The sequence below is a fragment of the Nocardia sp. BMG111209 genome (assembly GCF_000381925.1).
Classification (GTDB): Bacteria; Actinomycetota; Actinomycetes; order Mycobacteriales; family Mycobacteriaceae; genus Nocardia.
In genome coordinates this window covers 2,468,172-2,525,842 of the sequence record NZ_KB907307.1, presented here as the reverse complement: position 1 = coordinate 2,525,842, position 57,671 = coordinate 2,468,172, and the positions used below count along the sequence as shown (strand labels likewise).

Below are 57,671 nucleotides of genomic sequence, written 5' to 3'. Positions count from 1 at the left end.
GAAGGCGGAGCACAGCGCGATCACGCCGAAAATCGTTGTGATGATGAGGGTTCGGCTGCGGGGTGCCTCGTCGTGCGATTCGTGGATGTGCGGAATCGGGCTCGAGATCAGGGCACGGCCGGCCACCAGTGCTGCGACGATGCCCGCCGGTGCCAGCAGCGCCAGGTGCCGGGTGGGGGACAGCGTTGCGCCGACCAGCCCGCCGACGCCCGCACCGGCGAGGCTACCGAGGCTGTTGGCCGCATGCAGGCGGGACATGATCGGTCGTTCGAACATGGCGGCCAGGTCGACCGCGGCACTGTTGACGGCGATGTCGTTCGCGCCGAACGCCGAGCCGAAAACGATCAGCCCCAGGCCGAGCTCCGTCGCCGAGCGGGCGAGCGTCGGTACGACGACACTCACGGGCAGTACGGATCCGGTCACGATCGCGACTCGTGCGCTGCCGAACCGTCGGCACAGGGGGCCTGCCGCCAACATGGCGATCAAGGTGGCGGCGGACAAACCCAGCAGCGCCGATCCGAGCACTCCCGGAGCCGCATCGATCCGGGTTGCCATGGCGGGGATCCGTACCGCCCATCCGGCGAAGACGAAGCCGCCGAGGGCGAAGAAGGCGGAAATCGCGATTCGGCCGCGGACCCGGAGTGCGGCGAGATCCGGGTCCGGAGTGTGCACTTCCCTCGAGCTGTTACCAGTCACGGTATTAGACGGTAAGCACCAATGCGTATACCGGTCAACAGCTATGCTGGTAATCATGACTGGGTCGAGTACCGCACCTGGACGCCTCGAACAGGTCCGCACCTTCCTGAACACCTGGCGCGTACCGCACGAGACCAGGACCGCGACCGACGACCTGCCCGAGCTGATATCCGACCCGCAACGGTGGCGAAGCGGATTCCCCGACATCCCGCCGCCACAGCCGAACGAGATCGGCGAACTACTCGATCTGCGAACCGATCTGCGAGCCGCACTCGGGAATCCGGCACCCGCCGAACTCGTCTCATGGTTCGCGAGCCACCCCGTCGTCGTGGCCGTCGGTGACGATGCCGAGCCGATCCGCTACCTCGCCCGTGACGCGGGCACCGCTGCCGCATTGCTGGCAAAGGTCGCGGTGGCGCTCGCCGATCATCGGTGGGCTCGCCTGAAGTCCTGCCCCGACTGCCGCAACGTCTTCTACGATCACAGCCGAAATCACAGCCGTACCTGGTGTTCGATGTATGCCGAGACGCCGGACGGCCGCGCCTGCGGGAGCATCGCGAAGGTTCGCAACTATCGAAACCGCCAGCGCGGCAACCGCGAATAGGATGCGGGCGGTTTTGGGATCCGGCAACGTTCGGAGCAGCCGCAGCAGAGTGGACCCCCTCAACCTGCTCCACGAAAGTCTGCGCCCCACAAGACGGTTGATCGCAGAACCACCGCCGCACCCGTAGGCAGACCGTCATTCCATGGTCGCGGGGAGATTCCGGTAGAACTTCCTGAATGATCGCCAAGGAAGAGGCGCGGCGCTGGCTTGCCGCAGAGGGTGTCACCCGGGCCGGCGATGGAGCCTGGCTCGCCGAAGGTGAACTTCTGTCGGCCAACGACGTGGCTCACCAGTGGGCCTCGGTGGCTCTGGCGGATCCGGACCTCGATGAGTCCGGCCGGGTGCGGTTGGGCTTCGGGCTGCTGGACCTGCTCGGCGAATATTGGGTCACGTGCGAGATCCGCTTCCTGATGGCCGACACCGACGACCCCCGCGTCCACGAGGTGCTCTGGCGGGAGTATCGGTCGCGGCTCGAGGCGCCGGCGGCCGCCGAGACGATCACCTATTCGTTGTGGGTCGACTGGTTCGAGAACCACGCCACGGTCGAGACGGCGTTCGCCCAGGTGCTCGGGAACGATGCCGGGAGACTGCGGAGCGGGGACGAGGCGCTGCTTCGGCGGGCCCGGCGGGTGCTCGAGATCTCGGGGCCGGTGCCCTGGATGATGAAGGAACCCGTCTACCGGGCAGTGGTCGAGGTGCCCGAGCTGCGGGGCGCCGTGTTCCAAGGGCTGCTCAGCAGCTACCACGACGTCTACGGAGACATCGAGCCGGAATCGGCTCTGCGCTTACTGGCACGTCTTCCGAACGACGTGGAGCAATTCGACAAGCTGTGCGCGGTGCTCCAAGCGGGGCATCGCAACCACTACCGAAGCCCGCAGGCTTGGGACCGGCGCGGCTAGCGACAGGAAATGAAAGGCTCACTGAGACAAACCAAGTCGCCACGTCCGTGCGGCAACGCACAGCACCGCAGGTCGAAAGGGTCGGCTCCGAATCGCGACATCGCTGATCGGTGAATCCGGTCATCGGCGGGAATCGGGAAGACCTCCGATTCCCGTAACTGTCGGATTCGAGTCGTTGAGGTGCTTCGGGAGGGCATCCGGCGGGGCATCCGGTGACGGGCCGGCCGCACGAGGCCGTCGGGCTCGAGTTGCTCGGCGCTCGGCGTCCTCGTGTGCTTGACGAAGGAGGCGGGTTGCCAGCATGTGTGTGTTCGTGCCCGGGTTGATGATCGACACCCAGCCTGGCCTGCGATAGACCGGGTGCGGAAGGACTACATCGGTGGCGGCGTAGTCGCGGGGTGTCGGCTCGGCTCGGGGGTCCTCAGCTGTGAGTTCGACGAATGCGTTCGTGCCGACGTGGATGTTCAGTCGCCATCGATCGGGATGGTCGAGGTCGCATGAAGCATCGTCGGGGTAGTTCTTCGTAACGATCGTGGCGTAGGGCTGCTCGCGCTGTGGCACTCGGCCGTCGGGCGCGTAGTAGAAGAAGTGATCGCCCCAAGCGATTTCCGGGAAGGCGCTGCCCCGGCCGGGGGCAAGTTCGAGTACCCCGTCGAACGCTCGGATCGTTTCGAGAAGTTGGTCCATACTCATGGTTCGAGTGTGTCGTTGAAGTGCTTGTGGAGGGTTTGGTTGACCCGAGTGAACGAAAACGGCCACGCATGAACACCGCGGCCGTTGCGGCAGCGGCGAATTACTCCGCCCAACAGGTGCGTGATCTCGAGGCTCTGGGCGTGATCCCCGCTGCGGCCCGGTCCCGCAACGGGTACCGGCGGTTCTCGACAGCGCACGTCCACGCCCTTCGCGCGTACCGCCACCTCGCTCAGGCCGTGGGGCCGGTCGCGGCGCGACGGGCAATGCGCGAGATTCGCCTCCTGCCGCGCGACGAGGCGGCGGCGCTGATCTGCGGGTTCCATGCCGAGCTCAACGGCGAGCGGCAGCAGGCACTCGCAGCACGCTGTGCGCTGGAGTCGATTCGAGCCGAGGCAACCACCGAGGCGAAGCCTGTCGAAGCGGACTCGATGACCATCACGGAGCTGTCCCACGCCCTCGGAGTCCGGGCGTCCACGCTCCGCTACTGGGAGAAGGTCGGCCTTGTGGCGCCCGAGCGGGTTGCCACGCGCGGGGGAACAGCACGGCGCTACACCCTCACCGCCATCCGGGAGGCACGCATCACCGTAGCCCTCCGCGCCGGTGGTTACCGCATCCCGGAGGTCCGGACGACGATCACCGCGGTCCGTGACCTCAACGAAGTGAGCGACTCGATCGCCGCGCTCGACACACGGCTGGAGGTCATCGCCCAACGCGCGCTCGCTCTGCTGCGCGTAGGAACTCTGCTGGCGGAAATCATCGAGTTCGGAGAAAGGCTCGGGTACGGAGCGGGAACAGCGTCAACCGGTGAACGTGATCGGTGATCGGAAACCCCAGAGGACGATAGTGCTCACCATGTCGAGGACGATGATGGTGACGAGGCTGGCGCGGACTGCGCGCCCCGAGCCGGTGCCCACGCCCTCGGGTCCGCCCGTGACGAAAAATCCCTGGTAGCAGTGGATGAGGACGATACCGACGGCGAAGACCGTCACCTTGACCGTGGCGGCGATGATATCTCTGCCGAGGACGAATTGATCGAAGTAGTGATCGTAGGTTCCCGAGGGCGTTTGGTGGACCGTGGTGACGACCAGTTCACAGGAGACATAGCTGAGGATCAGTGCGACCACGAAGGCGGGTGCGACGGTCACGATTCCGGCGATGACGCGGGTGGTGACAACGAACGGCACCGACCGTATCCCCAGTGATTCGAGGGCGTCGATCTCCTCCGAGATCCGCATGGACCCGATTTCGGCGGTCATGCGGCAGCCGGCTTGTGCGGCGAAACCGACTCCTGCCGCAATGGGTGCGAGTTCGCGGGTGACGCCGAAGGCGGACAGCAGACCGCTGAGCTGGCCGAGGGACAGCAGGTTCAGCGCGCTGTAGGCCTCGATGCCGATGGAGGCGCCCATGGCCGCGCCCATGAGCAGCATCAGCGGCACGACGCCGCCGCCGACGATGACCGAGCCACGTCCCCAGGTCATATCGCTGATGATCGATACGGTCTGGCGGCGGTAGTGCACCAGGGTATAAGGCACCGACGTGACGACCTGCCAGACGAATCCGAGCACGAACCCGATGGATTCGATCGGCTGCCACAGACTCCACCGGCCGAACAAGCGAGCCGGCCGGCGCAGACCCGGGGGTCGGTAACTCGTGGCGGCCATCATGCCATCCGAATCGGGAAGAACATCGTGACCACCTGAGTGACGACCGTGTTCAGCACCGTGACGACGGCGATGGACAGGACGACCGCCGCGTTCACCCCGTCCGCGACACCGCGAGGGCCGCCGCGGGCCTCGAGGCCGCGCTGGCAGGCGATGACGACCACGACGAATCCGAACAGGGTCGCCTTCGCCAGTGACACCCAGATGTCGACGGTCTGAGTGAACGCCCCGAACGAATCCCAGTAACTACCAGGAGTGACATTCAACGCGACAACGGATACCAGGAAGCCGGCCGAGATGCCGACGACCACGATCAGGATGTTCAGCAGCGGCGCCACGATCATCATCGCGGTGATCCGGGGGACGACCAGGCGTTGTACCGGATCGATTCCCATCACGCGCAGCGCGTCGACCTCCTCGCGGATGGTGCGCGCGCCCAGGTCCGCGGCGATCGCCGCTGCGCCGGCCCCGCCGAGCATGAGCGCGGTCGCCATCGGAGCGCCCTGTTTGATCACCCCCAGCCCACCGGCAGCGCCGATCATGGAATCCGCGCCCAACTGGGAGACGATGTTGCCGACCTGAGCGGAGACGATCACGCCGAACGGGATCGCCATCAACAGGCTGGGAAATGCTGTCACCTTGATCAGAAACCATGCCTGCGTGAGCGTTTCGTGAATCTGGAACCGCCACCGCACCGCATCGGTCACTCCGATCCGGGCCGCGGTCGCGCCCATCCGGAGTGCGCGACCCAAGGTCGCCACGCTCGACAGCACTGTGGCCGAGAAGTTGCCACGCAGAATGTCTCGGTTGCGAGGCGCCTTCTCCGGCGGCGACAAGGCCGGGGAGACCGACACGGAACCTCCTTGTTCGCGACTGTCACCCGGGTCGGCGGGCGGACCCGTTCTCGAAGGAGCCCCGTAGCCACGATGCGGCGCACCCGGGCGCTGAGAGCATTTCTGTGAGCCATGCGGTTGTGCTTACTATATAGGATACTATAGTGGCTGCGGTCGGTGCGCGAGCACCGAGTACTCGCTCGCCGTCGCATTGACCTGATCGATTCGGGATGTACAGGGGCATACATGGATTCAGCGCCGATCCGTTACCCGGGGGCGACCCCGCGTCCTTGCCCGGCAGCCCGGACCGGGTCCCCGAACAGACTCGACGGTGGGGTTCGACCGGACTCGCCCTCGGCCCGTGCGGGCTGCTGACGCATGCCTGTCTACACCATGCCGGGAACCGGGATCGGGCAGCGTCACGCCCGGATGCTCGGTACGGGAGCTGTTCTGCTCGTCGTACTCGTCGCCGTGGTGTGGCGCATTGTGCCGGCCGACCGGCCGACCGGCGAGATTCGCGTCGCGCTGCTGACAGAGCACGTGGGTGAAGGGATCGGCACAGGCACCGATGTCCGTTTCGACGGTGTGCGCGTCGGTTCGGTGACCGCGCTGAGCTCAATGGGGCTGGGTCGGCAGCGAATCACCCTGAGCCTCCAGCATTCTCAGCTTTTCGGCCTGACCGACGGCATGAGCGTCGACTACGCTCCGGGAAACCTGTTCGGGATCAGTGCTTTACAGCTGCACCCGGGTAGCGGCGGGAACATCCTCGATGACGGCTCGACGGTGGATCTGACCGGCAGCGCGGCCGGCCGGGTCGCGGATGCCACACTGTCGACGCTGCTGCAATCGACGGGCAGTCTCACCGGCGAGGTGCTCACGCCCCGACTCTCGGCGCTGCTCGGTGACGCCTCCCGCGATTTCACCGCGTTCACACCGTTGTTCCAGGCGATCGGGACCACCGCGCGGGCGTTCACCGAGACCCAGCAACTGCCGCCGTCGGTACTGTTCGCTCGGTACGGATCGGTGCTGGCCGGACTGCCGCCGATGCTCGACGGCGGTCTGCGGGTGATCTACGCGGCGTACACGAACGAATATTTCTCCGCCCCAGAGCATCTCACGCACTACAACGACTACTTCCACGGTATCCAGTACCAATTGCTGCCTGCGGTGATCCATCTCAGCGGCACGGGGCAGCAGTACGCCGGCGGGTTCGTGCCGATCGTCACGCAGCTGCTCGATTCGCTGACCGCGTCACTCGGCGCCGGTGGTTCCGGGCCGCAATTGTCGGAGCTGCTCGACCGGCTGCGTGCGTCGTTCCACGACTCACCCGACGGACCCGTGCTGAACACCGATGTCGAGGTCGACCTGGGAACGATGCCCGCAGTCGCCGCGCCGCTGTCGGCGCTGCTCGCCCCGGGAGGCCACTGATGTCGGTCCGTGCCCTCGCGATCCGGGTGTCGATCACCGTGGTGGTGATGGCGCTGGCGCTGATCGGCGTCCTCCAGGTGATCGAACGGCCGGTCGCCGGGGCCACCGACTCGTACACCGCGATGTTCACCGATGCGAACGGGCTGCGGGTCGGTGACGAGGTGCGCCTGTACGGTGTCCAGGTCGGCAAGGTCGACTCGCTCGGGCTGGCGGGCCCGCTGGCGCGGGTGCGATTCACCGTCATGCGCACGCACCCGTTGTTCGACAACAGCACACTGGCGGTGAAGTACCAGAACCTGACCGGATCCCGCTATCTGGAGATCGAGCAGGCCGAACGGCCGGACCGCCGCCATGATCCGAGCGTCGGGTACCCGACCGCGCAGACGTCCCGGCCTTCGACATCACGACCCTGTTCAAAGGGCTGCAGCCGGTGCTGGCCGAACTGTCACCCGGCGATATCAACCGGTTCGCCGCCAACCTGCTGGCGGTGATCCAGGGTGACGGAACCGGGCTCGGTCCGGCGCTGTCGTCGATCGAGACCCTCAGCCGGTACGCCTCGGACCGGCAGGCGGTGCTGTCCACCCTGATCGCGAACCTGTCCGAGGTGTCGCAGCACATGGGTGGCAAATCGGGCGACGCGATCGCGCTGCTGACCAATCTGACCCAGCTGTTCACCGCCATCACCGACAAGGTACCGGGCCTGGTCGATTTTGCGGTGGGGATCCCGCCGGTACTGCAGCCGGTGCGGAATCTGCTGACCGTGCTGGGTCTCACCGGTGAACCCAACAAGGATCTGGACGCGGCGCTGCAGCGCGCGCTGCCCGATCCGCACGAGGCCCAGGAGGTGTTCGCACGGCTGCCGGGGCTGATCCAGTCGATCACCGCGGCGTTGCCCCCGACCGGTCCGGACGCCGCAATGACCTGTACCCACGGAGTCGCCGCCGCACCGGACCCGCTCCGAATACTGCTCGACGGACAGAGGATCACGGTATGCCATCGGTAATCGCCCGGCTGCGCAGCCGGATGTCCCGCGGCCCGGTGGCCGGCACCGCCGATACGCACTCGTCCGATCTCCGGTGGGGTATCGCCGGAATCGGCGCGACGGTGTTGCTGGTCATCATGATCGGGGTCGTCTACCTCGCCGGGAACAGCGGCAGGCGAGAGTACTCGGCGGACCTGGCACAGGCCGGCAGCATCCGGACCGGCGACGACGTCCGCATCGCGGGCATCCCGGTGGGCAAGGTGACGTCGCTGACGTTGCTGCGCGATCGGGTCCGGATGCGTTTCACCGTCGACAACAGCGTTTTCCTCGGTGACGAGACCTCGCTCGCGATTCGCATGCTGACCGTGGTGGGCGGGTATTACCTCGCGGCGGAACCGGCCGGGACGAACCCGCTGGGAGCCACGGTGATTCCGCTACCGCGGGTCGTCCTGCCGTACAACCTGGCCCAGGCGTTCCGCGATGCGGTGCAGCCGATCCAGCAGATCGACGCGGCCGGGCTCCGCCGGAGCCTCGGGGCACTGGCCGGTGCTGCCCAGCAGAGCCCGGACGCACTGCGTTCGGCCGTGCATGCGGCGGACGGGATCGTCGACATCCTGAACAAGCAGAATGCCGACGTCTCCCGCACGCTGGCGTTCTCCGACGAATATCTGTCGGCGCTGCAAGCGAACTCGCAGGTGCTGGGCCGGTTGATCACGAAGCTCGGCACGCTCGAGAACATCGTGGAAACCGACAAGGTACAGCTGGAGCGGTCCCTGTGGGATCTGGCCACGGTTCTGCACGACTTCGCGCCGCTGGGCCGTGCCTGGGACGCCTCGCTACGGGACCGCGCTCAGGGACTCGCGGGCACGATTCCCGATCTGCAGGATCTGGCCGGTCGCCTGGGAACGATGCTGGACTCGATCCGAATCCTGGAGCAACGGTTGCTGCCCTTCATATCCGCGAACGGTGTCACTGTCGACCGGTCGGCGACGACGATCCAGGCGCCGAACCTCTGTGTGCCGATACCCGGAGGTTCCTGCTGATGTTCGCCAAGATTCTCGGTTCACGTGCGGTGCTGTCGGCCGTGGTGATCGTGGTCCTCGTCGCGGCCGCCGCGCTGGGCCTGGTGCTGTCGCGGCCGCATCCGGAGATGCGTGGCTACTGCGCCGACATGCCGGACAGTGTCGGCCTGTACCGGGGCAGTGCCGTCACGATCATGGGCGTCGCGGTCGGCCGGGTCACCGATATCTCGGCCGCCGGGCCCGTCGCGCGGGTCCGGTTCACCGTCCCGGCGGATCGTCCGCTGCCCACCGATGTGGGGGCCGTCACCATCAGCGACACTCTCATCGCCGACCGCAATCTGGCGCTCGTCGGTGACGAACCCATCGGTGGGCCGCGCTGGAATCCCGGACAGTGCATCACCAGAACCGTGACCCCGAAGAGCCTCACCCAGACCTTCGACGCGCTGAGCAAACTCGCCGACGCGCTCGGGCCGGGCACCGATCCCGCGAGGCGGGATTCCATCGGCAACGGTCTCGCCGCGCTCGACAACGCCACCACCGGGATGGGCGACCAGCTGAACACGGTCATCCGTGAGCTCGGCCGAGCGCTGGCCGCACCCGACGCCGCCATCGGGCATATCGGCGAACTGCTCGACAACCTGTCCGCACTCGCGCAGCGCGCGCATACCCTCTGGCCGAATATCCGGGCGACGGCCACCGGGCTGACTCAGGCATTCGCCGATATGAACAACCTGGCCATGCCGCCGATCCTGGTACTGCTCGATGCACTGCGCAATACGCTTCCCCAGTTCAACGACTTCATCGTGATGTCGGGTTCTCCCGCACTGCGGTCGCTGGAGTCTGTCCGGCAGTCACCGCAACAGATCGCCGATGGAGTCGGCACGCTACCGGACATTCTCCGGATGACCCCCGCCGTCGTCACAAGCTTCGCGGCAATGCCGGATCCGGGCACCGGGAAATTCACAATCGGGTACGCCCCACCGAAACTTGCTCTACCGCAGGAGGATACGGCTCGCGTCTGTGCCGCCGTCCAGGTGCTCACCGCGCACGGGTGTCAGGTATCGGAGGCCGGGGCGGTCACCATCCCCGCGGTATCCGCACTGCTCGCGGCGGTGAGTGCGAAATGAGGACACGCATGCTCCGGCGTTCGGCCTGCGCGACAGTGGTTGCCGCCGTGATCGTTACGGGCTCCGCGGGCTGCGTGTTCCGGCCCGACGACCTCCCGATGCCCGGAACCGGAGTCGGCGGCCCGACATATCACCTGCGTATCGAGTTCGCCGACGTGCTCAATCTCCCGCAGGGCGCCAAGGTGTTCGCCGACGGTATCCAGGTGGGCCGCCTGACCCGCGTGACTCTGATCGGTCCCGTCGCGGCCGAGGCGGACCGACCCGCGCGTCCCGGATATGTGATGGCCGACGTCGACATCAGCCGGACCGCGCACCTGCCGGCGAACACCACCGCCGAACTGGAGCAGGCGACCCCGCTCGGCGACGTCCACATCGCCCTGACCTCACCGGCCGACGTCTCGGGTCCGCAACTGCGGCCGGACGACACGATCCCGCTGTCGAAGACGAGTCAGTCACCACCGATCGAAGACATCCTCACCCGGCTGGCCACCTTCGTCGGCAGCGGCTCGATCAACGATATCCAGCAGGTGGTGCGCCAGGCGAATTCGGTGTTCCCGGTCCAGCCGGACGATACCGCGCGGATCTCGGCCACCCTCGGCGCCGACATCGACGACCTTGCCGCCCACACCGATTCGATTCACGCGGTGGTCGGCGGGCTACAGGCCACGATCGACGACGGAGTGCTCGGGAACATCGCCGAACTGGATCGGTTGCTGACCCCCCAGGGCGTGCAGCATACTACCGACTCCGTCAATGCCACGTCCGGCGTCGTCTTCGTGCTCACCGCGCTCGGCCCGCTGGCACCGGGTTTCGCGTGGGTGGCGCCGGCGCTGCAAGCTCTCGACGACACGGCCCGTGCGATCGTGCCGATGCTGTTCGGTGACCATCCGCTCGACACGGATTCGCCGTCGAACCTGAAGAAACTGGTCGATCTGCTCGACGACACGATCATTCCGTTCGCCCGGCAGGGCCCGAAGATCGACATGACCGGTGTCACGGTGAATCCGGCGCCCGGTCCGGCGCTGACACCCGAGCAGCAGACGGGCCGCATCATCGACACATTGCGCATGATCGGAGCAGTTCGTTGACCGCTCGTGGCACCTCATCGCTGGTGGCGATCGCCGTCATCCTGATCCTGGGCATCGGTTACATGTGTGTCGGTGTGCTGCATCTGGATCCGCGCCGCTCCTTCATCAGCGCGCAACTGGATCTGCCCGACTCCGGAGGGCTCGGGCCCAATGCACCGGTCCTACTCGACGGCATCCAGGTCGGCCGTGCGGAGGAGGTGCGCAAACAGGCGTCAGGGGTGCAGGTCCGGCTGCGGATCGACGACCGCTACCGTATCCCGCTGGCCGGCGCCGTGCGGATCGAGCAACTGTCGGCGCTGGGGGAGCCCTACATCGAGTTCGCGCCGGACAGCGCGGCCGGCCCCTACATCCGCGACGGGCAGGCGATTCCGACGCAGCGGGTGCAGGAGCCGTTGACGATCACCGCCCTCTCGACCCGCATGGTCGAACTACTGAACCAGGTTCATCCCGAGGTGGTCGCCCATCTGGTCGGTACCTTCGAGGCGGCGCTGTCGGGTACCGGGCCGGCGGTGCAGACCCTGCAACGCCCCACCACACTGCTGGCCGCCACGCTGCTCAGCCGTACCGACGCCGTCCGCAGGCTGCTGGCCGATATCCAGTCCCTCGGCGGCGATATCGACTGGCTGGGACCGTCGTTGGCCACCGCAGGTCCGCAGTTCGGCAATTTCGGTGAGGCACTGAGCAATATCGTCAACGTCACCGCCCCAGCTGTCGAAGCGCGCCCGGCCGCAGCGTATTTCACCGGTGACGGCACTGTTCCATTCCTGGTCCGGCTGACCGCCCTGCTCGCCGAGATCGGTCCCGGGATCGCGCCGCTGGCACCGGCTCTGGCGCCGGTGGTCGCCGACGCGGCGAATCAGGCTCCCCGCCTGGATATCGGCGCCCTGATCGATCAAGCGCTCCACGGCGTCGACCCCGACGGCACCGTGCACATCCGGATCGCGACGAAATAGCCGCGCGGGCCGTGCTCGTGCGGTCTGCCCGAAGGAGAATCACCATGGCCTCGACCACCGAACAGACCGCGGCGAACCCGACCGCGACCGACCAGGCCGCGACCGACCAGGCTGCGCCCGAACCGAATTCGGCCGACACGCGGACCGCCGCTCCGCCCCGGGCAGGTGGGAAGTCCTGGCAGGTCACACCCGCCCAGTTGGTGGTGACGGCGGTGATCGCCGTTCTCCTCGTCGCCACGGTCGTGTTCGGATATCTCTACCGGTCGGCCCGATCCGACATCGACGATGCCGCCGCCGCGGCGGCGGCGGACAAACATGCCGAAGAGGTGGCGCTGAACTACGCGGTCGGCGCGTCCACCATCGACTTCCACGACACCAAGTCCTGGCTCACCCGGCTCGAGGCCGGCACCACCGCACAGCTGGCCGCCAAATTCGACACCACCGCACCGCAACTCGACCAGGTCCTGCTGCCGTTGCAATGGACATCCACCGCGACGCCGCTGTCCGCCGCGGTGCTCTCCGAATCCGGCGGCATCTATCACGTCAACGCCTATCTCACCGTCACCTCGACCAACGCGCAGACACCCGCCGGCGCCCAGAGCACCGTCACCTACGCGCTCACCCTCGACCGCAACAACGACTGGAAGATCACCGATGTCGGTGGCCCCCAGAACATGCTGCCGAAGCGATAGTTCGCACGGGACCCGCGGATATCGACAAGTGTCGTCGCATCCCGGGACGGACCGCCCTGGCGAAAAGGCGATTATCGATGATACTGTATGGCTTACCGGATGCATAACTGTCGTGCATGTGCGGCGGTACCCGCGGTCCGACGAGGGAGTTTTCGAAGTGGTGCAGGCAGTCGGTTTCGTGGGTGCCGGGCAGATGGGCGAGCCGATGGTGCACAGGTTGCTGGGCGCGGGTTTCGCGGTCACCGTCTACGCCCGCCGCCCCGACGTGCGGCAACGACTGCGTGAACAGGGTGCTGCACTGGTCGACTCGCCCGCTGAGCTCGCCATCGCCAGAGGTCCGCTCGACCTCACCTGAACTGTTCCGTCCGAAAGGATTTGTGTCATGCCCATCGATGTCTCGGAGGGCCGTGAGACCCCGGAGGGTGTCCGCGCATCCGTACCCGGCGAACCGCGGGCATTCACCGATTCCGCGCGGCTGCCGGAACTGCTGGAACTCCAGCGCGCCGCCTTCCGGCGGGAGGGCCCGCCGAGTGCGGAGGTGCGCCGGGACCGGATCGACCGGCTCGTCGCGATGGTGCTGGACAACGCCGACGACTACGTCGAGGCTCTGGTGCGCGATTTCGGCACCCGGTCCCGGACCGGCACGATGTTCACCGAGATCGTCGGGGTGCTCTCGGCGATCGAGCACACGCGCAAGCACCTGCCCCGCTGGATGCGCCCGCGCCGCCAGGGCCGCCTCGCCGGCCTGGCCGGGCTGCCCGCGGAGGTGCAGCCCACTCCGCTCGGCGTCGTCGGCATCATCGGACCCTGGAACTTTCCGCTCAACCTGGTGGTCCTGCCCGCCGCCACCGCCTTCGCCGCCGGTAATCGGGTCATGATCAAGATGTCCGAGATCACCGCGCACACAGCGGAACTCACCCGTGAGCTGGCGGCGCGCTACTTCGACCCGGCCGAACTCGCCGTGGTCGTCGGGGGACCGGACACCGCCGCGGCGTTCGCGCGGCTGCCTTTCGATCATCTGTTCTTCACCGGCTCGACGCGGGTGGGGGAGTTGGTGTATCGCGCGGCGTCGGCGAATCTGGTGCCGGTGACGCTCGAACTCGGCGGGAAGAATCCGGTCGTGGTCGCACCGGCTGCCGACATCGAGCGGGCAGCGGCGCGAATTGCCCGGGGGCGCATGGTCAACGGCGGTCAGGTCTGTGTCTGTCCCGACTACGTCTTCGTCCCGCGCAACGGCGTCGACCGGTTCGTCGAGGCCGCGAGTTCCACACTGCGCGAGATGTTTCCGGCGATCATCGGCAACGACGACTACACCGCCAGCGTCGATACCGCCAACTACGAGCGGGTGGTCGGCCTCATCGAGGACGCGCGCTCGCGTGGCGCGCGGATCGACTCCATTGCTCCGGCGGGTGAGACGCTCCCGGATCCGGTGTCGCGCAAAATCGCTCCGACCATCGTGCGAGATGTCACCGCGGAGATGGACATTCGCACCGAGGAGGTCTTCGGGCCGGTGCTCACAGTGCTGCCGTACGACACGGTCGACGAGATCGTCGAGCAGCTCGACGGACAGCCTGCGCCGTTGGTCGCCTACTGGCACGGTCCGGACAACTCCGATTTCCGCGCATTCGTGCGGCGCACCCGCAGCGGCGGGGTGGCGCGCAACGAGTTCGCAGTCCACATGGTGCCCGTCGACGCGCCGTTCGGCGGGGTCGGCCACAGCGGGATGGGCGCCTACCACGGCAGGACGGGCTTCGACACCTTCAGTCACCAGCGGACGGTCGTCGGCACCGATCTGCCGTTCGCGATCACGACTGCCGCCGCACCGCCGTTCTCACGGTTGACTCGCATGCTCATCGATTTCTCGATGCGCGGCGCCCGCCGGAAGTCCGCGCGCCGGATGCGTGGTTCCCGCGTCATTCGTTGATTCATCGGTTCGAGCGAGGAGGCAGGGTGTCTCACACTGCAGTGGATGTCGATTCCGCGACATCACAATTCACCATCACGGCGGCGGCCGATGCGGTCGCAGCGGTGGTCGGCGACCGGACACTGGTGATCCAGGGTGATCGCCGCGTCGGCTATGCGGAGATCGCGCAGCGGTCCCGGCGGCTGGCGGCCTATCTGCATGCGCGCGGGCTGGGCTGCCGGACCGAGCGCGCGGACCTCGGCGGGCACGAGGTGGGCCAGGACCTCCTCGGTTTCTACGCCTACAACGGCCCGGAATTCGTCGAGGCCCTGCTGGGTGCCTTCCGGGCCCGGGTCGCCCCGTTCAACGTCAACTACCGATATGTCGAGAACGAATTGCGGTACCTGCTCGACGATGCCGGCGCCACCGCGCTGATCTACCATGCGGCCTTCGCGCCGCGGGTGGCGAAGGTGCTGCCGGATCTGCCCGGCATCCGGGTGCTCATCCAGATCGCGGACGCGTCGGGTAACGACCTGCTGCCCGGCGCCGTGGACTACGAAAGTGTCGTCACCGCAACCGAACCGGTGGATCTGCCGGTTCGGCCCAGCCCGGACGATCTGTACGTGCTCTACACCGGTGGAACAACCGGGATGCCGAAGGGTGTGCTGTGGCGGCAACACGATCTGTTCGTGGCGGCCTGCGGCGCGCGCGACAACAACACCGGGGTGGTGGTCGGCTCCTACGACGAGATCGCCGGTCGCGCGCTCGCCAATCCCGGTATCTCGATCATGGTGCTGCCGCCGCTGATCCACGGCGCCGCGCAGTGGGCGGTGCTGACGGCGCTGACGACGGGGCAGACCATCGTCTTCGCTCCGACCGTGGAGCATGTCGATGGCACGGAGATCCTGCGCACGATCGCTCGTGAGCGGGTCGCGGTGGTGATGGTGGTCGGTGACGCGGTCGCGCGGCCGGTGCTCGCGGCAATCGAAGCCGGTGTGGCCGAGACCGATTCGCTGGTGGCGCTCGCGAACGGCGGCGCGGTGCTGAGCCCCGCGATCAAACAGCGCTTCCTCGACGCAATCCCGGGACTGGTCGTCATCGACGGGGTCGGCTCCTCGGAGACCGGCGCGCAGATGACACATATCTCGGTCGCGGGACTGGTGTCGACGGGGACGTTCACCCCCGGCCCGGACACCCGCGTATTGGCCGAGGATCTGTCGGCGGTGCTGTCGCCGGGGCATGCGGACATCGGCTGGCTCGCGCAGCGCGGCTACGCGCCGCTGGGGTACAAGGGCGACGCCGTCAAGACCGCCGCGACGTTCCCGGTGATCGACGGCGTCCGCTACGCGCTGCCGGGCGACCGGGCCCGGGTGCTGCCGGGCGGTGCGGTGGAACTGCTCGGCCGGGACTCGGCCACCATCAACTCCGGTGGTGAGAAGGTCTTTGCCGAGGAGGTCGAGGTGGCGCTCTCGTCACATCCGGCGGTGGCGGACGTGGTTGTGGCCGCCCGGCCGAGCGAACGCTGGGGGCAGGAGGTCGTGGCCGTCGTCGCCCTGCTCGACGGCGCGACTGTCACCGCGGATCAACTCGTCGACCATGCCGCCGGGAGCCTGGCCCGCTACAAGCTGCCCAAGGCGATCGTGTTCCGGCCCGAGATCCTGCGCAGCCCGGCGGGCAAGGCCGACTACCGGTGGGCCCGGGAACAGGCGATCGCCGGCTGACGGATGCCACCCGGGACGTCGTCCGTCCCGGGTAGCCGAATATCCCTGCCGGGCAGGCGGTCCGGTGCTGCTACGCGGTCGTCCCGGAATCGGCCCGATCCGCCAGCAGTCGCCGCAGCCCTGCCAGGTCCACCTTGCCCGTGGATCCCCGTGGGACGGTGGCGTCGGAGTCGAGCAGCAGCCACAGTGTCGGAACCTTGAACGAGCTCAGCAGTTTTCGGGCGGCGGCCCGCAGGTCCCCGGCGGTGTACCTGCCGGTGTCGCAGACGACCGCGGCGGCGGTGCGGTCGCCGTGCACGCCGGGCACATTGGTGACGAATGCGCCGGTGACGCCGGCGATCGACCGCAGTGCCTGCTCCACTTCGCTCGGATAGACCGTGGCGCCACTGACTTTGAACATGTCGTCGGAACGGCCGTGATGGAAGAGGAATCCGCGTTCCAGGTGGCCGAGATCGCCGGTGGCGTAATAGCCGTCGGCCGTGAAGATCTCCTCCCGGCCGCGGCGGCACATCCCGCGCAACATATGCGGTCCGCGCAGCTGAACGATGCCGACCGTGCCGTCCGGGACCGTGATCCCGGTATCGGGGTCGACGATCCGGACCTGCATCCCGGCGAACGGCTGTCCGCAACTGCCCCAAGCGAATTCCGGCATGTCGGTGTCGGCGCGGTAGCCGCAGTAGGGGCCGAACGATTCGGTCATGCCGAACAGGTTGGCCCGGCGGCCCGGCCGGGACCGGTGCGCGGGGGGCAGCAGCGCGTCGAGACTGCCCGGCCGCAGCGCGGACAGGTCGGCCCCGGCGGATTCCGAACTGCGGGCCAGGGTTTCGGCCTGATCGGGCCAGCCCCGGAACAACGTGACCCGCTCCCGCTGCAGCAGCGCCAGCGTACTGTCCGGCGCGGGTGCGGGTTCGGTGACCAGCGTCGCGCCGGCGAGCAGCGCGGACAGGACGCCGCCGCCGAATCCGCCGACCCAGAAGAACGGCATCGGCAGATAGAGCCGGGTGTCGCGGTCGATGCGGCGCGCGTCGAGTCCGGAACCCACTGCCGCCGAGGCGCTCCCGTGCGAGTGGATGACACCTTTGGGCAGGCCCCGGCTGCCGGAGGTGAACATGACGACCAGGGGGTCCGCGGTGGTGACGGTGGCGGTCAGCGCCTCGGCCACCGCGCGGGCCGCCGCCCCGGGCTCGGGACCGGTCACCGCTTCGACGGACAGCACCCGGCGCAGCGCGGGCAGCGCGGGATCCGGTAGCGCCGCACCGAGATCCGGCAGGTCCAGCGCCGCGCGCAGTTCCTCCGGGTAGCGATGGCCGCGGAACTCCTCGACCGTGATCAGATATTGCACTGTGGCCGTGCGCAATTGCGCGACGAGCTCCGGGGGTTGCAGCAGGGTGCTGAGCGGGACCAGGACCGCGCCGATCCGGGTCAGCGCGATCGCGATCCGCACCCAGTCGGCGCCGTTGGGCAGGATCAGCGCCACCCGGGTGCCCTTGCCGATACCCGCCTCGACGGCGTTCGCGGCCAGACGCAGTGTGACGTCGTGTAGTTCGGCGTAGTCCAGCCGGTCGGCGGGGTCGATCACCAGCGCTCGGCCGGACTCCCCGGCGGAGCGGGCCCGCACCAGCGTGTCGACCGTGGTCGTCGTGTCGTGGGTCATGATGTCGCGCACAGTCATTGCTGATCGAAGACCTTACCCAGTTGCCGGATGTCGACCTTGCCGCTGGACATCAGCGGAACCTGCGCGGCGGTGAGGCCCACGAGTTTGCGCGGCACCTTGTAGGCCGACAACTCGGTGCGCAGGCGCCGTCGCAGCTCCTCGGCATCGAAGGCGTGTGGATCGGGTACCACCACGGCCGCGGCGACCACCTGTCCGCGTTCGGGATCGGGCAGGCCGATCACGTGCGCGACCGCGCCGCCGGTCACCGTGGCGATCGCCTTCGCCACCTCCGCGGGCGATACGTTCGCCCCGGCGGTCTTGATCATCGAGCCGAGCCGGCCCAGGAAGTACACGAACCCCTCGGTGTCCACCCGGGCCAGATCGCCGGTGTGGAACCAGCCGTCGGCATCGAAGCAGTCCTCCCGGCTGCGCTTGTAGTAGCCCTGCATGAGATGTGTTCCGCGAAAACATAATTCGCCGCTGTCGCCGTTCGCCACCGGCGCACCGGTTTCCGGATCGACGAGTTTCAGCTCGAAACCCGGCGCGGGTCTGCCGAACGACCCGCGGCGGTGCTCGGGCTGATCGGTCTCGTCGGCGCTGAGCAGCACCACGCTGCCGGTCTCCGTCATGCCGAGCATGTTGTGGCGCAACTCCGGATCGGCGGGCCGGCAGTCGGCGGGCATGATCGGGTAGAGGTTGCCGCGGCGCATCGAGGACAGGTTCCGGCCGGCGAAGCTCGGATGCCGGGCCAGATGCGCGACCCCGGCCGCGAATCCGTTGGTGATCGTGGGCTTTTCCGCCTCCAGCAGATCGAGGGTGACCTCGTCGTCGACGGCGTTGGAACAGATCAGGGTGCTACCGGCCAGCAGCGTCGCCAGCAGCGCGAACCCGAAACCGCCGATCCAGAAGAACGGCGAATTGCAGAACAGCCGGTCGTCGGCGGACAGCCCGCGGATCGCGTTCAGATTGCGCTGGTGGCCCAGTTGTGCCGCATGGGTGTGCACGACCCCCTTGGGGGTGCTGGTGGAACCGGAGGTGTAGATGATCGCCAGCGGATCCGAACCGGTGACGTCGTCCTCGGTCGCCGTCAGCAGCGCCGCGGGCACATCTTCGGAAGGCAGACCGAAATCGTCTGTGCCGGAATCGATCACGATATGCCGCAATTGGGGTGTGCTGTCGGACAGCAGCATCCGGCCGTCGGCCCACAGCTGTGCCGGCACGATCTCGCCGAGGCGCTGCGCATAGTCGTGCGACCGGTATCCCGTTGCCGCCAGCAGGATCCGGATGTCCGCGTCGACGAGTTGCTGCCGCAGTTCACCGGCGGTGGCAAAGGTGGAGAACGGCACGACCACCGCACCGATCCGCGTGACCGCCAGCGCGGCGACGACGAAGGCCGGATCGTTCGGGAACAGGATCCCGACGTGCGTGCCCTTACCCGCGCCGAGCGCGATCAGGCCGCGGGCCACCAGGGCCGAGCGGCGCTGCGCCTCAGCATAGTCCAGACGTCCGCTGTCACAGATCAACAACGGATGATCGGGCCGGGCACGGGCGCGGTCGCGCAGAACGGCGGCGACGGTCGGCTCAACGGTCATGATCGGCTCCTGCCGCAGATCCGGTGCGGGTGAGGTGTTCGCGGACCGCGGTGAGATCCGCCTTGCCGGAAGGGGTTCGGGGGATCGTCTCGACGATCTCGAGCAGCGTGGGAATCTCGTAGCGGGCCAGCCGATTTCCGAGGTACTCCCGCAATTCGGCAGCATCGGCGACGGCCCCGGTCCGCAACTCCACCAGCGCCGCCGGGGTGGCGCCGAGCCGGGGATCGGGAAGGCCGACGACCGTGGCGCCGCGGACCGCGGGGTGGCTCTCCAGGGCCGTGCGGACGTCGTCGGGGAGCACCTTGAACCCGCCGCGGATGATCGCCTGATCGGCGCGGCCGAGGATCCAGAGGAAGCCGTCGGCGTCGATGCGCGCGATATCGGTGGTGCGCATCCAGGTTCCCGAGGGCCCGAGTTGCCCGGGAATCACCTCGAGCAGGCCCGCGGTATCTGTACCCACCGGATTCCCGTCGTCGTCGACGACCCGTAGCCGCGCGCCGAGGCTGGCCCGGCCCACGCTGCCCCGCTTGGTGGCCCGGTAGCGCTCGTGGTCGGGCAGCGTCCATCCCGCTACCCCGCCGCCGAATTCGGTTGCGGCATAAGAGGTCAGCACCGGAATGCCGAACTTTTCGTAGAAGGCGTCCGCGTCCTCCGGAGCCAGCGGCGCGGTACCCGACGTCACAACCCGTACGCCCGCGAGATCGTCGCGGGTCAGTTCGGACTGCAGGACCATCCGCAACGCGGTGGGTACCAGCGAGACCGCGGCCGGCCGGTGCCGCCGCACGGCGTCGGCCCAGGTGGTGAGTTCGAATCGGGGAAGCAGGGCGAACGGCCTTGCCTCACCGACGCATTGGAGTACCCGGAACACCCCACTGATGTGGACCAGCGGCGAATTGACGATCGCGACTCCCCGTCGCGGCGCCGCCGGCGCGGGTGCGTGCTCGGGCTCGGCGCCGATGACGCTGCGGGCCAGCATGTCGTAGGTGAGGTCGATGCGCTTCGGCGCGCCGGTGGTCCCGCTGGTCAGCATCCGCACCGCGACCCCCGGCCGTTCCGGCGCATCCGACACCGGCGGTGCCACGGCCGGCGCCATCGACGCGTCGATCACGGTGATCGGCACGGTGGTGGTCCCGGGCCGGGGTACCGCGTATTCGGCCAGATCCTCGGGGCTTCCGAGGAGTATCGGCAGTGCCAGGTCCTCGATATCGGCCCGGATGCGGTCGGCGCCGCGGGACGGGTTGATCGTGACCACGCAGCCGCCGGCGAGCAGGACGCCGAGCAGCGCGGCGACGTGTTCGGGCCGGTTGCGCAGCAGGACACCGATCGATGGCCGTCCGGCTTCGGCGGTCAGCGCGGCGATCCGGTGCGCGGCGGCGCCCAATTGCCCCCAGGTGTGCCAGCGGCCGTCGAATTCGACGGCCCCGGCGTCCGGGGCCAGCGCGAGGACGGTCGCGATGCGCTGTGCGAGGGGATGTTCCGCGGTCAGGGTGCCGGTCCCGGGAGTGTGTTCCGGCATCAGCGAATCCTCGGTGCGGTGGGCCGGCGGCGGTGGTCCGGGTCGGCGGCCGCCAGTTGGGCGGTGCCGAGCGGATTTCCGAGGCGGGTGTAGATGAGGTTCTGTTCCATGGCGGCCCGATACGGCTTGTCCAGGGACTCCCAGATCGCCTTGACGGTGCCCTGGGTGGCGGCCGGTGGTTTCGCGGCGACCAGCACGGCGATCTCATGGGCTCGTTTCCAGAGGTGTTCGGCGGGAACGACTTCGGTGACCAGGCCGATGCGCAGCGCGGTGGCGGCGCTCACCCGTTCGTCGTTGCCGAGCAGTGCGATGCGCAGGGTGTCGCCGAGCCCGACCCGACGCATGAGGCCGACCGGTTCCAGCGCCGACACCAGACCGGCGGAGACGTGCGAGTCGAAGAAGGTGGCGTCCTCGGCGCAGATCACGACGTCGGATTCGTTGACGAAGTAGAACGCGCCGGCCGTGCACATGCCCTGGACGGCGCAGATCACCGGCTTCCACATCTTCTGCCACTTCGGGCTGAGCAGTTCGCCGGGATCCTCGTGGTGCCAGACGCTTTCGGGCTGCCCGTAGGCGGACTTGATGTCCAGGCCGGCGCTGAACGCGCGGTCCCCGGCGGCGCGCAGGACGATCGCGTGCACCGTGTCGTCCGCCTTCACCAGGCGCCAGGCCTCGGCCATCTCCTCGCACATGGTGCGGTTGAAGGCGTTGAGTCGTTCGGGCCGGTTCAGGGTGACGGTGGCGACGTGGTCGGCCGGATCGGTCTCGAGCAGGATCGTCTCGAAGGTCATCGGCGTCACGGTCATCGGCACTGCCATTTCGGTGCGCGCTTCTCGACGAACGCCAGCGGGCCCTCCAGGGCGTCCTCGGTCCGGGTGACCCGTTCCCGGAACGATTCGGCCAGCAGTTCGGCTTCGTGCAACGGCAGATCGAGGCCCTTCAGGATCGCCAGCCGGGTACCCCGGACGGCGAGCGGGGCATTGGAATTCACGATCGCGGCGATCTCGTGGGCTCGCTCCAGCAGCCGGTCGTGCTCGACCACCTCGGTGACCATGCCCAGGTCGTAGGCGCGCTGGGCGGACATCCGCTCGTGCTTGCCGGTCAGCGCCATCCGCAGCGCGACGGTGCGCGGCAGCACCCGGGCCAGCCGCACCATCTCGCGTGCCGCGACCAGGCCGATGCTGACGTGTGGATCGAAGAAGGTCGCCCGATCCGAGGCGATCACGATGTCGCCGGTGGTGACCCAGTCCAGTCCGGCGCCGCAGCACAACCCGTTGACGGCGGTGAGCACCGGCTTGGCCATGGTGCGGAACGGCGGGGTTCCCTCCTGCGGCGCCTCCCACTGCTCATAGGTGGACAGATAGGACTGTTCGTAGACGACCTTGCCGTCACCGGGGATGGCCTTCACGTCGGCGCCGGTGCAGAACGCGCGGCCGGTGCCGGTGACGATCAGCAGCCAGACCCGGTCGTCGTGTTCGGCCTCGTGGTAGGCGGCCCGGAGTTCGCCGATCATGTGCGGGCTCAACGCGTTCAGCGCCTCGGGCCGGTTCAGCGTGATCGTCGCGGTATGCCTGTCGACCTCGTAGCCGATGGTGTCGAACGACATTCGTAATTCCCTTCGCCTGGCACGAGACGGTGCCGCGGACACCCGCGCCGGCAGCTGGGCGGCGACCCGATCCAGTTCACTCGCCGGGGCGCTCGCGTGGATGAGTCCCCAGTCGGCGGTGACGGCGCCGTCGGGCCCGGCCTGGCCTCGTGCCGTGCCGGCCGCGGCTTCCCCACCATCACTGTTACTCATACAGTAGACAATACCGTTAGGCTTTGTAGCAATTCCACCGATAGCCGGAAAGTGGGTTCGTACGGTGCACGAGACAGCGGCGCTGTCACCGGATCGGCTGACCGGTGCGCGGTACGGCGCACGGCGGGCGGCGAATGACCGCCGCGATCCCGAACCCTGCCCGATCCCGGCGCTGCCGCCGGTACCCGAGAGGAAATTCACCGATGAGTCAATCGAACGCTGCCGACGGCCGAGTGCTGTTCGGGCTCGATCCCGATCACAGAATAGCCACCATCACGTTCGACAATCCGGCCCAGCGCAATTCCTACGATGCGCCGATGCGCGACGAGATGGCGCGGCTGCTGGATATCGTCGCCGAGGACGACGACATCACGGTCGTCCTGCTGCGCGGCACCGGGGGAGTGTTCAGCACCGGCGCGGACATGAACAATGCTTACGGTTGGTACGGCGAGAAGAACGGGAACGGCGACACCCGCGCGGCCCGGTCGCGGCCGAGTCAGCGCCGCCGATTGGCGGTGGACCGCAAGACATTCGACTTCTATCACAACCTGTTGGGCTTCCCGAAGGTGACCGTTGGTGAGATCAGTGGCTACGCGCTCGGCGGCGGCTTCGAGATGGCTCTGATGACCGACATCTCGGTGATCGCGCGGGACACCCGAATCGGTATGCCCGCCACTCGATTTCTCGGTCCCGCGTTGGGCAGCCTGCACATGTTCTTCCATCGGCTCGGCCCGGTACTGGCCCGCCGTCTGCTGCTCACCGGCGACATCATCGAGGCGGGCAGCGTGGAGGGGTCGGGGATCTTCACCGAGACGTGCGAGGCCGCCGCGGTGACCGCGCGGGCCCGGTATTGGGCGGAGAAGGCGGCGAAGATGCCCGCCGATGGTGTGGTCATCGCGAAGGAGGCGTTCCGTCTCGTCGAGCAGAGCCAGGCGTATCAGGGTGAGGAGGTCGCCAGTTATCTGTTCCATGCCTTCGGGACGAATCTGCAATTCGCCCCAGGGGAGTTCAATTTCGTGAAGACGCGGGCCGAACATGGTGTGAAGGAGGCATTCCGCCTGCGCGACGAGCATTTCCACGTCGCGGAGCCCGGACCGGAATGAAGGAACGGCCGCCCTCGGGTCCGTGGATCCAGGGGCGGCCGAACGATCCGGATCAGTTCAGCGTGGCGTGATCGGATCGGGTTGCGCCGCTGTACGGCCCGGGCGGATCTCCACGTTGCCGGGCAGAGGTGCGGCACAGCTCCGATTCGAAGCTCGACGGTCGGCAATCACGTTGCCGGCATAGTCGAGGATGTAGTCCAAGCCGAGCTCGAAATTCCGATCGTCGGGCGCGTCGCCGTTGTGCCCGCCGGCCGGCGCTGCGGCGAGGAGGGGAGTGACCATCGGATCGATGGCGCTGCGGTCGTAATAGTCACTGCCACCGGATGATTCGTCGACTGCCCGGTTCGTGTCGTGTAGCCGCCGCAACACCACTGAGCCTCGGACGTGCAACTGCACGGCCGAGAACGTGTCGCAGGCCTCGTCGAGCGAGAGCCCGAGGCCGACAAGTGTCGCGACGACCTGTTCGGTGATGTGCGCACCGACCTTGACCAGATGTGGGCTGCGCGCGGACCGGATCAGGAGCAGATCGACCAGCACCGGATTCGCCAGGAATGTGCGCCGCAACCGGCAGGCATGCCCGCGCAGCGTCTCCCGCCAATCGCCGCTGTCCTCCAGCGTCGTCTCCAGAACGTATCGGTGCAGTGCGCGGGCGGCCATCGCATCCAGCAGATCGTCCTTCTTGTGGAAGTACCAGTAGATGCTGGTGACGCCGATGCCGAGATGCCGGCCCAGCATCGGCATGCTCAGTCCGTCGAGCGAGACCTTGTCGGCGAGGTCGAACGCGCCCTCGATGATCTCCTTCGGGTCGAGGGAGCCGCGTACGCGCCGCCGGCGCCCGGTGGTGGTTCGTCGTCTGGCCATCGCCGGGGTCATCTCCCCTCCGCAGTCGTCCGAGCCCGCCGCCGCTCGAATGCGAGTTCCGACGTACGTTACCACGGTGCTTACTGTATGACGTGCGGTATGGGCTCGGTCCGAGGTGGATGCCGGATTTGCGCTTGCGTGCGGTGTTATAGATAGGTATACAGTAAGTGTATCTGTGGTGCTTGTCGGCATGCGGCCGGGAGACGCGGTTGCCGCGATCGGAGAATCATGAATCACCGGGTGATCGACTGTCTCGTCAATGTTCATTTCGGCGAGACACCGCAGCAACCGAAATGGATGCAGGCGGTCCGTGAGGACTATTTCAAGGGCCCGCCTTCGATGTACGCGCCGGTCGAACTCGATCGGCTCCTGGACGAGATGGACGAACAGGGTGTGGAGCGAGCGATCCTGATGGATTCCGTCGCGAAGCCCTCGGTGACCGCCAGGAAGTTCGCGGAGGCTCGGCCGGACCGCTTCTCGCTGACCATCGGCGGAATGAATCTGCTGCGGCCCATGGCCGCGCTGCGGGAACTGACCGCGGTGGTGCACGATCTACCGGTCTCGTACGCGGTGGTGGGACCCAGCTTCTGGGGTGACGGGATTTATCCGCCGAGTGACGCGGTCTACTATCCGCTCTACACCAAATGCGCCGAACTGGGCCTGCCGCTGTGCCTCAACACCGGCATACCGGGCCCGCCGTTGCCCGGCGAGGTGCAGAATCCGATTCACCTCGACCGGGTCTGCGTGCGATTCCCCGAACTGAAGCTCTGCATGATCCACGGCGCCGACCCCTGGTGGGACGTGGCCATCCGGTTACTGATCAAATACCGGAATCTGCGGCTGATGACCTCGGCGTGGTCGCCGAAGCGGCTGCCCGAGAGCCTGTTGCACTACCTGCGTACCCGCGGCCGGGAGCAGATCATCTTCGCCTCCGATTGGCCGGTGCTGTCGCAGCGCCGGGTGATTCCGGAAGCGCTGGCTCTCGACCTGCCGGACGCGGTACTCGACAACTATCTGTACAACAACGCGAAGGAATTCTTCTTCGGCGAACGACCCGCCGATGTGTGACGTGTCATCGCTCGGCCGGAAAAAGGAGAACGGCATGGACCGCTACGAATTGCGGCGGCTGGACTACAGCCTGTCGGCGGATCAGACCGAATTACAGGCGGTCTACGCGAAATTCTTCGCCACTCGGTCGCCGATCGATGTCGTCCGGGCCGCGGAACCGACCGGCTTCGACCGGAACCTCTGGGAACAGTTGTGCGCCACCGGCGCGACCACGATGGCGCTGCCGGCGGAGGTCGGCGGCGACGGGGCCACTCTGGTGGACCTGGTGCTGGTCGCGGAGGAGATCGGCCGCACCCTCGCCCCGGTGCCGTGGATCGAGCACGTCTGCGCGACCAGGCTGCTGGCGCGACTCGGTGCGCCGACCGATGCGGCGGATCTGGTGTCGGGACAGCGCATCGCCACTTTCGATGCGCGGCTGGACATCTCGGCCGGGCCCCGGTTGATCCCCGCCGCTGCCGCCGCTGACGAGGTCATCGCCCGGCGCGGCACGGATATCGTGCGGCTGACCCCGGACCGCCGGCCGGACGCGGTCGCCAATCTGGGTCGGTTGCCGCTGGCGTGGATCGACCCGGCGGCGGGATCGCAGGTCGTCGCCTCCGGTGCCGAGGCCGCGGCGCACTATGCCACCGCACTCGACGAATGGCGGTTGCTGACGGCGGCGGCGCTGGTCGGCTTGGTCGACGAGACCACCCGGATCGCCGCCGAATTCGCCACCACTCGCTACACCCTGGGCGTCCCGATATCGACGCTGCAAGGCATTTCGCATCCGCTGGCGAATATGGCCATCACCGTGCAGTCCGGTCGTGCGTTGTCCCGGCGCGCGGCCTGGTTCCTGGGCAACGAGCCGGGCGTCCGTGACGAACTCGCCTCGGCGGCCTTCGTGTTCATGGCCGAGGAAGCCGCGAAAGCCGCCACGATGGCGGTACACATCCAGGGTGGTCTGGGCGTGGCGGCGGAGTCCGCGGCGTCGGGCTACCTGGTCCGGGCCCGCGGCTGGCCGCTGGCCGGCGGCGACCCGGCCGCCAGCGCCCGGCGGGCCGCAATCCTGCTCGCCGACAAAGTCTCGGGCTCGTCGCGCCCGGCCCTGGTCTAGATCGGAGAACATCGTGGATTTCTCGACAGTGCCGCTGTCCGAAGCGGATTCGGCATTCCTCGCGCGTGCTCGCGCCTTCCTGGCCGAGCACGTCACGGCGGAGGTACGCCGCCGCGACCGCGAGACCGGTGACAATTTCGACGAGGGTGTCCATCTGGCTCTGGGGGCCGACGGTTGGCTGGCCGCCGAATTCGATGACACCCTGACGAGGGTCCAGCGGCGGCTGTGGGCGCTCGAGCGCCGTCGGGTGCACGTGCCCTGGGTGACCTGGGGTACCACGCAGATTGTCGCGGCCTCGGTGCGCCGATACGGAACGCCGGCGTTACAGGCGGAGGTGTTGCCCGGGGTGCGCGACGGCCGGGTCCGGCTGTGCCTGGGATACACCGAGCCCGAAGGCGGATCCGACGTTGCCACGTGCAAGACCCGTGCGGTCCGGGACGGCGATCACTGGGTGATCAACGGCTCCAAGATGTTCACCACCGGCGCACACAACTGCCGGTACGTCTTCCTCATCACCAACACCGACCCCACTGCGCGGAAACACAAGAGCCTCACCATGTTCCTGGTTCCGCTCGACACCCCGGGGATCGAGATCCAGGGCATCCGCACGGTGGACGGCGACCGCACGAATATCGTCTATTACAGCGACGTCCGGATCTCGGACAGGTACCGGCTCGGCGACGTGAACGACGGCTGGAATGTGTTGCGCGGTCCGCTGGACGAGGAACACGGCAATGTCGCCGCCGAGACCGACGGCTTGGCCGATGTGTCCATCCTGGGGCATCAGGGCTGGCACATGCTGACCACGATCGATAAGGCCGCCGCGATCCTGTCCGAGGCGGGAGCGGACGGGCAGCGGCCCATCGACGACGCGTCGGTGGCGGTGCGGCTGGGCCGTAGCCTCGCCCGCGCGGAGGCGGCGCAGAGCACGCCGAGCATCTTCGGCCGCGTCGCGATCGCGCAGACGATGCGCGACATCGCGCCGGATCTGATGGACATCCTCGGCCCCACCTCGCTGCTGCCGGCCGACACCGCCGGCGCGATCGATGACGGCGACGCCGAATACCTCTACCGCTGGGCGCCGCTGTGCGGGATCTACGGCGGCACGCTCGAGGTGTTCCGGAACATGATCGCGCAGCACGTCCTCGGACTCGGCAAACCGAATTACTCCCCGCCCAAGGCCGCGGCGAGCTGAGACCCGGCCCACGGAAGGACAGGTACCACCATGAGCGCTGATCTCGTGCTGTACGACGTCGAAGACGCCGTCGCGACGATCACCCTGAACCGCCCGGAACTCGCCAACGCCCAGAACATGCCGATGCTGGACGATCTGGACGCGGCGTGGACGCGCGCCGAACGCGATCCGGAGGTTCGGGTGATCGTGTTGCGCGGCAACGGGAAACATTTCTCCTCCGGTCACGATATCGACCCGAGGACGTGGAACACCCGTGACCCCGAACAGAAGTGGCTGGTCTCGATGGGTATCGGCGGGGTCGAATACCACGGTCACACTTGGGAACTCGGCGCGCGGTTGGCGAAGGAGATCCTGTTCACCGGCCGTCCGATCGATGCCGAGGAGGCCCACCGGGTCGGCATGGTGAACCGGGTCGTGCCCCGCGACGATCTCGAATCGGCCACCCGGCAGCTGGCGGTAGAGATCGCCGCCAAACATCCCTTCGCTCTGCGGATGGCCAAGCGAGCGGTCAACCAGACCCTCGACATCCAGGGGTTCACGGCCGCGGTGCGGGCGGTCTTCGACATCCATCAGCTCGGACACGCGCACGCGATCTCCGAATGCGGTGTGCCGGTGCTCATCGCCCTCGACGGGATGAAGAAGCAGGTGTCCGGGTAGGTGCTCTTCCGGGCTTGTCGTACGGTCGGTACGACAAACCCGGTGGGGATCGGGATGGGTTGCCTGTCAACGGGAATGCGCGGTGGCCGCCCTGATCTGGGACTGGAAGGCCTCGAGCTTGTGCGCCGAGTCGGTGGTCCGATGGCTGCGGGCACGGATGCTGACGTCGTGGCCCGCGGCGGCGGCCCGCAGCGCGCCGACCGTTGCCTGCTCTCGCGGAATGTGTGTGAACGGATCGAAGGAGTACCACCGCATCGCGTTCCGGTGGGTCATCTTGTCGATCTCGTCGTCGGGGACGTTCTCGGCCGCGAGCACCCGCTCGAGGACCTCGGGAGCGTCCGGCCACATCGAGTCGCTGTGTGGGTAGTCCATCTCCCAGGTGATGTTGTCGATGCCGATCTGGTGGCGCAGTTTGATCCCGACCGGATCGCTGATGAAGCAGGTGACGAAATGGTCGCGGAACACGTCCGACGGTAGCTTGCCGCCGAAATCCTGTGCGGTCCATGCGGAATGCATCTCGAAAGTGCGGTCGACCCGTTCCAGGAAGTAGGGGATCCAGCCGGTGCCGCCTTCGGACAGCGCGATCTTCAGATCGGGGTAGTCCTTGATCGGCCGGGACCACAGCAGATCCGCGGCGGCCTGCACGATATTCAGTGGTTGCAGGGTGATCATCACGTCCGGCGGTGAGTCGACCGCCGGGATCGACAGTCGCCCCGACGAGCCGATGTGGATGCTGAGCACCGTGTCGGTCTCGACCAGGGCCCGCCACAACGGATTCCAGTACTCGTCGTGGAAGCTGGGATAGCCCAGCGCCGCTGGATTCTCGCTGAACGTCAGCGAGTGCACGCCCTTGGCAGCGCAGCGGCGCACCTCGCCGGCGCAGGCGTCGGCGTCCCAGCTCACCGGCAGCGCCATCGGGATGAACCGGCCGGGGTACGCACCGCACCATTCATCGATGTGCCAGTCGTTGTAGGCCCGCACCAGCGCCAGCGAGAAGTCCGGATCGTCGGTGGCGAACAGCCGGGCGGCGAAGCCGGGGAACGAAGGGAAGTTCATCGAGGCCAGCACGCCGCCGGCGTTCATGTCCTTGATCCGTTCGTGGACGTCGAAACAGCCCGGCCGGATCTCGTCGAGCCCGTCGGGCTCGAGGCCGTACTCCTCCTTCGGCCGCCCGGCGACGGCGTTGAGCGCGACGTTCGGCACCGTCACGTCGCGGAACTTCCACACGTCGGCGCCGTCGTCGGTGTGGATCAGCCGCGGCGCGTCCGCGATGTACTTCCGCGGCAGGTGGTTCGCGAACATGTCCGGCGGTTCGATGATGTGGTCGTCGACGCTGATCAGGATCATGTCGTTCTTGTCCACGGCAACCTCCTCTTGGACTTACTGTAGACACAACGGTCAAACTGACGGCTTTGGGTGACCCGACCGTGCTGAGTACTATACGGTAATATTTACAGTTGATCACACCATCATGGTGCACCGAAGGAGCCCGTCGGCGTGGTCGCCGCCATCTGTCCCTCGAACTTCCCGCTGGAGGTCATCCTCAACAAGCGGGGCCCGCCCCGAGCACCTTGCGACGGCTGAACGTGCCTGGTCGGCGGTGACCGTATGTGACCCAGGATTCTACCGATTATTGTACTGTATGTTATACGGTAAGTAATTTCGGCAGTTCCCGAACGCTGCCCTGTGTGGCAGCCGGACACCACAGAGGTTGAGACCATGCCAAGACCTGTCATCGTCGGCGCCGTCCGCACCGCCATCGGCCGTTCGTTCAAGGGATCGTTGGTGAATGTCCCGCCGGAGACGCTCGCGGCCGCCGTCGTACCGGAGGTGGTGCGCCGGGCGGGCGTCGATCCCACCGTGATCGACGACATCATTCTCGCCGAATCGCATTACGGCGGTGGTGATCTCGCTCGCCATGCCGCAGTCGCCAGTGGCTATGCCGAGGTTCCCGGGCAGGCCGTGAATCGGCACTGCGCCGGGAGCCTCACCGCGATCGCCGACGCGGCGGCGTACGTGGCCGCCGGCTGGGAGCGGGTGCTGGTCGCCGGCGGCGTGCAGTCGCTGTCCATGACCCCGCTGATGAAGATGCGCGTCCCGGGGCCGGAGCTCACCTTCGTGGATCAGTGGATTCCGCCGAGCCATCCCGAGACGCCCGACGCGCCGACGAAGGACATGTCGATCACCGTCGGCTGGAATACGGCTCGGGCCGTGGGCATTTCGCGGGAGGAGATGGACGCCTGGGCCTTGCGGTCGCATCAGCGCGCCGTCGCGGCCATCGACGCCGGGAAGTTCCTCGAGGAGATCTTGCCGCTGAAGGTGGCGCGGGCCGACGGTTCGGTCACCGATTTCGCGGTGGACGAGCATCCGCGCCGGGGGACCACGTTGGAGCAGCTGGCCGGGCTGAAGGTGCTGCATCCCGAGATCGAGGGATTCTCCATCACCGCCGGGAACAGCAGCGGCACCAACGATGCCGCGGCAGCTGTGGTGGTCGTGGACGACGCCTTCGCCGCCGCGGAGCATCTGACGGTGCTCGGCACGATCCGTGCCGTCGCGAATGCCGCTGTCCCGCCCCGTGATACCGGTCTCGGCGCGGTCCGGGTGATCGGTAAGGTGCTCGGCCGGGCGGGGCTGTCCCCGTCGGACGTCACGCTGTGGGAGATCAACGAGGCGTTCGCCTCGGTGCCCATCGCTGCGACCAGGGAGTACGGCTTGGACGAGGATCTGGTGAACTTCTCCGGCAGCGGGTGCAGTCTGGGCCATCCGATTGCGGCCTCCGGTGCCCGGATGGTCACCACCTTGCTGTACGAATTGCGAAGGCGCGGTGGCGGAATCGGTGTCGCGGCGATGTGTGCCGGTGGCGGTCAGGGTGGAGCGATCGTCGTCGAGGTGTGAAACCGGGACGGAAGAATGAACTTCTATTACTGTAAGTATTACAGTAATATCGTGTGCAGATTGCCGGCGAGGCTTGACGAACGGGAGGGGCGATCGCCTTCGCTCAGAAACGCACCCCGAACTGGGTCGGGGCCTGAAACCTGTAGTCGCACCGGTGTTCACCGGGCCGAACGCCGACATCGCCTGTCGGACATAATTATTCGCATATCGAGGAGAAACAGTGTCGTTCGAGGGTGAAGTTGTTCTGGTCACCGGCGGCGCCGGCGGCCTGGGTGCGGCGACGGTCCGCCACCTGCACGCCGCGGGGGCGGGCGTCGTCATCGCCGATCTCGCCGACGACAAGGCGAGCGCGCTCGCCGCGGAGCTGGGCGAGCGCGCCATCTATGTGCGCACGGACGTGTTGAGCGAGGATGCGGTCGAAGAGGCGCTGGCGGCGGCCGACACGCTGGGGACCCTGCGGTACTCGGTGATCGCGCACGGTGGTTTCGGCGTGCGGGACAAGGTGGTCGGCCGGGACGGCAGCCCGGCTCCCCTGAAGGGCTTCGCCGACACGATCGCCCTGTATCTGACCGGCACGTACAACGTGCTGCGGCTGGCAGCGGCGAAGATCGCGACGCTCGAGCCGAAAGCCGATGGTGAGCGCGGCGCGATCGTCATGACGAGTTCCATCGCCGGATACGAGGGCCAGATGGGGCAGTCGGCGTATTCGGCCGCGAAGGGCGGAGTCATCTCGCTGACCCTGACCGGCGCCCGGGACCTGGCCGCGGTCAAGATTCGAGTCAACAGTATCGCCCCGGGCACCATGCGCACCCCGCTGATGGAACTCATCGGTGAGGAGGGGCTGTCGAAATTCGCTGCGACCGTGCCGTTCCCCAAGCGGTTGGGCACTCCGGACGAGTACGCGAACCTGGCCGAGCATCTGCTGGCGAATACCTACATCAACGGCGAGGTCGTCCGGATAGACGGCGCCCAGCGATTCCAGCCCAAGTAGTCCGCAACCCGCTTCCGGATCTGCCGCGACGGCGCGGCCGCGGCAGATGCCGGACGCGTGTTGTCATCGGGCCCGGTGGGATCACGATGAGTTCGCCGTGGTCACACCGGGCTCGTCCCCATCGTGGACGAAAAAGCGGTGCTGACCAACCCATTCCAGCTGTGGTCCGGATTCGCCACCCGCGGCGGTAGGTTCAGCGGCTTGTGGTCGATTTCCGCGAACGGCGCGCGTTGGCAGCGTGCTCGGTGACCTCGGCGATGGCGGTCTTCTTCGCAAGCCGTTTGGTGGCGGGTCGTTCGGCCGGTTGCGTCGCGGATCCGGCCGCGATCGCCCGCTCGGCATGGTCGAGAATGCAGGTCAGGCCGAATTCGAAGTTGTGGTCGTCCGGGACGCCCGATCGGCGTCCCTCGGCGGCCGCCCGCGCGAGCAGCGGTGTCGACTCCGGCTCGATGATCAGCCTCTCGTAGTAGGCATTCGCCTTGCCGTCCAGCTCCTTGTTCTTGTCGTACAGCCGTTGCAGCACAACGGAACCGCGGACGAGGAGGTGCACGGCAGAATAGGTGTCGAACGCGTCGTCGGTGGCGAGCCCGGCGCGGACCAGGCTGCTGACCACCGCCTCGGTCATATCCGCCCCGGAACGGCCCGCCTGTGAACTCATGACCCCGCGAATCAGGACGAGGTCGCACAGAATGGGATCCGTGATGAATATCTGCCGCATCGTGCGCGCGTGCTCGGCGAGGGTTTCGCGCCAATCACCGGTTGCGAGCAATGGCATCTGAAATATGTATTTCTGCAGTGCCCGATCGGTCATGGCATCGAGCAGATCGTCCTTCTTGCGGAAGTACCAGTAGATGCTGGTGACACCCACGTCGAGGTATTTTCCCAGCAGCGGCATGCTCAGGCCGTCGATCGAGACCTCTTCGGCCAGTTCGAAGGCGCCGTCGATGATGTCGTCCGGATTCAGCGAGCCACGCTCGCGCCTCGGCCGCTTGTCTGCGGTTCCCTGCTTGGCCATGCCCGCTCATACCTCCGGTTCATCTCGGGTGTTCCGGTCGCCCGGGTTGCCTTCGCTGCGCCGCTGTCCGGCATCGACCGCGATCTCGGGGCGTAGCGGACCGGATCGGCTGAAATAGGCACGGTAAAGCTTACCACGGGTACTACTGTCGGCAGCCGCACGCCTTTGTGGTATGACATTCCGGGACGGTCCCGACCGGATAACACCGGACTTTATTGTGGTATTTCGCTGACCACACCGGGATTGTCCGCGGAATTGCGTGGTGACGGTAATCGCGGTGAATTCGCTGTGGCCGCCTACCACCATTGCCGGTGATGTGGATGCGAAGCGCCTGTCGACCTGTCAGCCGATCCGATGGTTCCAGTGTTCGGCGTCGCGGAGGACCTGATCTGCGTGTCGACCAGATCGGCTGTCCCCCAGGGTGTTCCGACCAGGTCGGTCGACCGGACCGGCGCCGCCTCGAACGAGATCTCGCTGAACGAGCGGGAGATGTCGAGTGATTCGAGCGCCGTCACCGTGATACCCGGTGCCGCGGCGGGCAGCAGGTACTGGACGGGACCGTCGGCGCTCGTCGCGGTGGCCAGGATCCCGTCGGCGGTCGTGCCGTCGGTGACGAAGGTCGTCGTCCCGGACAGTGTTGCCGCGCCGGATGTTCCGCTGCCGTCGGGGGAGGCGCGCAGTTCGCCGTGCGGGCCGTGCAGCCGCGGGATCCCGGCGGCCCACGTGGCCGACCGCTCCCCGCCGATCAGGGCCGGCAGTACCTTGTCGCGCTGGTCGACCGTGCCGGCCGAGCTCGGCGGCGGTACTCCGCGGTCGGGCCGGGGGCCCGGTACCGGCGGTCGCGAACAGCTGCGAGCGGGCAGTGCCGATCGATGAAATCGGTGGAGGAGTCGAGCAGCAGGCGCTGCTCCGGGGTGGCGGTGTCGAGCATGATCGGTTCTCCCGCAGCGATTCGTCGGTCATGTGTCACAGGCGCGAGGGCCGCGCGCCTGCGCGCGCGTCCCCCTCGCGGTAGGCGGCGACGATCGGGCTCAGTTCCGCCGGTGTCGCCCCGTGCATGATGACGCGGTCGGCGCCGAGGTCGAATTCGGTGCGGACGCGATCGGCACACTCGCGCGCGGATCCGGTGGCGGCGGCGGAGAACCACTCGTCCGGGAACAGTCCGGCGATGTGCTCGAGTTGTTCGGTCGTCGCCTTGCCGTCGATAGCGCCCGGCACCGCCGTGACCACCGGATCTTCGCGAAAACGCTTCAGTACGGCGGGATCCCAGCCGTTGGTCTCGACCAGCAGGTCGCCGTAGCCTTGCAGGTAGGTGGACAGCCGCCCCACCGTCTTCTTCAACCGTACGTCCTCGGGCAGGTGATCACCGACGGTCGCCAGGCACGACCAGACCCGAACGCTGCCGGGATCACGACCGGCGCGCTCGGCGGCCTCCTTCACCGTCCGCACACTGCGTTGCAACGTTTCCGGGGTGAAGTAGGTGTGCAGGACGACATCGTCGAAGGCCCGGCCGCCGAGCGCGAGGCTGTTGGGGCCGAAGGCCACCAGGGCCAGCCGGATGTCCTCGTCGAATTCCGGATCCAGCGCCAGGACAGGGTATTTGCCGAGCGGCCCGTCGTGGCCGAGGATGACCTCACCGTGCCAGAGCCGCCGCATGACGTTCGCCCAGTCCTCCATCTGAGCGGTGGTGACGGCCGGGATACCGAACGCCTGATACATGGCGGCGACGCCGCGGCCGATGCCCAGGGTGAACCGCGCGCCGGACAGTCGGTGCATCGTGGTGGCCCAGGAGGCGGTGACGAGTGGATGGCGGGTGTTGTGATTCGTTGCGGCAGTGGCGATCTGCATGTGGCTGGTCACGGCGCAGGCGGCGCCGACCAGTGACGACGCCTCCTTCACGTTCCAGCGTTCGGATATGAACGCCGTGCCGAAACCGAGCTGCTCCCCTTGCCGGGCCTCACCGGGCAGGGCGGCGGGTCCTTGCCCGGCGGCGCCGGCGAGCAGGTAATAACCCAGTTCGTCCAGTGTGCGGGTGTCGGAAGTCGTCATCGTGGGAGAACTCCTCGTCCGGTCAGCTTGACCTCCGGCGGTTTGTGCCTATCATTACTGTAATGCTTGCAGTATGCAAGACTGTATTATTCACCGCGGAGTGCGGACCTGCTGTTGGCAAAGCTGAGCGGAAGGTGTGGCTCGTGAAGGTACCCTTCACCTGGAAGGTCACCGGCTGGTTCCAGATCGGATGGTCACCGGAATTCCCGGTGGGCGAGGTGCGGCCGCTGCGGTACTTCGGCGAGGATCTGGTCGCCTACCGCGACGAATCCGGTGAGATGCACGTGCTGACCGGGCACTGCCGGCACCTCGGCGCCCATATCGGGCACGGTGGCAAGGTCGTCGGCGACTGTGTGGAGTGCCCGTTCCATGGGTGGCGCTGGGGCCCGGACGGGACCAACCGCAAGATTCCCGGCGAGGACCGGGTCAACCGCGGGCTGCGGCTGCGGGTGTACCCGGTCATCGAACAGCACGGCTGTGTCTTCCTGTGGCATCAGCCGCACGGTGAGCCGCCGCGCTGGCAGATGCCCGATATCTTCGAACTGTTCCCCGAGGTGGGTGTCTCGCCGACCGGCTATTACCGGCCCTATCCGGAGTTCTCCCGGCTGGCGGAGCAGGAGCCGGTGCATCCCCAGGTGGTGCTGGAGAACGGGCCCGACAGCGCGCATTTCCGCTATGTCCATCGTGCGACGGTGACCCCGCAATTGCTCGACTACCGCGCCGAAGGCGAGTCCTGGACGTTCTACACCGGCTGGCCCGACGTCCGCAGCGACGATCCCGACGCCATGGCGCTGCGGATCCGCGGCCACATGTTCGGGCTCGGCGGATCGATCAGCGCGTTCGACGGCGCCTCGAAACATCGGCTAATCTTCTCGGCGACACCGGTCGACGACGGCGTCTGCAATTTGTTCTATTCGATCTGGTGGCCGAGGCTGCCCGGCGACGAGTCGGATGTCCCGCCGCCGGCGGTGATCGAGCGGGTCGAACGCGAATTCCTGATCACCGTCTGGGACGACCTGAGCATCTGGCGGTACCAGGAGTACGTCGAGCACCCGCCGTTGTCGCCGATCGATCGCAAACCATACCTGGACCTGCGGCAGTGGGCGCTCCAGTTCTACGACATCCCGGCCCGGGACGAGGCCGACGCGCCGGCGTGAAAGCGGTACAGCTCGTCGCGCCCGGCCCGGCGACCCGCACCACGACCGCGGCCCTGCTCGAGGCCCGGGCACACCCGTGAGCAGGGTCGGCGGACCGTGACATTGCGGCCGGTCTAGCCGACCGGGCCGTTGGGGAACTTCAGCAGCGCCCCGGCGTCGACGCGGATCTGCTGACCGGTGATGTAGCGCGATTCGTCGCTGGCCAGGAAGACACCGAGGTTGGCGATGTCGTCGGGTTCGACGTACGGGATCGGCATCGCCTGGAAGTGTACGAAGGCGGGCTCGACGTCGGCGCGGGTCGGCTTGGTCTTGCGCATGTCCGGTCGGAACACCGAGTACAGGCCGTCGTTGTGCAGCAGGTGCGTGTTGCAGTTGGTCGGGTGGATCGCGTTGACGCGGATCATCCGCGGCGCCAAGTGCAGACACATCTCCTCGACGTAGCCGAGGAGAGTCTTCTTCGCCCAGGCGTATCCGGCGCCGCCGGGGCCCATCACGGAGTTGGTGGTGGTGCCGGGCATCAGCGCCGCCGTGGAGCCCGTCACGATGATCGAGCCGCCGTCGCTGATGTGCCCGATGGCGACTGCCACAGTGTTCATCACGCCGAGCAGGTCGACGTCCGTGGCGTCCACGAAATCCGACGCCTTCGGATTGCCCATCGCCATCGGCAGGATGCCGGCGTTGGCGACGACGATGTCGAGGTGGCCGAGCTGCGAGACGCCGGACTCCAGGGCGTTGCGCAGCTGATCACGTTCGCGGACATCGGCTTTGATCGCGACGCACGCGCGCCCCTCCTTCTCGACGAGGGCGGCGGTCGTGTGCAGGTCCTCGAGATCGGCGAGCGGATACTTGTTGGATTCGATCTGCTCGCAGATATCGATGGCGATGATGTCGGCGCCCTCCTGGGCCATGTGGACCGCGTGTGCGCGGCCCTGCCCTCGGGCCGCGCCGGTGATGAATGCGACCTTGCCGTCGAGACGATTGCTCATGGCTCCTCTATCGGGGTTTCGTCGGTGCTGTTTTTCGTGGCGAATCTCGGGAGTCCGGGGCGCGCAATGGAGAAAGACCGGCCGTGGACCGTGTCAGATTCGGTAGTCGCGGAGCACACCCTTGGCGATGATGCGCTTCTGGATCTCGCTGGTGCCCTCGCCGATCAGCATGAACGGAGCGTCGCGCATGAGTCGTTCGATTTCGTATTCGATCGAATACCCGTAGCCGCCGTGGATCCGGAAGCTGGCCTGCGTCACCTCGTTGCAGTACTCGCCGGCCAGGTACTTGGCCATTCCGGCCGCGACGTCACTGCGCCGGCCGGAGTCTTTCAGCCGTGCCGCGTTGACCATCATGAGGTGTGCGGCCTCGACCTTGGTGGCCATCTCGGCCAGGCTGAAGCCGATCGCCTGATGTTCGAAGATCGGCTTGCCGAAGGTCCGGCGTTGCTGGGCGTAACGGGCGCCCAGTTCGAAGGCGCGCAGTGCGATTCCGCAGGCACGGGCGGCGACGTTGACGCGCCCGACTTCGACACCGTCCATCATCTGCGCAAAACCGCGACCGGCGCCGCCGCCGAGGACGGTGTCAGCTCGCGCCACGTAGCCGTCGAAGAGCAGTTCGGTGGTGTCGATGCCCTTGTAGCCCATTTTGTGCAGGCGGCCGGGGATGGTGAGACCCGGTGCGACGGTGCCCGTACCGGTCGGCTTCTCGATGAGGAATGTCGTGAGGTTCTCGTGCGCCCTGTCCCGGCCTTCGTCCGTGCGCACCAATACTGCGACCAACGTGGCAGTGGATCCGTTGGTGAGCCACATCTTTCGGCCATCGATCACATAGTCGTCACCGTTGCGGACCGCGGTGGTGCGGATCGCGGCGACATCGGAGCCCAGGTCGGGCTCGGACATGGAGAATGCACCGCGCACCTCACCGGTGGCCATGCGTGGTAGGAAACGGCGGCGCTGCTCGGGTGTGCCGTGCCGGGTCAGCAGATAGGCGACGATGAAATGCGTATTGACGACTCCGGATACACTCATCCACCCCCGCGCCAGCTCCTCGACGCACAGGGCGTAGGTGAGCAACGACTCGCCCAGTCCGCCGTACTCCTCGGGGATGGTGAGACCGAAGAGGCCGAGTTCGGCCATCCGGTCGACGATGGCCTGCGGATAGATATCGCCGCGTTCGAGTTCCTGAGCGTGCGGGATGATCTCCTTGTCCACGAAAGTGCGTACGGTGGAGAGAATTTCGGTCTGAACATCGGTGAGGCCCTGGGTCCGAGCGAGTTTCACGAAGCTGCTCCTTGCGGAATCGATGACGACCGAACGCTCGGCGCATTCACATGAACCGCCCTCCGGTCACCTCGAGAACGGTGCCGGTGAGATACGAGGACAGATCGGACGCCAGGAACAACGCCACATTCGCCACCTCCTCCGGTTCGCCGGCACGTCCGAGCGGGATCTCGGCCAGCTTCTGGTCCCACACGTGTTGTGGCATAGCGGTTGTCATAGGTGATCGGATCAGGCCCGGCGCGATGGCGTTCACCCGTACACCGAAACGGGCGCTCTCCTTCGCCGCGGCCTTCGTCATACCGATGATCCCGGCCTTCGCCGCAGAGTAATTCGTCTGTCCGGCCATCCCCACCTTGCCGGACAGCGACGACATGTTGATGATGGTGCCGCTCTGCTGTTCTCGCATCGCGGCGGCGGCCAGGCGCGTGCCGTTCCAGGTGCCTTTCAGATGAACCGCGATGACCCGGTCGAAATCGTCTTCCCGCATCGTGCGCATGGACGCGTCGCGGGTGATCCCGGCATTGTTGACCATGATGTCGAGGCTGCCGAATTCGTCGACTGCCGTCCGCACGAGCGTGGCGACATCGTCCGCGGAGGTGACGTCGCACGCGACCGCCCGACACGACCGTGGATCGAGGCGCCGACCGGCCTCCGCTGGATCCAGATCCCCGACGACAACCCGCGCGCCCGCCTTCGAGAACGTGTCGGCGATGGCGTAACCGATACCCTGAGCGCCGCCGGTGACCACGGCGACCCGGCCTGTGAGCAGTGACAATCTGTCGTCCTTTCGAGATCGGGAATCAGCGCTGTGGCCGAGCGCGCTTCAGTAGCCCGCACTGTCGGGTGTCACCCGGGTGTGCCCGGCGAGGACAGCACCCCGCGACCGACGATGGTGGGCAGATCGAGGAAGGTGCGAATCCCGGGGGCCGCGGCGCAGACCGGTGCAATGGCGTGCACCGCGTGCATCGCGGTACCCAGGCAACCCTGGTCGGTGTCGTCCTCACCGCGGACCGCGATTCGCGCTTCCAGCACCATCGACGGCAGTCCGTCGACCGTCACCTTCCAGCCACGCCCGTTCGGCCAGTGCGGTGCCTGATCGGCGCCCAGCCGGGTGATGTGCTCGACTGTCAGCGCGCGGCGGCCGCCGATCACCGCGGTGTAGGAGAATCGCTGTGCGGAGACCGTCCCCGCTTCGATCCGTCCGGCTTTGATCTCGATCGGCCGGTCGGTGGTGGCGACCTGCCGCTCCCAGATGAAGTCGTCGATGGTTGCATTCAAGCCGTCGGCCACCAGCATCAGCGGTGCCGCGAACGGCAAGGCGCCGACCGCGGGATCGTCCATCGGTACCCGTTGCTCCGGCGGTTTACCGAAGCCCATGATGTCGAACAGCATGAACGGGACGTCGTAGGTCGTGTAGTCCATCAGTTCCTGCACCAGCAGCGAGTCGATCCGTCGGAACAGGCCCGACATCGCCAGCGGTAGTACTTCTGCGGCCCAGCCGGGTTGGATCCCGGTGGCGTGGAACGAACTGCGGCCGTGGGTGCACGCGGTCCGCAGCCGCTGCACCACGTCTTCACCGGCGCTGCGCGGATAGATCCAGGCGGTGACGGCGGTCGAGACGACGTTCTTGCCGGACGCCAGCAGCGCGCAGACGTCGTCGAGCGCGGCCGGCGGATCCCATTCCCCTTGCGGGGTGTAGAGCACGCAGTCCGCCTCGAGCGCCAGGATCTCCTCGCGGTCGGTCGTGGCGATCACGCCGATGTCGCCGATGCCGCAGATCTCGCCGACATCGCGGCCCGCTTTGGCGTCGCTGTAGACCAGCGCGCCGACGAGTTCGAGGCCGGGATGTTCGTGCACTGCGGCGACCGCGTGACGGCCGACGTTGCCGGTCGCCCACTGGACGACACGAAGTTTTCTCGTCATTTCCCTACTCCGTTGTGGATACAGACCAGTGCTGGGTCAGGACACAATTCCGGCTGTCGTCGGTGTGCGCCCGTGTCGCATGACGAGCGCGACAACGAGCGCCACCAGAGCCAGCCCCGACATCGCCCAGAAGGTGAGCACATAGGCTCGATCGGAGAATATCTGCGGAATAGCTTGGGACACAGACTGATTCATGACATTGATAGTGGCGTGTACCGGATTGGCGGATTGGAATGCGGCCATCGCCGCGGCGCCGATCGCCGAGCCGAGGCCCATGGCCACGCCCAGCATGCCCGAGCCTATTCCCTGTTGGTCCTCCGGGAGAGCATCGACCATCAGGATGGACGCGGACGCGAAGAACAGGCCGAAGCCGATCCCGAAGATCGCGTTGAGCGCACCGAACAACTGCCAGCTGTAATGGGGCGTGACCAGGGCGAAGCCGACTCCGACGCCGACCATGACCACGCACGCGATGATCGCCGGGATGCGGGCACCGATCCGGTGCGCGAGAATCCCGCCGATCGGGCCGAAGACCAGGCTGACCACACCCGCCCAGATTCCCAGATGTGTTGCGAACGACAGTAATCCGAACCCGCTGCCGTAATGATAGGTGGGATCGAGCGACACCTTCACCAGCGAGAGCGGCAGGTTCAGGCCGGTCATCTGATGAGCCTTGTCGACCGCACCCTGGGCAACCATTCCTCGCAACTGGTCGGCAGTCGGCGTCTGGCTCATGTAGCCCAGCGCGGTGGCCACGACCATCAACATTCCGGTGGCGAACAGCATCATCACCATGGTGAGGCCGACCTTGGGGTTGAGCAGCAGTTTCGTATCGATGACCGGCTTGGTCGATCGCGACTCGATGAGGAAGAACAGTGCCAGCAGGACCAGCCCGCCGATCACCCACGCCAGCGTCGAAGCGCGTCCCCAGCCCCAATCCTGTCCCTTGGACAGGTAGAGCAGGATGCCGAAGACTCCCGCCGACAACGCCACGATGCCGAAGGGCTGAATCGGCTGCTTCACCCGGAGCTTGGATTCGGGGACGACGGTGGCGAACAGTGCCATGGCAACAACGGTGTAGATGACCAGGAACCAGAACAACGACCGCCACTGGAAATGATCGACCAGCGCACCGGCGATGAGCGGCCCGATCAGGCCCGACACCCCTACGCCACCGGCGATGATGCCTAGTCCCGCAGGAAGCAGGCGTCGTGGGAGCAGGTCCCGGACGAGTCCGTAGCTCAGCACCAGAGTGGCCGTGGAGAATGCCTGCAGGCCGCGGCCCACGAGGAAGAATGTCCAGTTCGAGGTGAGCGCATCGATCGCGTTGCCGAGGACGAACAGTCCGCTACTGACGAGGTAGATCCGCTTCTTACCCCACATATCGCTGAGCTTGCCCAGCAACGGCGTCGCCGGCGCACCGACGACGCCGGCGATGATGAGCGCCCAGTTGATGTCCGAACCGACCGTCGAGAACGTCGTCGTCATCTTCTGCAGGGATGCACCGACCATCACTGTTTGCAGTGCTGTGGTCTCCGTGAGCAGCACGATCGCCACGAGCACGATCGCAATACGCGTCCGCGACACGCTGTCGAGCCTGCCGGTGTCGACCGATTCCGTTCGTTCCGACGGTGACGCGGGAGTGGTTGTGGCCATACGGCCCTCCAATTGAATCGAGCCAGAGAGTTTCGCGTCCGGCGACCAGTGCAGCGCCGGCGGTCGCCACGTGCGGATCGAAAGTCCGCGGTCCCAACCGGTGCAGGTGAGACAACGCCGACTCCGCGGACCGTGCGGAAGACACCGTCAGGTTAGCTCAACTGTAATACTTACGGGAGAGATTACAGCAATATCTTCGGCCGTCACGGGAACCGGGCCCGCTCACCATGACCGTGCCCGATCTCCGTCACCGCAATTCCGTTGTGGCTGTTGAACTCTTGCTCGCAGCGCACCTTCGTGAACGCCGCGATACCCGATTTCAGGGTCACGTACGGCAACCGCGCCGGGTGGTAGGAGCGGTGCGCCGCCGGGCCGGTGCCGGTGGTGATCGCCACTCGTAGATCCACCTCGAGCTCCGGTCTCAGTCGGCCGGTCGGGTGATCGGTTCGGCGAGTCGTTGTTCGTCGGTCAGTGCCTGGAGTTTGTCCAGGGTCTCGTCGAGTCCGGCGCCCAGTCGCGGGCCGGGGGTGAATGCGGCGGGCAAATGTTTCATGCCGTTGATGACGCCGATGGTGTCGTAGTGCACCGCGCCCGCGGGATCGCATCGGAAATCCGGTAGCCGATCCAGTACCGCCACCAGCATGCGCTTGAACACGATCCGGGCCACGTTCGACCCGATACACCGGTGTAGTCCCAGGCCGAAGCTGAAATGACGGTTACCGCGCCGGCCGAGATCGACGGTGTCCGGGTCGGTGAACGACGCCGGATCGCGGTTGGCCATCGCCCACGACAACCAGAGTCGTTCTCCCTCTTCGAAATCGACTCCCGCGATCGTGCAGTCCGCCGAGATCGTCCGGCCGTCCCCCGGCGCGGGAGTGAAATAACGCAGGAACTCCTCGGTCGCCGAATCCAGCAGAATATCCCGATCCCGGCTGAGGTTCGCCCGTTCCTGTGGATGCTCGGACAACCATTCCAAGGTGTGTGCGGTGAGCGCGGTGGTGGTGTCGAAACCGCCGCCGATGAGCAGGTTCAACGCACCCACCAGATCGAGGTCCGGTGCGGGCTGCCCGTCGATACGGAGGTTGTTGAGCGCGTCGATCAGCCCCGGCCGCGGGGTCTCGCGGATCTCGAGCATGGTGGTGAACAGGTCGGCGCCCATCTGCATCGCCGCCCGCCGGACCCGCTTCATATCGGGCGAGTCTGGCGGCGTGTAGATGAAAGCGTGGGCCGGTTCGCAGTACAGCGACCACTTCCGCAGCGGGATGCCCATCAACGCCAGGGTGAACACCGCCGGCACGATATTGGCGAGATCGTCCACGAAGTCCAGACGGCCCTGCTCGATCCGCTCGTCCAGGCACGCACGGGTCACCTCGTCGATGAACGGAACCCACCGCGCGATCGCCGCCGGCGACAGATAAGGATTGAGCGCCTGCCGATACGCCTTCTGCTCCGGCGGATCCATCTCCAGGAAACCACCCCGGATCGACGGCGCCTTGGGATGCACCGGCGGCGTGGGAATCGAGATTCCCCCGTAGCCGCGCCGTTCGCCGTGCACGTCCCGATCATTGGACATCAGCGGGGAACGGGCCAGCTCGAACACCTCCCGATTACCCGCCGCGACCCAATGCCCACCATAGGTCTGCGACCACGCGATCGGGCACTCACGGTGCATCTCCCGGGTGATCGACACGAAATTCCGGCGATACTCCGGCGCATGACGCTCGAAACGAAACCACCGCACCGACTTACGCTCATCATCGACATCCTCGGAACTCACGACATGACCTTTCCTACTGTTTCGGGTATATCGGACCGGAGCCCGGAGCCGTCGAGCGACGGCGATCGTCGGCCGGCTTCAGCGTCGAACGCGCGTCTCGGGAGTCTTCAGCAGACGAGACATGTTGCCGCCCATGATCTTCCGGACATCGTCAGCGGCCAGGCCGTCGAGCATCTTCACATAGGAGCGAGGTTCGGCCAACCCCTCCACATGGGGATAATCAGAACCGAACAGCAAGTTGTCCGCCCCGATCAAATCCACCAGCTCCGGCAGATCGTCCTCCCAGAACGGGTTCAGAAAGAAATTGCGCTTGAACACCGCGACCGGATCCTCCGGCAGCTCGGTCTTCATCTTCTTGTACATGCCGGCCAACCGATTCAGCAGCGGCAGGACCCAGTCACTGCCGTTTTCGACGATGGCGATCTTCAGTTGCGGGAAACGCGACACCGCGCCGTGGCAGATCAAGGCCGAAACCGCATCCTCGATCGGCCGTGAGGTGCCGTAGACGAGCCTGAACGGTTCCGGCTGGAACGGCAGATACTCGTAATCGCTGCCCAGCCAGTCGCTGATGTATCGGTCGTAACCGCTGTCGGAGGCATGCAGGGCGACGACGATGTCGTGTTCGACCACCTTCGCCCAGAACGGGTCGAACTCGGGCAGTCCGAACGACCTCGACCCCTCGAAGCCCGGTACCGGAGCAGGTCGGATCAGCACCGCCTTGGCGCCGTTGGCCACCACCCACTCCAACTCCTCGACGGCCTTCTCCACGATCGGCAGCGTGATCACCGGCGTCGCGAAGATACGGTCCTGGTAGTCGAAGGTCCAGGTTTCCAGCATCCACCGATTCAATGCGTGGATCGCGGCATGGGCCAATCGCGGGTCGTCGCGCAGCCGCTCCTCCACGAGGCTGGCCAGGGTCGGGAAGACCAGGGTCCGATCCAACCCCTGCTCGTCCATCAACTCGAGCCGCGATTTCGGCTCCCGCCACGCCGGGATGCTCTGCATCGGCGCGCCGAAGATCTCACGGCGACTCTTCCCGTCGGGATTGCCGTGGCGCAGATAGTCTTCCATCGCGCCGGGACGAGCGACCACCTCGAAAGTCGGGTTCGGAATGAACTCCGTGACCCGCCCCTTGAGCATGATCTTGGTCCTGCCGCGTAGTTCGACGTAGTCGATCGCGCCCCGGTACCGATCCGGCAGATACTTCGTCAGAGCATCCGTGGTCTCGTACATATGGTTGTCGGCATCGAAGATCGGGATATCGTTCAGGACGGATGTCATCGAGGTTTATCTTTCTCTTCGTTCACAAGGCTTTCGGCTCACGCGACGACGCCGCGGACTTTCAGATCCACCACCTGATCCCAGTCGATACCTAGTTCGGCGAGAATCCGATCGCCGTGCTCGTTGAACTCCGGCGCCCGCTGCGGGACCGACGGAATCCCGCCGTACTGGACGGGTGTGGCTGCCAGCCGGAACGGGACTCCGGTCGAGGTATGGCATTGCTGGACGTATCCATTCGCGACGACCTGCGGATCGTCCGCGATCTCGAGGGCGGTCTGAACGACGACCCACTGGCCCGAGAAACCGGCCAGCATCGTGCGCCACTCGTCCGCACTGCGCTCGGCGAAGATCTCCTGCAGAATCGCGATGGCTGCAGCGCTGTTGTCCAGCAGCGTCACATGGTCGCGAAAACGCACGTCGGCCGCCAATTCCGGACGCCCGACGGCCTCGACCAGCAACGGCCAGTATTTCCCGGCCTGTAGACACGTGAACGCCAGCCAACGACCGTCCGCGGTGATGTAGTTGCGCGCCAGCGGATTTGCCCGCGGGTTGTCCACCGGAACAGACCACGGCACGCCCGTCAACAGCGACAACGCCACCGACTGGCCCATTGCCCAGACCCCGGTCGACAGCAGCGACACATCCACCGTGGTCGCCTCGCCCGTGCGTTCCCGATGGAACAGCGCGCCCATGATGCCGCCGGCGATGGTCATCGCCCCGATGGAGTCGCCTAAACCCGGAGCCGGTGGACCCGGAACCTGCCCGTCGTCGGCGCGGGTCAGTGCCGCTGCCATCCCGGCTCGTGCCCAGAAGGCCAGCGAATCGTAAGAACCGTCGTCGGCCTCCGGTCCGCGCTCACCCTGACCGGTGCCCGACGCGTAGACGATCCGGGGATTCCAGCCCCGAACGATATCCAGGTCGATCTGCAACTTCTTGCGTACTCGCGGCAACTTGTTGGTGAGGAACACATCCGACGTCTCGACCAACCGGTAGAGGATCGCCCGCCCCTCCTCCGACATCAGGTCGAGCCCGAGGCTGCGCTTGCCCCGATTCGAATGCTCCAGCAGTGCATGGACATCCGTGGGTATGTCGACCACGCCCGTCGCCGCCAGGCCACGCATGGCGTCGCCGCGCTCCACGTGTTCGATCTTGATCACGTCCGCACCCCAATCGGCCAGCAACGCTGCCGCGGCCGGTACGAACGTGTGCTCGGCGACCTCCAGGATTCGGATGCCCTGCATCACCTTGGCCATGAAATACCCGCCATCTCGATCGTTGCAAATACTGTAACACCTACTGTTACTGACACCATCGCGGCGGTCAAGTCCGTGATCAGCACGCTGAACAGTGCACGATGCGGCCCGAGTCATCTTGACGCCCAACGCATCACGATCCGGGCCGGCACAGTGCACAGCGCCCGGAGAGACTCGAACCGAGCGGCGCCACCGCCGACCGAATGCTCGATGAGCGCGAAGCCGTGACCGCGGCTGCCGTAGCCGTCCAGGCGATAGTGATCGCTATCGGCATGTCCACCACCTGGGCATACGAGGACTTCGGTGTGCAAATTCGTGATAGCCGTCACTATCGCTGTGTTAGTCTCACGCACGCGTGGCCGACGGCAATTCGGCCTGCTACGGAGGACGTCACAACTGGATGCTCCGTCCTCCACCACTCGATCGCGTGGCGCGAAATCGACCGCCCCCACGCCCTCACCGTGTGACGCTCGAGACGACAAGGTGGCCGACCATGACTCAGTCCGCACTCCCGCCGACCGACGACGATCGCTTCGGGGTCGTGGTCGCGGCAACCGGCCCCGGGCAGGTGTGGCACGCCGTGACACAGCTGGCGGTGGCCGGTCATGTCATCGTCGTCGGGATGCCGCGACTCGAGGATGCGGAGGACGCGGTCGCACAGTTGCACGATCTCGGCGCCGATGCGTTCGGGGCTCGACTCGAGCTGACCGATCCGGCCTCGGTCAACGCGTTCTCGGAGACCGCGGCGTGGCTGGCGGGCCCGGTCGAGGTCCTGATCCACGATGCGGGTACGACATTGGATCGCCGGCCGACCGAACGCGCACTGGGACTTCGGCATCTGACGTCGCAGTTGATCTTCGGTACACCGCACAGCGCCTTCCACGACCTGCTCGTCGTCGGTTTCGACACCGAACCGGCCGGCGGTGCACCGGTGTTCGACTCGGCCTCGATGTTCTGGCGAGCGCTGCGCGAGCGGGTGTCACGGCGGACGCTCCCGGGACAACCGCGCAACGGCGCCCGACCGAACGGTGCACAAGTGGAAGCCGGGACGACAGCGCAGTCGATGCTCAGCCAGTGGCAGCGCGACGACACCCGCTCGGACGATGTCGCGACCGGGCACCGGACGCCCGCCGTCGCCGAACACCACCGCCTGCTGACCTCGACATTGTCCGCAAGTTGCGGATAGTCCTTGCGGACGGTCACGAGCGTGGCGAATCCGACCCGCCGCCGCATCATCGATGCCACGGTGGCCTCGATCCTCGAAAACGGCTTCTACCGAGCAACGTCGAACGAGATCGCCCGGCGCGCCGGGCTCACCTGGGGCGCGATCCAGCGGCAGTTCGGCACGCGGGAAGCCGTGATGTTCGCAGTGTTCGAAGAAGAATGGGGACGACTGCCGGTCGCGGCGGCCGCCGGCATCCAAGGGGCCACTGTCGAACAGCGGGTCCGGACCTTCTTCCGGATTCTCGCGGCGATCTACGAGCGGCCCGAATTCTTCGCCGGGATCCAGGTTGCCATCAATCTCCGCCAAGACCCCAAGGCTTCATCGGAGACCCTCGCACGGATCGAGCAGATGTCGGTCGAGGCCGCGGGCGCATTGTCCGCTCTGGTACGGCAATTGCAGCCGGGCGTCGACTTCGATTCCGCCACAGCCGATCTCCTCCTGTCCGCGGTTCGCGATTTCCATGTCGGGCTGCACATCGAGTCCGTCACCGCACCCGCCGCTGCGTCCGAGCATCGCCGGAAAAATCATGCTGCCGAACAGGAATTGCTGGTCGCGCAGCTGCTGGCGCTGGTGCGGTCGAGCGTCGACCGCTCGGTGGCCGCGGCCGGCGGTCCCGCGGCACCCGATCGTGTTCCGGCGCAGCGGGTTCGGCGGCAGCGGCGCGATCTCGGGGCGACCACCGCGATCGGCCGGGTACCGCTGGATTTCGCGTTGGCCAAGTACAGCCCGCGTCCCGGCGGCGGTCTCCGCATCACCTATGTGTGCGATGCGGGCAATGTCCGCCAGGCCGTCGCGACCGGAATCGACTCGCCGCTCACCGCGGGCCGGCATGTGGTGACGCTGGTGGAGGGCGACCGGGTCGACCGGATGGAGTTGATCATCCGGCGCCGGGACACCGTCTTCGATCTGACCGCGACCGTCGACGGCCTCGTGATGAGCGGGGTGGGCATCGCCGACCCCGAATGTCCGGAATCCCTGCTGATCAGCTGGTCGTGGGGCGCCCACATGGCCACCGGCATCGCAAAATACACCATCAGCGACGAACCGCACACGATCACCGCCACCTACCTGCCGGCGGATCCGGCGCCTCGGTTCGACGGATTGCAGAGCGGCCGCGCCACCGGTCTCACCGCCAACGGCTTCCTCGGCAGCTACACGATGGTCCACCGGGAACTCGGCACGGTGCACGGCCCGTACACCTGGATCGTCAGCGAGCGGGGCGACGCCCTCGAACTGACCTGGGACACCGATACCCGACGTGCCATGGAAGGCTTCGGTTTCCGCGACCCGGACAGTGCGCGATCGGTCGTCGGCGCCTATTGGACCGTGGGTCCACGATTGCGCGATCCGCAGTTGTGAGCACGGTCGGGTCACGCCGAAGGTGGCGGTGCCTGATTGCATTCCAGCCAGCCGACACCGCGGCAGCCGTCGGTGGTGGTGACGATTCCCCAGGTCCGCAGGAATCGGCTGACCCGGCCGTCGGCCGCCGTGATCGGCACCGGCGCTTGGCCTCTCACGTCGACATCGAGCACGAGATTGCCGGGTTCGATCGCCAGCGTCACACCGGATACCAGCCCGTCGCCGGTCAGGGTCTCCCGCGCCGTCACCGCGGTGAGCTCCGTCAGCGGTTCGCCGGGACGTTGCAGGTAACCGACCCCCGGGATGCCGGGCACACCCGGAATCCGGATCTCCACGGCGTGCAGATGGCTGCCGTCGTCGAGATGCAGCGCGCTCCACGTCCAGTCCATCGCCCACCAGTCCCGGACGCCCCAGGAGTGATCCCGTTGTCCGGCAACACCATCGAGGGTGTGGACCCGCCCGTCGACGACCACGGTGCCCGACACCGTACAGGGCAACTCGTACCGTGAGGTGATCCGATACCCGTACGGCACACCGGCGGTCGTCCAGGTCAGATCGATGTCCACCTCGACGGGCACCCCGGGGTCACCCCGCAACACCCCCGCCGGATCGTCGTGGCTCGCCGCCCGGCCGCGCAGCGTCACCCGATAGCGATGCAGGGGAATCGTTGCGGTGTGGGCGAATTCGATCCGATCCGTGGTGATCGACCAGGGATCGGCGGGTAGCTCGTCGAGGATCTCCGCGACGACGATCGTCGGGAGGCCGGGCCCGCACAGATACAGATGTAACCAGGTGGTCCGCTCGTTCGGCATGATCCCCAGCCGCACCCAGCCGCCGAGGCCCTGGCCCGGGTCGGCGAAGTCGGCGTACCAGCTCTCGCTCCACAACGGGTCCGCGGGCGAGGGATGCGGGCCGTCGTCGTCGGCCGCCGGCCGCGGGGGAGCCGAGTCGGGCATCTCCAGCAGATCCAGTGCACCGGTGTCCAGTACATGCGCACAGTGGCGCGCCAGCGTGGTCATGAACAGCTCGTCGCCACGGTCGGTGCGCTCGACCACCACCGACGCCGCGATCGACATCGTCACCCCGGCGAAACTCGAATGCCGTACCGCTTCCCGTATTTCGGCGAGGGTCGTGCGCGGGTCCGGTCCCAGGGCCTCGTGGTAGGCCCGCAGCAGATCGTCGTAATGGATACGGCGGTCCCGGTCCGGCAGCGCGCCACCGAGGAAATACGCCAGATCGTTGAGCGCGGGCCCCATCATCACGCCCTGCCAATCGACCACCATCAACGGCCTCGGCGAACCGGCCGCACCGAACAGCAGGTTGTCCAGCCGATAATCACCGTGGATGAGGCCGCGTACCGCGGTATCGGAATTCGCCAGATAGACATCGAACGACGCGACCAGGCGATCACACACCGCCCGCTGCGGCAGGGTCAGACGCTCACCGTAACGCTCCAGGAACATCCGGTACAGCTGCTCGAACAGAGTCTGGCCGAGTAACGATCCACGCTCCAGCCAGGCGGCCTCCGGCAACGCCGGAGCGGCATGCAGCAAGGCGTGCCAGCGACCGAGCTCACGGACCGCGACAAAAGCCTGTTCGACTGTCGCACCACGGATCTCGTCACCGGCCACGGCCGGCGCGGCATCACCGAGCAGCAGATCGAAAGCACCCGTTCCGGTGTCGATCGCCGCGTGATAACACGGCGCGATCGGCCCTCCCCGCAGCCGTGGCGCGATCTCGCGATAGAATCGCACCTCGCTCTCGTACAGTCCCATGAACATTCCGGACTGCCGGCTGGTGGGATCCTCGGAGGCGACCTTCAGAACCACCGATCGCGGCCCCGCCGACCCCGGCGCATATTCCACATCGACGCGATAGCAATCACTGACCTGCCCGGTCCCGATACGTTCGTATCGGAAACCGACGACCTCCCCGGCCCCGAGCGCGGCGGTCAGCCACTCGTTGCCCAGATCGGTCGGCCGCTCCAGCACGAGATCATCCGAAAAGTGTTGCTGCATAAAAAACCTAGCTCCAGAACCGAGGTGGTGTGTGAATTCGAGAAATACACGGTTGCCGCGACGGAACAACGTACTTGTCCGCGAAGTGAACCTGTAGGCCCCGTCCCGTGCCTTCAGATCCTGATCTGCGCGGGCGAATTCTCCGCCGCACGCTGGACGGCCCATCTGTAGTCCGGCTTGCCGTTTCCCAGCCGGCGGATCTCCGGCACGAAGATGATCTCCTTGGGCGTCTTGAACCCGGCCAGCCGAGCTCGGCAGATTCGCTGCAGATCTGCCGCCGAGACGGCGCCGGGAGTGTCGCTGGACACCAGCGCGACAACCTCCTGCCCCCATCGAGAGCTCGGCCGACCCACCACCAGTGCGTCGGTGATACCCGGGTGGGTCCGCAACACCTCCTCGACCTCTTCGACGAAAACCTTCTCGCCGCCGGTGTTCACGACGAGGGAGTCGCGCCCGAGCAGCCGGAGCGTCCCGTCGTCGGCAACCGCCGCGCGATCGCCGGGTATCGCCATTCGCATACCGTCGATCTCGGGAAAAGTCCGTTCCGTGGCTGCCGGATCATCGAAATAGCCGAGCGGAACCCGACCTGTTCGCGCCGCCCACCCGACCTCCGCGTCGCCGGGCTGCAGGATTCGAGTGCGATCGGCCGATACCGCGATTCCGCCCGCGCTCGTGACGAAGGTGCTGACCTCCGCGCCGCGGAGGCTGCGACCGAAGCCCATACCACCGGTCTCGGAGGACCCGTAACCCTCGATGACGGACACGTGCGGAAGTAGTTCGAGCAGCGCATGCCGGTGCACGGGATTGGTTGCCGCACCACCGGTTCCGATCGCGCTGAGCGCGGAGAGGTCGTAGTCGCCGGCGCGCAGTTCGCGCACCAGTGGCCCGGCATACGCGTCACCGACGATGGTCATCAACGCGACGTTCTCGCGCTCCGCAGTCCGGAGGGCGGTGCGCGGGTCGAACTTGTACCGGTCGTCGTACAGTACGACGGTCTGCCCCGCCAGCAGTCCGGCGAACGTGGTCCAGATGCCCGCCGCATGGGACAACGGCGACACCGCGAACCACACCTGCCCGGTCGCCCGCGCCAGATCGTGCAGAGCCGACGAGGACGAATGATCCGCACCCCCCATGGAGGAGACGTACATATCGCTCTGCCGCCACAGCACGCCCTTGGGCCGCCCGGTCGTCCCGCCGGTGCACAGCATCACGAGATCGTCGGGTGAGGTTTCGACGACCGAGTCGGGATCACCGAGTCGCACCGCCTCCTCGAACGACAGCGACCCGGCCGGATCGGTCGCCTCGCTGCCGTCGTCGACGGAGATCAGCAGTTCGACCCCGTCCGGCGCCGCCTAGGCGACCACCGCGCCGAAGGACCGGTGATACACGATGCCCCGCGGCCGGACGTACTCCAGCAGATCCCGCACCTCCCCGGCGGTGTAGTGGTTGTTGACATTGACCGGGACGACCCGGGCCTTCAGACAGCCCAGCATCGCGTCCGGATACAGATCGTTTCGCATGAGCAGTGCGATGCGATCCTGGCCGCACTCCCACCGCGCGAGCCGGCTACGCGGGATTTGCTCACCGAAACCGTTGTCCGACAAGAAGTTCGCGAATCTACGGGTTCGCGATGCGACCTCGGCGAAGGTGCTGCGGCGATCACCGCAGACCGTCATCACCCGGTCCGGTACCGCTTCGGCGATCGCGTCGAGAACGGCGCCGATGGTCCACTCGGTCACGGCGATCCTCACACAGCCGATCCGACAGGCACGCCGAGGAACTCGGAGGCGTTGTCGCGCATGATCTTACGTACGTCGGTCGCGTCGAATGCGCCGAGCTCGTCCGCGAACGACAACGGTTCCGCCAGGCCTTCGCCGTGCGGCCAGTCGGAGCCGAACAGGATCCGTTCGACGCCGATCTTGTCCGCCAGCGCAGACAGGTCGTCCTCGTAATAGGGCGCCACCCATACGTGTTCCCGCAGGGTGTCCAGCGGCGCGTCGGCGAAGGACTTCGGAGACTGGTTGGCCAGCTTGGTCATTCGCTTTGCCAGCCGGTGCACGAAATCCGAGCCGTTCTCGATGCTCGCGACACGCAGCGCCGGGTGCCGGTCGAAGACCCCGTGCAGGATCAGGGATGCCACGGTGTCGTGGATCGCCCGATCGTCGACCAGAATCTTGTCCAGGGGGTCGCCGGGGCCGGTGAACGGTTCGAAGGTGTCCTTACCGCCCCACATCGCGGCCAGTCGGAGATACCCGCTGTCGCCGAGGTGGAAAGCGACCGGCACGTTCGCCTCGGCGAGCCGCGCCCACACCGGGTCGTGCGCCCGGTCGCCGAGCGACCGGGGCTTCCCGATTCCCGGCACCGGTGCCGGTCTGATGTGTACCACCCGCGCGCCACGAGCCAGGACGAATTCGACCTCCGCGACCGCGGCGGCCGGATCGGCCAGTGAGATCATCGGAGCCGTCAGGATCCTGTGGTCGGGACGGTCGAAACCCCAGTCCTCGTCCAGCCACAGATTGAATGCGTGCAGCGACGCCACCGCAGCCTCGATGTCGTCTTTGAGCGCCTCTTCGACGCCGCAGCCGAACGTCGGGAACATCACGACCGATTCGAGGCCCTGGCGGTCGACCGCCGCCACGCGGGCATCCCGGTCACGGTATTCCGGCCGTAGCTCCAGCTTCTCCACTTTCATCAAGGTCGCCGGGTCGACTCCCTCGGGCACCTGCCCGCGGAACATCAGATCCAGGCAGCCGGGCACGATGATCGGATCGAAGGTCGGATTGGGAATGAAACGGTTGACGCGATTGCCGATGACCGCGGTGTGATGTTTGCCGTCACCGATGATCTGCACCCCGCGCCGTCGGAACTTCCGGTCCAGGTGTCGGGTGAACGCGTCCAGTGGCTCGTAGTAGTGGTTGTCGGCGTCGATCGCCCGGTAGTCGAGTGTGGCCATCGTCGTCCTCTCGATCTTCGAAAACTGTTGGCGGATAATTGAACTCATGGGAACAGCGCATACCCGGCCGGGCCGCGTGCGCGGTCAGCGCACCGAGTATCGAATCGGCAGATGTTTGAGTCCGCCGACGAACGTGGTGGCGGTCCATTGCGCCGCCCCGGCCGGCTCGATCCACTCGAGCCTCGGCACCAGTTCGGCGAAGAATTTGCCGATCTCCATGCGGGCCAGACCCGCACCCAGGCAACGATGTACGCCGTATCCGAAGGCGATCTGCTTGTTCGGCTCCCGCTCGACATCGAATCGGAACGGGTCCGCGAAGACCTCCTCGTCCCGGTTGGCGGAGACGTACGACAGCAGCAGAGAATCCCCGGCCGCGACGGGTACACCGCGAATCTCGGTGTCCTCGGCCGCCGTGCGCATGAACGCCTTGACCGGCGTGACCCAGCGGATGATCTCCTCGGTGGCCCGGGGCAGCGTGTCCGGCTCATTCCGCAGCAGCGCGTGCTGGTCCGGGTGTTCGATCAGCGCGTGCAGTCCCCCCGAGACACTGCTGCTGGTCGTGTCGTGGCCGGCAGTGGCGATGATGGCGTAGTAGGACATGGTGTCCACATCCGACAGTGGGGCACCGTCGACGACGGCGTTGGCGATGGCAGAGGCCAGATCGTCGGTCGGATGCTCGCGCCGCGACGCGGTCAGTGCCCGGAAGTACTCGAACATCTCGAGCAGTGAGTTCATCGTGTCGTCGGACGAAGTGCTGCGCTTCAACTCGTCGTCGTCGCTGCCGACGAGTTCCTGGGTGAGTTTCAGCATCAACGGAAAGTCGGACTCCGGGACCCCGAGCAGCGACATGATCACGTACAGCGGGTAGTTCACCGCGATCTCCTGCACGAAATCGCACTCGCCACCGAGGTCGCGCATTCGATCCACATACCGCACGGCCAGGTCCGTGATGCGGATCTCCATGGCGCGCATGGCTTTCGGGCTGAACCAATCCGACGCGATCGCCCGCACCACGCGATGTTGTGGCTCATCCATGTGGATGAGCGTGCGGATGCCGATCGCGGCCTGCATCTCGTCCGAAGCCTCGGTCATCAGCACGGGCCGGGGCCAGTTCGTGTACAGCCGATGCGCGCGCTCGACGGCCATCACGTCCGCGTGCTTGGTGATCGCCCAGAACGGCCGATACGACGGTACGTCGACCAGCGACACCGGGGCCTCGGCGCGCAGATGCGCGAGTGCGGCGTGCAGTCGCGTCTCGTCGGTGTAGGCGGCGGGATCGGCCAGCACCTTCGCAGCGTCGTCGACGATCGGCATGCTCATCAGCGGTCCTTCCATTCCTTCACGACTTCCCACGGATCCGCCACCGATCTCGCGACGCCCCGCATCATTGCCTGCGTCACCAGATTGGTTTATTGTTGACCTTACTGTCAAGCTTTCGGTAAGGTCGGTGCCGGCGTGCTGGGTGGCAGCAACGTGTGGGTGAGCTGGCGGGGCTTCTGGAGGCGACCGACCGGGCGGCGGTGCTGGATTGGCAAGCCGGGCAGGATCCGGCGTATCCGGTGTACAGCACGTCCAAGCAGGCGCGATCGTCTACGCGAAGCGGTGTCGGTCGGGGCACCGATCGAAGTGTGAACCTGCGGGCCGTGTCGCCGATCCGTGCGTGGTTTCTCGATTCCGCTTCCGGTTCCTGCGTCACCGGTCCGGCGGTACCACGGCGTAGATGGCGCGCCACCAGATCACGATCAGTGTTTCCACGCGCTCCTGGTCGTCGGGTGGGCCGGTGGCGCCGAATTGTTCGAGGGCGCGTTCGTTGAGTTCGAGCAGGACGGTGGCCAGGGCGTGACTGTCCGGTCCCGGGGGTGCGATGCCGGCGGCGCGTTCGGCGTCGATCAGCGCGGCCAGTGGCGGGGCGAACGATTTCCGGGTCCGGTCCCACAGTTCGCGGACGGCCTGGTTGCGTTGCCGTGCGGTGAGCATGGCCTGGAACAGGTGCCGGTGGCTGCGCCACGCGGCGAACACCCCGTGGATCGCGCCGGTCAGCCGTTCGTGCGGGGAGCCGTCACCGTCGACGAGAAGCCGTGTGGCCGTGAGGATTTCCTGATGCATCTGGGTACCGAGCGCGGCCACGCAGGCGGCCTTGTCCTCGAAATAGAAATAGAACGCGGATCGGCTGACACCCGCGGCCGCGGTGATGTCCGCGACGTTGATCTCGTCGAGCAACTGTACCTTCAGCCGCTCGTCCAACGCCCGCAACAAGGCCAGACGGCGCTGATCACCACGCTTGGGTGCGCGCCGATCCAGAACCCCTTCACTGTGCTCGACCCCGGACACGTCAGTCCGCAGGCCCGCGGCCGGTAGCACGACGATCATGGCTCATGTACCGAGTGTGCCCTGTTCCCCCAGGGCAACCCCAGCCGCCCTGCCGCCCCCGCTGCTCTGCTGCCCTGCCGGCCGGTCGCCGGTATTCATCGCGTGGCACGGTCGCCGCGCGACAACACGTTGGTGAGGAAACGCATCTGGTGGTCACGGACCGCGTCGTGCCAGGGTTTTCCGGGATAGACGTTGAAGTGATCGCAGCGGTAGTGCCTGATCTGCGCTCGCGCGCGGACACCGGCCTTCATCGCGGCGTCCACCGGGACACAGCGGTCGTGGTCGGCGATCTGGAACAGCGCCGGGCAGGGTATCTGTTGCGCGAATCGAATCGGGCGGTGCCCCAACATATCCAGTGCGCTCGCGGCATTCACCTCGTTGCGCCAGGTCGGGCCCACGATGGACAGGTAATCGTCGTAGACGCCGGGAAGATTCAGCAAGGCGACTTCATCGGGGCGGCCGACGGCGGGCAGCATCACCCGCCGTTTGTGTGCTCGCGCAGCGTATTTGTCGCGCGCGGCGTGCATCAGTAGCCGGGCGGTCGTGCTGCCTCGGCGGCCCGCGGTATCGGAGGTCCGCGGATCCGCGGGCAAAGTCGGCTGCTGTTCGCGGGACAGGCTCGTGACCAGTGGCGTCAGTGCGA

General features: G+C 66.8%; 50 protein-coding genes and 4 pseudogenes (2 of these 54 cut by a window edge). 26 read left to right on the top strand and 28 right to left on the bottom strand.

Annotation, left to right across the window (positions count from 1 at the left end; all coding sequences use genetic code 11):
* A protein-coding gene (locus G361_RS43250) for an MFS transporter (RefSeq protein ID WP_081635362.1) crosses the window boundary here: on the bottom strand, positions 1–753 show its 5' portion. It extends 495 nt beyond the left edge of the window; the window shows 753 of its 1,248 coding nt (coding positions 1–753); the start codon lies at positions 751–753; its stop codon lies beyond the left edge, outside the window.
* On the opposite strand from G361_RS43250, the gene G361_RS0111600 reads away from it, so the two are divergent.
* Both G361_RS0111600 and G361_RS0111595 read left to right on the top strand, forming a co-directional pair.
* Positions 752–1,300: a CGNR zinc finger domain-containing protein gene (locus G361_RS0111600; RefSeq protein ID WP_019927252.1), complete on the top strand. Its 549-nt coding sequence runs from the start codon at positions 752–754 to the stop codon at positions 1,298–1,300. The two genes, G361_RS43250 and G361_RS0111600, sit on opposite strands and share 2 nt — an antisense overlap.
* Positions 1,301–1,476: 176 nt before the next feature.
* Complete coding sequence (locus G361_RS0111595) at positions 1,477–2,199, top strand: hypothetical protein (RefSeq protein WP_019927251.1); 723 nt, start codon at positions 1,477–1,479, stop codon at positions 2,197–2,199.
* Between the two features lie 228 nt (positions 2,200–2,427).
* On the opposite strand, the pseudogene G361_RS48255 reads toward G361_RS0111595, so the two are convergent.
* Positions 2,428–2,892 (bottom strand): annotated as a pseudogene (locus tag G361_RS48255) (DUF6194 family protein); the annotation flags it as partial.
* A 68-nt stretch (positions 2,893–2,960) separates the two neighbouring features.
* Between G361_RS48255 and G361_RS0111585 the strand changes: the two are divergent.
* Positions 2,961–3,713, top strand: coding sequence for a MerR family transcriptional regulator (locus tag G361_RS0111585; RefSeq protein WP_019927249.1), 753 nt, complete (start codon positions 2,961–2,963; stop codon positions 3,711–3,713).
* On the opposite strand, the gene G361_RS0111580 is transcribed toward G361_RS0111585, so the two are convergent.
* Entirely contained in the window at positions 3,690–4,553 is an 864-nt protein-coding gene (locus G361_RS0111580) for an ABC transporter permease (RefSeq protein ID WP_019927248.1), read from the bottom strand. The genes G361_RS0111585 and G361_RS0111580 overlap by 24 nt on opposite strands.
* A complete protein-coding gene (locus G361_RS0111575) occupies positions 4,553–5,287 on the bottom strand; it encodes an ABC transporter permease (protein WP_019927247.1) in 735 nt (244 codons plus the stop codon). Before G361_RS0111575 ends, G361_RS0111580 begins: the two co-directional genes overlap by 1 nt.
* A 477-nt stretch (positions 5,288–5,764) precedes the next feature.
* On the opposite strand from G361_RS0111575, the gene G361_RS0111570 reads away from it, so the two are divergent.
* The 11 genes and pseudogenes from G361_RS0111570 to G361_RS0111525 all read left to right on the top strand — a co-directional run bounded on the left by G361_RS0111570 (position 5,765) and on the right by G361_RS0111525 (position 16,302).
* The gene (locus tag G361_RS0111570) at positions 5,765–6,814 is read left to right on the top strand and encodes an MlaD family protein (protein WP_019927246.1); all 1,050 of its coding nucleotides are present in this window, start codon (positions 5,765–5,767) and stop codon (positions 6,812–6,814) included.
* On the top strand, positions 6,814–7,305 hold the full coding sequence (locus G361_RS50890; protein WP_052172651.1) for an MlaD family protein: 492 nt from the start codon (positions 6,814–6,816) through the stop codon (positions 7,303–7,305). Before G361_RS0111570 ends, G361_RS50890 begins: the two co-directional genes overlap by 1 nt.
* The gene (locus tag G361_RS50885; RefSeq protein ID WP_052172650.1) at positions 7,245–7,817 is read left to right on the top strand and encodes a hypothetical protein; all 573 of its coding nucleotides are present in this window, start codon (positions 7,245–7,247) and stop codon (positions 7,815–7,817) included. Before G361_RS50890 ends, G361_RS50885 begins: the two co-directional genes overlap by 61 nt.
* Positions 7,805–8,839 (top strand): MlaD family protein, encoded by a 1,035-nt coding sequence (locus G361_RS0111560; protein ID WP_231386848.1) that lies wholly within the window; start codon positions 7,805–7,807, stop codon positions 8,837–8,839. Before G361_RS50885 ends, G361_RS0111560 begins: the two co-directional genes overlap by 13 nt.
* On the top strand, positions 8,839–9,945 hold the full coding sequence (locus tag G361_RS0111555; RefSeq protein WP_019927244.1) for an MlaD family protein: 1,107 nt from the start codon (positions 8,839–8,841) through the stop codon (positions 9,943–9,945). Before G361_RS0111560 ends, G361_RS0111555 begins: the two co-directional genes overlap by 1 nt.
* Positions 9,946–10,043: 98 nt before the next feature.
* Positions 10,044–11,033: an MlaD family protein gene (locus tag G361_RS0111550; RefSeq protein ID WP_231386846.1), complete on the top strand. Its 990-nt coding sequence runs from the start codon at positions 10,044–10,046 to the stop codon at positions 11,031–11,033.
* Positions 11,030–11,986 (top strand): MlaD family protein, encoded by a 957-nt coding sequence (locus G361_RS0111545; RefSeq protein ID WP_231386845.1) that lies wholly within the window; start codon positions 11,030–11,032, stop codon positions 11,984–11,986. Before G361_RS0111550 ends, G361_RS0111545 begins: the two co-directional genes overlap by 4 nt.
* Before the next feature lie 44 nt (positions 11,987–12,030).
* A complete protein-coding gene (locus G361_RS0111540) occupies positions 12,031–12,678 on the top strand; it encodes a hypothetical protein (RefSeq protein WP_019927241.1) in 648 nt (215 codons plus the stop codon).
* A 157-nt stretch (positions 12,679–12,835) separates the two neighbouring features.
* Positions 12,836–13,003: pseudogene (locus G361_RS49330) on the top strand (NAD(P)-binding domain-containing protein); the annotation flags it as partial.
* Between the two features lie 159 nt (positions 13,004–13,162).
* Positions 13,163–14,602, top strand: coding sequence for an aldehyde dehydrogenase family protein (locus tag G361_RS0111530; protein ID WP_026342939.1), 1,440 nt, complete (start codon positions 13,163–13,165; stop codon positions 14,600–14,602).
* 26 nt (positions 14,603–14,628) lie between these two features.
* A complete protein-coding gene (locus tag G361_RS0111525) occupies positions 14,629–16,302 on the top strand; it encodes an acyl-CoA synthetase (RefSeq protein WP_231386843.1) in 1,674 nt (557 codons plus the stop codon).
* 70 nt (positions 16,303–16,372) lie between these two features.
* Here the strand turns inward: G361_RS0111525 and G361_RS0111520 are convergent, their stop codons facing one another.
* The 5 genes from G361_RS0111520 to G361_RS0111500 are packed head-to-tail and all read right to left on the bottom strand — an operon-like array spanning position 16,373 to position 22,670.
* Positions 16,373–17,956 carry a class I adenylate-forming enzyme family protein gene (locus tag G361_RS0111520; protein ID WP_026342938.1) on the bottom strand — a complete coding sequence of 528 codons (1,584 nt, stop codon included), beginning with the start codon at positions 17,954–17,956 and terminating at the stop codon, positions 16,373–16,375.
* Positions 17,957–17,970: 14 nt separating this feature from the next.
* Positions 17,971–19,548 (bottom strand): class I adenylate-forming enzyme family protein, encoded by a 1,578-nt coding sequence (locus G361_RS0111515; protein WP_019927236.1) that lies wholly within the window; start codon positions 19,546–19,548, stop codon positions 17,971–17,973.
* Positions 19,538–21,064, bottom strand: a complete 1,527-nt coding sequence (locus tag G361_RS0111510) for a class I adenylate-forming enzyme family protein (RefSeq protein WP_019927235.1) — start codon at positions 21,062–21,064, stop codon at positions 19,538–19,540. Before G361_RS0111510 ends, G361_RS0111515 begins: the two co-directional genes overlap by 11 nt.
* Complete coding sequence (locus G361_RS0111505) at positions 21,064–21,855, bottom strand: enoyl-CoA hydratase/isomerase family protein (protein ID WP_036494956.1); 792 nt, start codon at positions 21,853–21,855, stop codon at positions 21,064–21,066. The genes G361_RS0111510 and G361_RS0111505 overlap by 1 nt, the downstream gene beginning before the upstream one ends.
* A gap of 11 nt (positions 21,856–21,866) precedes the next feature.
* Positions 21,867–22,670 (bottom strand): enoyl-CoA hydratase/isomerase family protein, encoded by an 804-nt coding sequence (locus tag G361_RS0111500; protein ID WP_019927233.1) that lies wholly within the window; start codon positions 22,668–22,670, stop codon positions 21,867–21,869.
* Positions 22,671–23,065: 395 nt separating this feature from the next.
* On the opposite strand from G361_RS0111500, the gene G361_RS0111495 reads away from it, so the two are divergent.
* Entirely contained in the window at positions 23,066–23,965 is a 900-nt protein-coding gene (locus G361_RS0111495; protein WP_026342936.1) for an enoyl-CoA hydratase/isomerase family protein, read from the top strand.
* A 57-nt stretch (positions 23,966–24,022) separates the two neighbouring features.
* Here the strand turns inward: G361_RS0111495 and G361_RS0111490 are convergent, their stop codons facing one another.
* On the bottom strand, positions 24,023–24,826 hold the full coding sequence (locus G361_RS0111490) for a TetR/AcrR family transcriptional regulator (protein ID WP_081635501.1): 804 nt from the start codon (positions 24,824–24,826) through the stop codon (positions 24,023–24,025).
* 228 nt (positions 24,827–25,054) lie between these two features.
* Here G361_RS0111490 and G361_RS0111485 point away from each other — a divergent pair, with 228 nt between their 5' ends.
* The 4 genes from G361_RS0111485 to G361_RS0111470 are packed head-to-tail and all read left to right on the top strand — an operon-like array spanning position 25,055 to position 28,839.
* Positions 25,055–25,894, top strand: coding sequence for an amidohydrolase family protein (locus G361_RS0111485; protein WP_019927230.1), 840 nt, complete (start codon positions 25,055–25,057; stop codon positions 25,892–25,894).
* 34 nt (positions 25,895–25,928) lie between these two features.
* Positions 25,929–26,987, top strand: a complete 1,059-nt coding sequence (locus tag G361_RS0111480) for an acyl-CoA dehydrogenase family protein (RefSeq protein ID WP_026342935.1) — start codon at positions 25,929–25,931, stop codon at positions 26,985–26,987.
* Between the two features lie 13 nt (positions 26,988–27,000).
* Positions 27,001–28,182 carry an acyl-CoA dehydrogenase family protein gene (locus G361_RS0111475; RefSeq protein ID WP_026342934.1) on the top strand — a complete coding sequence of 394 codons (1,182 nt, stop codon included), beginning with the start codon at positions 27,001–27,003 and terminating at the stop codon, positions 28,180–28,182.
* A gap of 30 nt (positions 28,183–28,212) precedes the next feature.
* Entirely contained in the window at positions 28,213–28,839 is a 627-nt protein-coding gene (locus tag G361_RS0111470; protein ID WP_019927227.1) for an enoyl-CoA hydratase-related protein, read from the top strand.
* Positions 28,840–28,905: 66 nt separating this feature from the next.
* Here the strand turns inward: G361_RS0111470 and G361_RS0111465 are convergent, their stop codons facing one another.
* Positions 28,906–30,201 carry an amidohydrolase family protein gene (locus G361_RS0111465; protein WP_019927226.1) on the bottom strand — a complete coding sequence of 432 codons (1,296 nt, stop codon included), beginning with the start codon at positions 30,199–30,201 and terminating at the stop codon, positions 28,906–28,908.
* 357 nt (positions 30,202–30,558) lie between these two features.
* Between G361_RS0111465 and G361_RS0111460 the strand changes: the two genes are divergently transcribed.
* The gene (locus tag G361_RS0111460) at positions 30,559–31,734 is read left to right on the top strand and encodes a thiolase family protein (RefSeq protein WP_019927225.1); all 1,176 of its coding nucleotides are present in this window, start codon (positions 30,559–30,561) and stop codon (positions 31,732–31,734) included.
* A 220-nt stretch (positions 31,735–31,954) separates the two neighbouring features.
* Entirely contained in the window at positions 31,955–32,725 is a 771-nt protein-coding gene (locus tag G361_RS0111455) for an SDR family oxidoreductase (RefSeq protein ID WP_019927224.1), read from the top strand.
* 193 nt (positions 32,726–32,918) lie between these two features.
* Here G361_RS0111455 and G361_RS0111450 read toward each other — a convergent pair whose 3' ends face one another.
* A complete protein-coding gene (locus G361_RS0111450; protein ID WP_019927223.1) occupies positions 32,919–33,740 on the bottom strand; it encodes a TetR/AcrR family transcriptional regulator in 822 nt (273 codons plus the stop codon).
* A 393-nt stretch (positions 33,741–34,133) separates the two neighbouring features.
* Between G361_RS0111450 and G361_RS0111445 the strand changes: the two genes are divergently transcribed.
* Entirely contained in the window at positions 34,134–34,616 is a 483-nt protein-coding gene (locus G361_RS0111445; protein ID WP_196814463.1) for a hypothetical protein, read from the top strand.
* Positions 34,617–34,706: 90 nt separating this feature from the next.
* Here G361_RS0111445 and G361_RS0111440 read toward each other — a convergent pair whose 3' ends face one another.
* Positions 34,707–35,789: a TIGR03857 family LLM class F420-dependent oxidoreductase gene (locus G361_RS0111440; protein ID WP_019927221.1), complete on the bottom strand. Its 1,083-nt coding sequence runs from the start codon at positions 35,787–35,789 to the stop codon at positions 34,707–34,709.
* Between the two features lie 143 nt (positions 35,790–35,932).
* Here G361_RS0111440 and G361_RS0111435 point away from each other — a divergent pair, with 143 nt between their 5' ends.
* Entirely contained in the window at positions 35,933–36,946 is a 1,014-nt protein-coding gene (locus tag G361_RS0111435; RefSeq protein WP_026342933.1) for an aromatic ring-hydroxylating dioxygenase subunit alpha, read from the top strand.
* Positions 36,947–37,059: 113 nt separating this feature from the next.
* Here G361_RS0111435 and G361_RS0111425 read toward each other — a convergent pair whose 3' ends face one another.
* From G361_RS0111425 to G361_RS0111385, 9 genes are all read right to left on the bottom strand, one after another.
* On the bottom strand, positions 37,060–37,932 hold the full coding sequence (locus G361_RS0111425; protein ID WP_019927219.1) for a mycofactocin-coupled SDR family oxidoreductase: 873 nt from the start codon (positions 37,930–37,932) through the stop codon (positions 37,060–37,062).
* Positions 37,933–38,025: 93 nt separating this feature from the next.
* Positions 38,026–39,213, bottom strand: a complete 1,188-nt coding sequence (locus tag G361_RS0111420) for an acyl-CoA dehydrogenase family protein (protein WP_019927218.1) — start codon at positions 39,211–39,213, stop codon at positions 38,026–38,028.
* Between the two features lie 46 nt (positions 39,214–39,259).
* Positions 39,260–39,988, bottom strand: a complete 729-nt coding sequence (gene fabG / locus G361_RS0111415) for a 3-oxoacyl-ACP reductase FabG (protein ID WP_019927217.1) — start codon at positions 39,986–39,988, stop codon at positions 39,260–39,262.
* Between the two features lie 71 nt (positions 39,989–40,059).
* Positions 40,060–41,136 carry a dihydrodipicolinate reductase gene (locus G361_RS0111410; RefSeq protein ID WP_026342932.1) on the bottom strand — a complete coding sequence of 359 codons (1,077 nt, stop codon included), beginning with the start codon at positions 41,134–41,136 and terminating at the stop codon, positions 40,060–40,062.
* A 36-nt stretch (positions 41,137–41,172) separates the two neighbouring features.
* The gene (locus tag G361_RS0111405) at positions 41,173–42,693 is read right to left on the bottom strand and encodes an MFS transporter (RefSeq protein ID WP_231386842.1); all 1,521 of its coding nucleotides are present in this window, start codon (positions 42,691–42,693) and stop codon (positions 41,173–41,175) included.
* A gap of 302 nt (positions 42,694–42,995) precedes the next feature.
* A complete protein-coding gene (locus G361_RS0111400) occupies positions 42,996–43,199 on the bottom strand; it encodes a hypothetical protein (RefSeq protein ID WP_155981407.1) in 204 nt (67 codons plus the stop codon).
* Positions 43,200–43,213: 14 nt separating this feature from the next.
* Positions 43,214–44,569 carry a cytochrome P450 gene (locus tag G361_RS0111395; protein ID WP_019927213.1) on the bottom strand — a complete coding sequence of 452 codons (1,356 nt, stop codon included), beginning with the start codon at positions 44,567–44,569 and terminating at the stop codon, positions 43,214–43,216.
* A 78-nt stretch (positions 44,570–44,647) separates the two neighbouring features.
* Positions 44,648–45,850 carry an amidohydrolase family protein gene (locus G361_RS0111390; protein ID WP_019927212.1) on the bottom strand — a complete coding sequence of 401 codons (1,203 nt, stop codon included), beginning with the start codon at positions 45,848–45,850 and terminating at the stop codon, positions 44,648–44,650.
* Positions 45,851–45,888: 38 nt separating this feature from the next.
* Complete coding sequence (locus tag G361_RS0111385) at positions 45,889–47,232, bottom strand: CaiB/BaiF CoA-transferase family protein (protein ID WP_231386841.1); 1,344 nt, start codon at positions 47,230–47,232, stop codon at positions 45,889–45,891.
* A gap of 364 nt (positions 47,233–47,596) precedes the next feature.
* Between G361_RS0111385 and G361_RS0111375 the strand changes: the two genes are divergently transcribed.
* The gene (locus G361_RS0111375; RefSeq protein ID WP_019927209.1) at positions 47,597–48,289 is read left to right on the top strand and encodes a hypothetical protein; all 693 of its coding nucleotides are present in this window, start codon (positions 47,597–47,599) and stop codon (positions 48,287–48,289) included.
* Positions 48,290–48,310: 21 nt separating this feature from the next.
* A complete protein-coding gene (locus tag G361_RS46845) occupies positions 48,311–49,687 on the top strand; it encodes a TetR/AcrR family transcriptional regulator (RefSeq protein ID WP_019927208.1) in 1,377 nt (458 codons plus the stop codon).
* Positions 49,688–49,698: 11 nt separating this feature from the next.
* Here G361_RS46845 and G361_RS0111365 read toward each other — a convergent pair whose 3' ends face one another.
* The 4 genes and pseudogenes from G361_RS0111365 to G361_RS0111350 all read right to left on the bottom strand — a co-directional run bounded on the left by G361_RS0111365 (position 49,699) and on the right by G361_RS0111350 (position 55,978).
* The gene (locus tag G361_RS0111365) at positions 49,699–51,705 is read right to left on the bottom strand and encodes a phosphotransferase (RefSeq protein WP_019927207.1); all 2,007 of its coding nucleotides are present in this window, start codon (positions 51,703–51,705) and stop codon (positions 49,699–49,701) included.
* 113 nt (positions 51,706–51,818) lie between these two features.
* Positions 51,819–53,444, bottom strand: a pseudogene (locus G361_RS43235) (AMP-binding protein).
* 8 nt (positions 53,445–53,452) lie between these two features.
* On the bottom strand, positions 53,453–54,658 hold the full coding sequence (locus G361_RS0111355) for an amidohydrolase family protein (protein ID WP_019927204.1): 1,206 nt from the start codon (positions 54,656–54,658) through the stop codon (positions 53,453–53,455).
* An 84-nt stretch (positions 54,659–54,742) separates the two neighbouring features.
* The gene (locus G361_RS0111350; protein ID WP_026342931.1) at positions 54,743–55,978 is read right to left on the bottom strand and encodes a cytochrome P450; all 1,236 of its coding nucleotides are present in this window, start codon (positions 55,976–55,978) and stop codon (positions 54,743–54,745) included.
* A gap of 140 nt (positions 55,979–56,118) precedes the next feature.
* On the opposite strand from G361_RS0111350, the pseudogene G361_RS50880 reads away from it, so the two are divergent.
* Positions 56,119–56,261, top strand: a pseudogene (locus G361_RS50880) (short-chain dehydrogenase); the annotation flags it as partial.
* Positions 56,262–56,350: 89 nt separating this feature from the next.
* Here the strand turns inward: G361_RS50880 and G361_RS0111345 are convergent.
* Together G361_RS0111345 and G361_RS0111340 are read right to left on the bottom strand one after the other, a co-directional pair.
* Complete coding sequence (locus tag G361_RS0111345) at positions 56,351–57,028, bottom strand: TetR/AcrR family transcriptional regulator (protein WP_019927202.1); 678 nt, start codon at positions 57,026–57,028, stop codon at positions 56,351–56,353.
* A 95-nt stretch (positions 57,029–57,123) separates the two neighbouring features.
* Positions 57,124–57,671: the 3' portion of an alpha/beta hydrolase gene (locus tag G361_RS0111340; protein WP_019927201.1), read on the bottom strand. It continues 400 nt past the right edge of the window; the window shows 548 of its 948 coding nt (coding positions 401–948); the start codon falls outside the window, past its right edge; it ends in the stop codon at positions 57,124–57,126.

Bases quoted from the DNA above. Each gene is read 5' to 3' on its own strand.
- G361_RS0111600 (WP_019927252.1), top strand. From the start codon at position 752: ATGACTGGGTCGAGTACCGCACCTGGACGCCTCGAACAGGTCCGCACC.
- G361_RS0111595 (WP_019927251.1), top strand. From the start codon at position 1,477: ATGATCGCCAAGGAAGAGGCGCGGCGCTGGCTTGCCGCAGAGGGTGTC.
- G361_RS0111585 (WP_019927249.1), top strand. From the start codon at position 2,961: ATGAACACCGCGGCCGTTGCGGCAGCGGCGAATTACTCCGCCCAACAG.
- G361_RS0111580 (WP_019927248.1), bottom strand. From the start codon at position 4,553: ATGGCCGCCACGAGTTACCGACCCCCGGGTCTGCGCCGGCCGGCTCGC.
- G361_RS0111575 (WP_019927247.1), bottom strand. From the start codon at position 5,287: ATGGGCGCGACCGCGGCCCGGATCGGAGTGACCGATGCGGTGCGGTGG.
- G361_RS0111570 (WP_019927246.1), top strand. From the start codon at position 5,765: ATGCCTGTCTACACCATGCCGGGAACCGGGATCGGGCAGCGTCACGCC.
- G361_RS50890 (WP_052172651.1), top strand. From the start codon at position 6,814: ATGTCGGTCCGTGCCCTCGCGATCCGGGTGTCGATCACCGTGGTGGTG.
- G361_RS0111560 (WP_231386848.1), top strand. From the start codon at position 7,805: ATGCCATCGGTAATCGCCCGGCTGCGCAGCCGGATGTCCCGCGGCCCG.
- G361_RS0111555 (WP_019927244.1), top strand. From the start codon at position 8,839: ATGTTCGCCAAGATTCTCGGTTCACGTGCGGTGCTGTCGGCCGTGGTG.
- G361_RS0111550 (WP_231386846.1), top strand. From the start codon at position 10,044: ATGCCCGGAACCGGAGTCGGCGGCCCGACATATCACCTGCGTATCGAG.
- G361_RS0111540 (WP_019927241.1), top strand. From the start codon at position 12,031: ATGGCCTCGACCACCGAACAGACCGCGGCGAACCCGACCGCGACCGAC.
- G361_RS0111520 (WP_026342938.1), bottom strand. From the start codon at position 17,956: ATGACCCACGACACGACGACCACGGTCGACACGCTGGTGCGGGCCCGC.
- G361_RS0111515 (WP_019927236.1), bottom strand. From the start codon at position 19,548: ATGACCGTTGAGCCGACCGTCGCCGCCGTTCTGCGCGACCGCGCCCGT.
- G361_RS0111510 (WP_019927235.1), bottom strand. From the start codon at position 21,064: ATGCCGGAACACACTCCCGGGACCGGCACCCTGACCGCGGAACATCCC.
- G361_RS0111505 (WP_036494956.1), bottom strand. From the start codon at position 21,855: ATGACCTTCGAGACGATCCTGCTCGAGACCGATCCGGCCGACCACGTC.
- G361_RS0111500 (WP_019927233.1), bottom strand. From the start codon at position 22,670: ATGTCGTTCGACACCATCGGCTACGAGGTCGACAGGCATACCGCGACG.
- G361_RS0111495 (WP_026342936.1), top strand. From the start codon at position 23,066: ATGAGTCAATCGAACGCTGCCGACGGCCGAGTGCTGTTCGGGCTCGAT.
- G361_RS0111490 (WP_081635501.1), bottom strand. From the start codon at position 24,826: ATGGCCAGACGACGAACCACCACCGGGCGCCGGCGGCGCGTACGCGGC.
- G361_RS0111485 (WP_019927230.1), top strand. From the start codon at position 25,055: ATGAATCACCGGGTGATCGACTGTCTCGTCAATGTTCATTTCGGCGAG.
- G361_RS0111480 (WP_026342935.1), top strand. From the start codon at position 25,929: ATGGACCGCTACGAATTGCGGCGGCTGGACTACAGCCTGTCGGCGGAT.
- G361_RS0111470 (WP_019927227.1), top strand. From the start codon at position 28,213: ATGAGCGCTGATCTCGTGCTGTACGACGTCGAAGACGCCGTCGCGACG.
- G361_RS0111460 (WP_019927225.1), top strand. From the start codon at position 30,559: ATGCCAAGACCTGTCATCGTCGGCGCCGTCCGCACCGCCATCGGCCGT.
- G361_RS0111450 (WP_019927223.1), bottom strand. From the start codon at position 33,740: ATGGCCAAGCAGGGAACCGCAGACAAGCGGCCGAGGCGCGAGCGTGGC.
- G361_RS0111440 (WP_019927221.1), bottom strand. From the start codon at position 35,789: ATGACGACTTCCGACACCCGCACACTGGACGAACTGGGTTATTACCTG.
- G361_RS0111425 (WP_019927219.1), bottom strand. From the start codon at position 37,932: ATGAGCAATCGTCTCGACGGCAAGGTCGCATTCATCACCGGCGCGGCC.
- G361_RS0111410 (WP_026342932.1), bottom strand. From the start codon at position 41,136: ATGACGAGAAAACTTCGTGTCGTCCAGTGGGCGACCGGCAACGTCGGC.
- G361_RS0111390 (WP_019927212.1), bottom strand. From the start codon at position 45,850: ATGACATCCGTCCTGAACGATATCCCGATCTTCGATGCCGACAACCAT.
- G361_RS0111375 (WP_019927209.1), top strand. From the start codon at position 47,597: ATGACTCAGTCCGCACTCCCGCCGACCGACGACGATCGCTTCGGGGTC.
- G361_RS0111365 (WP_019927207.1), bottom strand. From the start codon at position 51,705: ATGCAGCAACACTTTTCGGATGATCTCGTGCTGGAGCGGCCGACCGAT.
- G361_RS0111355 (WP_019927204.1), bottom strand. From the start codon at position 54,658: ATGGCCACACTCGACTACCGGGCGATCGACGCCGACAACCACTACTAC.
- G361_RS0111350 (WP_026342931.1), bottom strand. From the start codon at position 55,978: ATGAGCATGCCGATCGTCGACGACGCTGCGAAGGTGCTGGCCGATCCC.
- G361_RS0111345 (WP_019927202.1), bottom strand. From the start codon at position 57,028: ATGATCGTCGTGCTACCGGCCGCGGGCCTGCGGACTGACGTGTCCGGG.